The sequence below is a fragment of the bacterium genome (assembly GCA_026708015.1).
Lineage (GTDB): Bacteria > Actinomycetota > Acidimicrobiia > Acidimicrobiales > Bin134 > Poriferisocius.
Map to the genome: position 1 here is coordinate 1 of JAPOVT010000004.1, position 57,671 is coordinate 57,671.

Annotated in this window: 54 protein-coding genes and 1 tRNA gene; 16 read left to right on the plus strand and 39 right to left on the minus strand. The window is 64.8% G+C overall.

Features of this window, described 5'->3' with window-relative positions; translation table 11 throughout:
* Positions 1 to 790: 790 nt before the first annotated feature.
* From mnmA to OXG30_01595, 3 genes are read right to left on the minus strand one after another with little or no spacing between them, the layout of a single operon-like run.
* Complete coding sequence (gene mnmA, locus OXG30_01585; protein MCY4133592.1) at positions 791 to 1,819, minus strand: tRNA 2-thiouridine(34) synthase MnmA; 1,029 nt, start codon at positions 1,817 to 1,819, stop codon at positions 791 to 793.
* A 17-nt stretch (positions 1,820 to 1,836) separates the two neighbouring features.
* A complete protein-coding gene (locus OXG30_01590) occupies positions 1,837 to 2,979 on the minus strand; it encodes a cysteine desulfurase family protein (protein MCY4133593.1) in 1,143 nt (380 codons plus the stop codon).
* 16 nt (positions 2,980 to 2,995) lie between these two features.
* A complete protein-coding gene (locus OXG30_01595) occupies positions 2,996 to 3,652 on the minus strand; it encodes a hypothetical protein (protein MCY4133594.1) in 657 nt (218 codons plus the stop codon).
* An 83-nt stretch (positions 3,653 to 3,735) separates the two neighbouring features.
* On the opposite strand from OXG30_01595, the gene OXG30_01600 reads away from it, so the two are divergent.
* Complete coding sequence (locus OXG30_01600) at positions 3,736 to 4,170, plus strand: SRPBCC family protein (protein MCY4133595.1); 435 nt, start codon at positions 3,736 to 3,738, stop codon at positions 4,168 to 4,170.
* Here OXG30_01600 and OXG30_01605 read toward each other — a convergent pair.
* From OXG30_01605 to murA, 3 genes are all read right to left on the minus strand, one after another.
* Complete coding sequence (locus OXG30_01605; GenBank protein ID MCY4133596.1) at positions 4,167 to 4,862, minus strand: rhomboid family intramembrane serine protease; 696 nt, start codon at positions 4,860 to 4,862, stop codon at positions 4,167 to 4,169. The two genes, OXG30_01600 and OXG30_01605, sit on opposite strands and share 4 nt — an antisense overlap.
* A 15-nt stretch (positions 4,863 to 4,877) precedes the next feature.
* Entirely contained in the window at positions 4,878 to 5,150 is a 273-nt protein-coding gene (locus OXG30_01610) for a NifU family protein (GenBank protein MCY4133597.1), read from the minus strand.
* Between the two features lie 171 nt (positions 5,151 to 5,321).
* Complete coding sequence (murA, locus tag OXG30_01615) at positions 5,322 to 6,572, minus strand: UDP-N-acetylglucosamine 1-carboxyvinyltransferase (protein ID MCY4133598.1); 1,251 nt, start codon at positions 6,570 to 6,572, stop codon at positions 5,322 to 5,324.
* 130 nt (positions 6,573 to 6,702) lie between these two features.
* Here murA and OXG30_01620 point away from each other — a divergent pair, with 130 nt between their 5' ends.
* Positions 6,703 to 8,214 (plus strand): MFS transporter, encoded by a 1,512-nt coding sequence (locus tag OXG30_01620; GenBank protein ID MCY4133599.1) that lies wholly within the window; start codon positions 6,703 to 6,705, stop codon positions 8,212 to 8,214.
* On the opposite strand, the gene OXG30_01625 is transcribed toward OXG30_01620, so the two are convergent.
* Positions 8,211 to 8,780, minus strand: coding sequence for a dienelactone hydrolase (locus OXG30_01625; GenBank protein ID MCY4133600.1), 570 nt, complete (start codon positions 8,778 to 8,780; stop codon positions 8,211 to 8,213). The genes OXG30_01620 and OXG30_01625 overlap by 4 nt on opposite strands.
* Positions 8,780 to 9,595 carry a hypothetical protein gene (locus tag OXG30_01630; GenBank protein MCY4133601.1) on the minus strand — a complete coding sequence of 272 codons (816 nt, stop codon included), beginning with the start codon at positions 9,593 to 9,595 and terminating at the stop codon, positions 8,780 to 8,782. Before OXG30_01630 ends, OXG30_01625 begins: the two co-directional genes overlap by 1 nt.
* 196 nt (positions 9,596 to 9,791) lie before the next feature.
* On the opposite strand from OXG30_01630, the gene glpX reads away from it, so the two are divergent.
* Positions 9,792 to 10,751: a class II fructose-bisphosphatase gene (gene glpX / locus OXG30_01635; protein MCY4133602.1), complete on the plus strand. Its 960-nt coding sequence runs from the start codon at positions 9,792 to 9,794 to the stop codon at positions 10,749 to 10,751.
* A gap of 33 nt (positions 10,752 to 10,784) precedes the next feature.
* On the opposite strand, the gene OXG30_01640 is transcribed toward glpX, so the two are convergent.
* The 23 genes from OXG30_01640 to OXG30_01750 all read right to left on the minus strand — a co-directional run bounded on the left by OXG30_01640 (position 10,785) and on the right by OXG30_01750 (position 33,215).
* The gene (locus OXG30_01640; GenBank protein ID MCY4133603.1) at positions 10,785 to 12,899 is read right to left on the minus strand and encodes an ABC transporter substrate-binding protein; all 2,115 of its coding nucleotides are present in this window, start codon (positions 12,897 to 12,899) and stop codon (positions 10,785 to 10,787) included.
* A gap of 16 nt (positions 12,900 to 12,915) precedes the next feature.
* Positions 12,916 to 13,695, minus strand: coding sequence for an SDR family oxidoreductase (locus OXG30_01645; protein MCY4133604.1), 780 nt, complete (start codon positions 13,693 to 13,695; stop codon positions 12,916 to 12,918).
* 100 nt (positions 13,696 to 13,795) lie between these two features.
* Positions 13,796 to 14,053: a F0F1 ATP synthase subunit epsilon gene (locus OXG30_01650; GenBank protein MCY4133605.1), complete on the minus strand. Its 258-nt coding sequence runs from the start codon at positions 14,051 to 14,053 to the stop codon at positions 13,796 to 13,798.
* Between the two features lie 2 nt (positions 14,054 to 14,055).
* Positions 14,056 to 15,483, minus strand: coding sequence for a F0F1 ATP synthase subunit beta (atpD, locus tag OXG30_01655; protein MCY4133606.1), 1,428 nt, complete (start codon positions 15,481 to 15,483; stop codon positions 14,056 to 14,058).
* 14 nt (positions 15,484 to 15,497) lie between these two features.
* A complete protein-coding gene (locus OXG30_01660) occupies positions 15,498 to 16,433 on the minus strand; it encodes a F0F1 ATP synthase subunit gamma (GenBank protein MCY4133607.1) in 936 nt (311 codons plus the stop codon).
* Between the two features lie 3 nt (positions 16,434 to 16,436).
* Entirely contained in the window at positions 16,437 to 18,062 is a 1,626-nt protein-coding gene (atpA, locus tag OXG30_01665) for a F0F1 ATP synthase subunit alpha (protein MCY4133608.1), read from the minus strand.
* Positions 18,063 to 18,107: 45 nt separating this feature from the next.
* On the minus strand, positions 18,108 to 18,632 hold the full coding sequence (gene atpH, locus OXG30_01670; protein ID MCY4133609.1) for an ATP synthase F1 subunit delta: 525 nt from the start codon (positions 18,630 to 18,632) through the stop codon (positions 18,108 to 18,110).
* Positions 18,633 to 18,639: 7 nt separating this feature from the next.
* Complete coding sequence (gene atpF, locus OXG30_01675; GenBank protein MCY4133610.1) at positions 18,640 to 19,449, minus strand: F0F1 ATP synthase subunit B; 810 nt, start codon at positions 19,447 to 19,449, stop codon at positions 18,640 to 18,642.
* A complete protein-coding gene (gene atpE, locus OXG30_01680; protein MCY4133611.1) occupies positions 19,446 to 19,688 on the minus strand; it encodes an ATP synthase F0 subunit C in 243 nt (80 codons plus the stop codon). The genes atpF and atpE overlap by 4 nt, the downstream gene beginning before the upstream one ends.
* Before the next feature lie 33 nt (positions 19,689 to 19,721).
* The gene (gene atpB / locus OXG30_01685; protein MCY4133612.1) at positions 19,722 to 20,486 is read right to left on the minus strand and encodes a F0F1 ATP synthase subunit A; all 765 of its coding nucleotides are present in this window, start codon (positions 20,484 to 20,486) and stop codon (positions 19,722 to 19,724) included.
* Entirely contained in the window at positions 20,483 to 20,920 is a 438-nt protein-coding gene (locus tag OXG30_01690) for an ATP synthase subunit I (GenBank protein ID MCY4133613.1), read from the minus strand. Before OXG30_01690 ends, atpB begins: the two co-directional genes overlap by 4 nt.
* Complete coding sequence (locus tag OXG30_01695; GenBank protein ID MCY4133614.1) at positions 20,913 to 21,203, minus strand: AtpZ/AtpI family protein; 291 nt, start codon at positions 21,201 to 21,203, stop codon at positions 20,913 to 20,915. Before OXG30_01695 ends, OXG30_01690 begins: the two co-directional genes overlap by 8 nt.
* A 98-nt stretch (positions 21,204 to 21,301) precedes the next feature.
* Positions 21,302 to 22,408 (minus strand): MraY family glycosyltransferase, encoded by a 1,107-nt coding sequence (locus OXG30_01700; GenBank protein ID MCY4133615.1) that lies wholly within the window; start codon positions 22,406 to 22,408, stop codon positions 21,302 to 21,304.
* Between the two features lie 27 nt (positions 22,409 to 22,435).
* A complete protein-coding gene (locus OXG30_01705) occupies positions 22,436 to 23,683 on the minus strand; it encodes a serine hydroxymethyltransferase (GenBank protein MCY4133616.1) in 1,248 nt (415 codons plus the stop codon).
* Positions 23,684 to 23,737: 54 nt separating this feature from the next.
* A complete protein-coding gene (gene rpiB, locus OXG30_01710) occupies positions 23,738 to 24,193 on the minus strand; it encodes a ribose 5-phosphate isomerase B (GenBank protein ID MCY4133617.1) in 456 nt (151 codons plus the stop codon).
* A 155-nt stretch (positions 24,194 to 24,348) separates the two neighbouring features.
* Positions 24,349 to 24,900, minus strand: a complete 552-nt coding sequence (locus OXG30_01715; GenBank protein ID MCY4133618.1) for an L-threonylcarbamoyladenylate synthase — start codon at positions 24,898 to 24,900, stop codon at positions 24,349 to 24,351.
* A complete protein-coding gene (gene prmC / locus OXG30_01720) occupies positions 24,885 to 25,763 on the minus strand; it encodes a peptide chain release factor N(5)-glutamine methyltransferase (GenBank protein ID MCY4133619.1) in 879 nt (292 codons plus the stop codon). Before prmC ends, OXG30_01715 begins: the two co-directional genes overlap by 16 nt.
* Positions 25,760 to 26,827 carry a peptide chain release factor 1 gene (gene prfA, locus OXG30_01725; GenBank protein ID MCY4133620.1) on the minus strand — a complete coding sequence of 356 codons (1,068 nt, stop codon included), beginning with the start codon at positions 26,825 to 26,827 and terminating at the stop codon, positions 25,760 to 25,762. The genes prmC and prfA overlap by 4 nt, the downstream gene beginning before the upstream one ends.
* Before the next feature lie 75 nt (positions 26,828 to 26,902).
* Positions 26,903 to 27,169, minus strand: a complete 267-nt coding sequence (locus tag OXG30_01730; protein ID MCY4133621.1) for a type B 50S ribosomal protein L31 — start codon at positions 27,167 to 27,169, stop codon at positions 26,903 to 26,905.
* Between the two features lie 13 nt (positions 27,170 to 27,182).
* Positions 27,183 to 28,982, minus strand: a complete 1,800-nt coding sequence (gene rho, locus OXG30_01735) for a transcription termination factor Rho (protein MCY4133622.1) — start codon at positions 28,980 to 28,982, stop codon at positions 27,183 to 27,185.
* A 278-nt stretch (positions 28,983 to 29,260) separates the two neighbouring features.
* Positions 29,261 to 30,451 (minus strand): 2,3-bisphosphoglycerate-independent phosphoglycerate mutase, encoded by a 1,191-nt coding sequence (gene apgM / locus OXG30_01740; GenBank protein MCY4133623.1) that lies wholly within the window; start codon positions 30,449 to 30,451, stop codon positions 29,261 to 29,263.
* A 50-nt stretch (positions 30,452 to 30,501) separates the two neighbouring features.
* Positions 30,502 to 31,902 (minus strand): threonine synthase, encoded by a 1,401-nt coding sequence (gene thrC / locus OXG30_01745; protein MCY4133624.1) that lies wholly within the window; start codon positions 31,900 to 31,902, stop codon positions 30,502 to 30,504.
* Positions 31,902 to 33,215 (minus strand): homoserine dehydrogenase, encoded by a 1,314-nt coding sequence (locus OXG30_01750; protein MCY4133625.1) that lies wholly within the window; start codon positions 33,213 to 33,215, stop codon positions 31,902 to 31,904. The genes thrC and OXG30_01750 overlap by 1 nt, the downstream gene beginning before the upstream one ends.
* Before the next feature lie 98 nt (positions 33,216 to 33,313).
* On the opposite strand from OXG30_01750, the gene OXG30_01755 reads away from it, so the two are divergent.
* The 3 genes from OXG30_01755 (at position 33,314) to OXG30_01765 (ending at position 38,274) form a co-directional block, all read left to right on the plus strand.
* On the plus strand, positions 33,314 to 33,676 hold the full coding sequence (locus OXG30_01755) for a hypothetical protein (protein MCY4133626.1): 363 nt from the start codon (positions 33,314 to 33,316) through the stop codon (positions 33,674 to 33,676).
* Positions 33,677 to 33,774: 98 nt separating this feature from the next.
* Entirely contained in the window at positions 33,775 to 34,029 is a 255-nt protein-coding gene (locus OXG30_01760; GenBank protein MCY4133627.1) for a WXG100 family type VII secretion target, read from the plus strand.
* Between the two features lie 57 nt (positions 34,030 to 34,086).
* The gene (locus tag OXG30_01765; GenBank protein ID MCY4133628.1) at positions 34,087 to 38,274 is read left to right on the plus strand and encodes an FtsK/SpoIIIE domain-containing protein; all 4,188 of its coding nucleotides are present in this window, start codon (positions 34,087 to 34,089) and stop codon (positions 38,272 to 38,274) included.
* A 189-nt stretch (positions 38,275 to 38,463) separates the two neighbouring features.
* On the opposite strand, the gene lysA is transcribed toward OXG30_01765, so the two are convergent.
* Positions 38,464 to 39,732 carry a diaminopimelate decarboxylase gene (gene lysA / locus OXG30_01770; GenBank protein ID MCY4133629.1) on the minus strand — a complete coding sequence of 423 codons (1,269 nt, stop codon included), beginning with the start codon at positions 39,730 to 39,732 and terminating at the stop codon, positions 38,464 to 38,466.
* Positions 39,733 to 41,355 carry an arginine--tRNA ligase gene (gene argS / locus OXG30_01775; GenBank protein MCY4133630.1) on the minus strand — a complete coding sequence of 541 codons (1,623 nt, stop codon included), beginning with the start codon at positions 41,353 to 41,355 and terminating at the stop codon, positions 39,733 to 39,735.
* Between the two features lie 50 nt (positions 41,356 to 41,405).
* Here argS and OXG30_01780 point away from each other — a divergent pair.
* Both OXG30_01780 and OXG30_01785 read left to right on the plus strand, forming a co-directional pair.
* Positions 41,406 to 41,478, plus strand: a tRNA-Arg gene (locus tag OXG30_01780).
* Positions 41,479 to 41,546: 68 nt separating this feature from the next.
* Positions 41,547 to 42,281, plus strand: coding sequence for a site-specific integrase (locus OXG30_01785; GenBank protein ID MCY4133631.1), 735 nt, complete (start codon positions 41,547 to 41,549; stop codon positions 42,279 to 42,281).
* Between the two features lie 398 nt (positions 42,282 to 42,679).
* Here OXG30_01785 and OXG30_01790 read toward each other — a convergent pair whose 3' ends face one another.
* From OXG30_01790 to OXG30_01800, 3 genes are all read right to left on the minus strand, one after another.
* A complete protein-coding gene (locus OXG30_01790) occupies positions 42,680 to 45,400 on the minus strand; it encodes an ATP-dependent RecD-like DNA helicase (GenBank protein ID MCY4133632.1) in 2,721 nt (906 codons plus the stop codon).
* A gap of 577 nt (positions 45,401 to 45,977) precedes the next feature.
* Positions 45,978 to 46,346, minus strand: coding sequence for a DUF86 domain-containing protein (locus tag OXG30_01795; protein MCY4133633.1), 369 nt, complete (start codon positions 46,344 to 46,346; stop codon positions 45,978 to 45,980).
* Positions 46,343 to 47,707, minus strand: coding sequence for a nucleotidyltransferase domain-containing protein (locus tag OXG30_01800; GenBank protein ID MCY4133634.1), 1,365 nt, complete (start codon positions 47,705 to 47,707; stop codon positions 46,343 to 46,345). The genes OXG30_01795 and OXG30_01800 overlap by 4 nt, the downstream gene beginning before the upstream one ends.
* 59 nt (positions 47,708 to 47,766) lie before the next feature.
* Between OXG30_01800 and OXG30_01805 the strand changes: the two genes are divergently transcribed.
* The 6 genes from OXG30_01805 to OXG30_01830 all read left to right on the plus strand — a co-directional run bounded on the left by OXG30_01805 (position 47,767) and on the right by OXG30_01830 (position 52,637).
* Positions 47,767 to 48,003, plus strand: a complete 237-nt coding sequence (locus tag OXG30_01805) for a transposase (GenBank protein MCY4133635.1) — start codon at positions 47,767 to 47,769, stop codon at positions 48,001 to 48,003.
* Between the two features lie 45 nt (positions 48,004 to 48,048).
* Positions 48,049 to 48,780 (plus strand): IS3 family transposase, encoded by a 732-nt coding sequence (locus tag OXG30_01810; protein ID MCY4133636.1) that lies wholly within the window; start codon positions 48,049 to 48,051, stop codon positions 48,778 to 48,780.
* Between the two features lie 176 nt (positions 48,781 to 48,956).
* A complete protein-coding gene (locus tag OXG30_01815; protein MCY4133637.1) occupies positions 48,957 to 50,036 on the plus strand; it encodes an IS110 family transposase in 1,080 nt (359 codons plus the stop codon).
* Positions 50,033 to 50,266 (plus strand): integrase core domain-containing protein, encoded by a 234-nt coding sequence (locus OXG30_01820; GenBank protein MCY4133638.1) that lies wholly within the window; start codon positions 50,033 to 50,035, stop codon positions 50,264 to 50,266. Before OXG30_01815 ends, OXG30_01820 begins: the two co-directional genes overlap by 4 nt.
* Before the next feature lie 47 nt (positions 50,267 to 50,313).
* Entirely contained in the window at positions 50,314 to 51,354 is a 1,041-nt protein-coding gene (locus OXG30_01825) for a DUF4143 domain-containing protein (protein ID MCY4133639.1), read from the plus strand.
* Positions 51,355 to 51,452: 98 nt separating this feature from the next.
* On the plus strand, positions 51,453 to 52,637 hold the full coding sequence (locus tag OXG30_01830; GenBank protein ID MCY4133640.1) for a hypothetical protein: 1,185 nt from the start codon (positions 51,453 to 51,455) through the stop codon (positions 52,635 to 52,637).
* 27 nt (positions 52,638 to 52,664) lie between these two features.
* Here OXG30_01830 and OXG30_01835 read toward each other — a convergent pair whose 3' ends face one another.
* Positions 52,665 to 53,354 (minus strand): VOC family protein, encoded by a 690-nt coding sequence (locus OXG30_01835; protein ID MCY4133641.1) that lies wholly within the window; start codon positions 53,352 to 53,354, stop codon positions 52,665 to 52,667.
* Position 53,355: 1 nt separating this feature from the next.
* A complete protein-coding gene (locus tag OXG30_01840) occupies positions 53,356 to 54,189 on the minus strand; it encodes an alpha/beta hydrolase (protein ID MCY4133642.1) in 834 nt (277 codons plus the stop codon).
* Positions 54,190 to 54,312: 123 nt separating this feature from the next.
* Here OXG30_01840 and OXG30_01845 point away from each other — a divergent pair, with 123 nt between their 5' ends.
* Together OXG30_01845 and OXG30_01850 are read left to right on the plus strand one after the other, a co-directional pair.
* Complete coding sequence (locus OXG30_01845; GenBank protein ID MCY4133643.1) at positions 54,313 to 55,116, plus strand: enoyl-CoA hydratase-related protein; 804 nt, start codon at positions 54,313 to 54,315, stop codon at positions 55,114 to 55,116.
* Positions 55,117 to 55,120: 4 nt separating this feature from the next.
* Positions 55,121 to 56,359, plus strand: coding sequence for an acyl-CoA dehydrogenase family protein (locus OXG30_01850; GenBank protein MCY4133644.1), 1,239 nt, complete (start codon positions 55,121 to 55,123; stop codon positions 56,357 to 56,359).
* A 248-nt stretch (positions 56,360 to 56,607) separates the two neighbouring features.
* On the opposite strand, the gene OXG30_01855 is transcribed toward OXG30_01850, so the two are convergent.
* A complete protein-coding gene (locus OXG30_01855; protein MCY4133645.1) occupies positions 56,608 to 57,663 on the minus strand; it encodes an LLM class F420-dependent oxidoreductase in 1,056 nt (351 codons plus the stop codon).
* Between the last annotated feature and the right edge of the window lie 8 nt (positions 57,664 to 57,671).

Here is a 57,671-nt window from a genome sequence, read left to right on the forward strand (position 1 = left end):
GACCACATCAAATGAAAACCATCACGACCGGTTACACAAAAAAACTGACAGACCCTGCTCGCTCTGCTTCCCTGCCCTAGATCTAAGAGGCCTCAGCGAGAAAAGGGCGGTAGGAACTGTCACTTGGGGGTCTGTAAAAAACTGACAGACCCCCCGTTGCCATTTTCAGGCCCAGACGTGGAAGCCCGTCGTTGTGGATCTTGTTCGCTTGGTCCAACCTCGGCCGATAATCCGACGCTCCGTGATGTCTACCAGCCACCTCTGCCAAATAGATCGCAGTCTCAGCCGCTTCTCTCTGACAGAAGAACACTGGCTCATCACGAGTCGGCGGACCAGCCGACCAGTAAGACAAGAGCTTTCTTGAATAGGGGGTGACCCCCGGATAGTCGCGCGCCCGCCAAAGCTCGACTTCGCGGCGCACATCGTTTATCAGGGCGTTTTTTTGATCCGCTCACCGGTGGTGTCGAAGTCGAGCTGACCCTGCTCTCCTGTCTTCTTTCGCTTCTTCGGTGTAGGGACCGGGATGAACGACTCGCTTGGTCTTCGCCCCTCTAGAACTTCTCCAGTGGGACCATGGGCACCAATCTCGAAATGGGTCTGCGGTTCTTCAAATGGCGAATTGAGGACCGGATTCTCCATCCCCTCAGTTGCCATTTCCTTCTGCGGCCTGCCTTTCGCCGGATTCGCGCATCCATTCATCCTTCCAGAAAGCAACGGAACTTTATAGGAGGAGGCTTGCCTACTACTGCGTCACGTATTGGAAGAAGACGCTTTGGTGACGGCTACCCGATCAGGCCGCGACCGCGCCTCCGACTACCAGATCTCCCTGATAGAAGACCACCGCCTGGCCGGGGGCCACGCGGCGCTGGGGCTCAGCCCAGTTCACTCTGCCCGCCTGATCCACCACTCCAACCGCAGGGGTGCCGTGGGCGCTCACCTGGATGTCGAGCGGGCCATCCACCTCTCCGTCGGCCCATTGGATCTCGATCACTTCTTGGGTCGGCGTGTACAGCATTTCTCGTCGTCCCACGGTCACCCGACCCCCGGCTATGTCCACATCGGTCACATACCGGGGCTCGTCGGTGCCGCCTAGGTTGAGGCCTCGGCGCTGGCCGATGGTCACCGTTTGCACGGTCTCAACGGTGCTCAACACCGTCCCGTCGGTGTCCACCACGGTGGCGGGCGACTCGCCCAGGCGACGAGACAGAAATCCCTGACGTCCCCCGGCCCGGTTGGCAATGAAACACACGTCCTGGCTGTCGGGTTTGGCCGAGTTCCGTAGGCCGAGGGCGGCGGCCCGATCCCGTACCTCGGCTTTGGTCAAGTGGCCGATGGGCAGCATCAGTCGGGCCATCTGCTGCTGACCCAGCATGTAGAGCACGTAGGACTGGTCTTTGGCCGCGTCCACGCCCCGCCGCACCCGGAATCCGCCGCCAGCCGCCTCCAGGCGAGCGTGATGGCCGGTGGCCACCACGTCGAATCCCAGCGCGTCGGCTCGCACCATCAGCTTGTCGAATTTGATGTGGCGGTTGCACTCGATACAAGGGTTTGGCGTCAGCCCAACGGCGTGGTCGTCCACATACGGAGCCACCACCCGCTGGTCGAAGGCATCGCCGAAGTTGAACACATGGTGTTGCAAGCCCAGGAGATCGGCCACCCGGCGGGCATCCTCCACATCCGACACTGAGCAGCACCCGGTGTCCGACTCGCCGCCCCACAGCTTGAGGGTGACGCCCACCACCTCGTGGCCCTGCTCGGCCAGCATGGCGGCCGCCACCGAGGAGTCCACGCCCCCCGACATCGCCGCCAAAACCCGCATCGCCTCGGCCCTTTCCCCTAGCCCTTGCCGTAGGCCCGCAGCCGGGCCACCGCGTCGGGAACCACAGCCAGCGCCCGGTCGATGTCGGCGTCGGCGGTCTCATAGCCCAGCGAGAGCCGCAGCGATCCTCCGGCCAGCATCCGGTCATAGCCCATGGCGGCCAGCACATGGGAGGGGTCCTGTGCCCCGCTGGAGCACGACGATGCCGCTGAGGCGTACACCCCGGCATCCTCCAGCAGAAACAGCAGCGCCTCCGACTCGATGCCCTCGAAACAGAGGTGGGCCGACCCGGCCACCTTGCCCGACCTCTCCCCGGTTTCAACGGTGTCGGGCACTGCATCCAGGATTCCATCCACCAGCTGATCCCGCAGACCGGCCAGACGAACCACCTGTTCGGCCCTACTCTTCAGCACCACTTCGGCAGCCGCGGCCATACCAACAATGCCCGCAGCGTTGTGGGTACCCGAACGCAATCCCCGCTCCTGGCCGCCGCCAAGCAGCAGCGGCGAGAGCTCCACACCATCACGCACCACCAGCGCCCCCACACCTTTGGGACCGCCGAACTTGTGGGCGCTCACGGAAATCAGATCCGCTCCCGCGGCCTGCGAGGCCACGTCCAGCCAGGGAAAGGCCTGCACCGCGTCGGTGTGAAGCACCGCATTGGGAGCCGAAGCGCGAACCACTTCAGCCACCTTTGCCAACGGTTGCACCATGCCGGTCTCGTTGTTGGCCAACATCACCGACACCACGGTCACATCGTCGTCCAGGGCCGCGGCCAAGGCATCCAGGTCGATCACCCCGGCCGCGTCCACCGCCACCACCCGGCCACCTAAATGCTCCACCGGCTCCAATACCGCGTGATGCTCGATGGCCGAGCACACCGTCACCCCGCCGACCTTCATGTGCCGACCTACCACCGCCAGATTGTCGCCCTCGGTGCCCCCGCCGGTGAACACGATCTCCCCGGGCTCTGAGCCCAAAGCCTCGGCCATCACGTCGCGGGCGTCGTCGATTCGACGGCGGGTGTCCCGGGCCATCCGATGAGCGCCGGTGGGGTTGGCATAGAGCTCCCGGTGCAAAGGAACCATGGCCTCCACCGCTTCCGAGCACAGCGGGGTTGAGGCGGCATTGTCCAGATATGCGATCGCCTCAGATGCCATGACAACCATCTTTCTTCTACACCGAGGGGAATACCAGGTCGTCGCGCCGAGAGCGCTTGAGCTCGGCGAACGAAGGCCACTCGGCCAGCGTCACCACCGCGTCCCACAAGCGCACGGCCTCCTCCGGGGGTGGCACTTGGCTCACCACCGGTCCGAAGAACGAGGTGAAACCTCCGTTGTGGTGAAAGGTGATGATCGGAGTTCCCACATCTCTCCCGGTACGGCTCAGCGCCTCTTCGGTGGAGTCTCGCAGCGCATCATCCAGCGACTCGTCCTCGGCCGCCGCCACCGACTCCGGCGAAAGGCCGGCCATTTCCAGTGCGCCCGCCAAGTGCCCGTCGGAAGCCACCTCGCCCATGGCCGAGCGAATATCCGCATCGGGATTCCAAATGGTTGACCCGTAGGCGGTGTACAGGTCGCCAGATGCGGCCGCGCCATGCTGCTCGCGTACCGCCTGGGCCACCCGCAACATGCGCCGGCCCTTGTGGTGCAGTTCCTGATAGCCCTCAGGAAAGTCGTCGTAGTCGCTGTCCTCGTTGAGGATCGACAGGCAGATCAGCCGCCAGTCCACCGAGTAGTCCCGCTGGCGGGCCACATCGGTCACCCACCGAGAAGTGAGCCACGCGAACGGGCAGATCGGATCCCAGAAGAACTCGATGTCGGCGTTGGGCATGGCCTGAATTCTACGGTGCCGCCGCTTCTTTCGACCTCACGGACCGCTCTTAGGCCGCCACACCCACTTTAGAATCAGAGCGAATGGCCAGGATAAGGGTTTCCACCACCATCGAGGCGCCCACCGACGCGGTGTGGGAGTACGTGCGCCGTATCGACTCCCATACCGAGTGGATGGCCGACGCTGAGTCGATTTCCTTTCGCAGTCCCCAGACTGAAGGGGTAGGAACAGCTTTCGACTGCCGAACCAAGATCGGCCCCTTCCGCCTCAACGACGCCATGGTGGTCACCGAATGGGCCGAGAAGGAGGCCATCGGCGTACGCCACACCGGATTGGTCACCGGCGAGGGACGCTTCACCCTCGCGCCGGCAGGCACTGACCGCACCGAATTCTGCTGGACCGAGGAGCTCCAGTTCCCCTGGTGGATGGGGGGTCTGCTGGGCGACATTGTCGGGGCCCGCATCCTCGAGTGGATATGGCGCCACAATCTGAAGACGCTGCGGGCCCAGCTCGCCTAGCCGACAATAAGAACCACGGTGGAGCGACTGGCAGCCCATAGGGCGCCGACTAAGGAAGCCCCGGCCACCACAACCGCGGCAAGTACCGGAATCACGGTGGTGTGCTGCCGGCGGCGGATCGCCTGGGCGGCGGCGGCTCCCACGAGAAAGCCGCCAATGAGCCCCCCGATGTGGCCACCCAGCGAAACCGACCGAACAGTGAAGCTGATCACCAAGTTGATGGCCAGAATCGGCCCAATCGGGGTCTGGAACAACCCCACCCCTTGGACCAAGTACAAAGCCGCAAGAGCGCCCATCAATCCGAAAATGGCACCCGATGCCCCGGCGACCAGTGAGTTGGGCGTCTCGATCAATGCTCCAAACGATCCGCTTACCAACGAAGACAAGTACACCGCCAAGAACGGGATCTTCGCCAGAGATTGCTCAAGCGCCAGACCCAGGATGTAGAGCGAGAACATGTTCACTGCGAGATGGAACATGCCATGGTGCAAGAAACCGCCGGTGAACACCCGCCACCACTCGTCCAAGTACTCGATGTTTCCCCCCAGCGTGGCAGCACGGTATACGAGACCGTTTCCATCGCCGCCCCCACCCAAGCTATCCCCCATGGCGATGCCGACAATGAACACCGCCACATTGGCGGCGATGAGCGCATAGCTGACGTACCAGGTGTCGGTTCGCTGCGGGATCATGGTCGCAGAATTCAGCTACAAACCAACCGGTGAACCATCGCTCAGCAGGTTCTGGCCCACGTTCACCACCTCGGTGACCCCTTCAACCCGGTCTTTGAGAATGCGCTCCACCCCGGCCTTGAGCGTCACCGTTGAGGCCGGGCAGCTCACACATGCGCCAACGAGCTCCACGCTGACCACGCCGGTTTCCTCATCCACCCCTCGCAAGAAGATATCGCCGTCGTCAGCCTGCACTGCGGGACGTATGGCCTCGATAACCTTGGCGACCGCGTCTTGCACACCCTCCATTCTCTCAGCAGGCGAAGCGTTCGCCAACCCTCCCACTGATCTCGCTTGATCGAATCCAGCAAGCGTCTGGCAGAATCGCCACTGTGGAATTGCTGGCCCACCAGGGCGGTTGGGACGAGATTCTCTTGGTGGCCGCCCCGCTAGCCCTACTCGCCGGCCTGTTGTTCCTTGCTAATCGCCGGGCTTCTCGTGGCGGACATCGGCGCCCAAAGCACTGAGCTTGTCGGCGAAGTTCTCGTAGCCCCGGTCGATGTGGTGAGGATCGGAAACCACAGTGAGACCATCGGCAGCTAGTCCAGCAACCACCAGGGCCGCCCCCGCCCGGATATCGGATGCCCGTACCGGTGCCCCGCTGAGCCGTTCCACACCCCGGATTACCGCGTGGTGGCCCTCAGTGCGGATATCGGCGCCCATCCGAACCAGTTCGTCCACGTAGCGGAACCGCCCTGAGAACAGATTCTCGGTGACAATCCCCACCCCTTCAGCCACCGACAGCATGGCCACCAGCAGCGGCTTGCAGTCGGTGGGAAGGCCGGGATAGGGCAGCGTGGACACATCAGCAGAGCGGAGGCGACCGCTGCACATGGCCCAAACACCGTCGGGGTCGGACGAGGTCCGCACCCCCATATCCCCCAGCTTGCGGCACAGCATCGCCATATGGTCGAGACGGGCGCCCACCAGGGTGATCTCCCCGCCGGCCACACCGAGGGCGGCCATGAACGTGGCTGCTTCGATCCGGTCGCTCACCACCGTGTACTCCACCGGACGGAGCCCCTCTACCCCCTCAACCGTGATGGTAGACGTACCCGCCCCGATGACGTGGCCACCCATGTGGTTCAAGAAGCCGGCCAGATCGGCGATCTCCGGCTCTCGGGCGGCGTTGTCGATGACTGTGGTTCCCTTGGCCAAAACGGCAGCCATCATCACGTTCTCAGTCGCGCCCACGCTGGGATACTCCAGCAACACGGAATTTCCCACCAGATTGTCGGCAGTGGCGTAGACGTCCCCGCCGGATATCTCAAACCGACAGCCGATGGCCTCCAGCCCGGCAATGTGCATGTCGATGGGCCGAGGACCAAAGTCGTCTCCGCCAGGCAGAGCCACCCGGGCATGCCCGGTCCCGGCCAGCAGCGGGCCGAGCACCGCTGTGGAAGCCCGCAATTGCTCGGTCAGCGCATAAGGCGCCTCGGGAGCGATGGCTGCGGGACGCTCAATGACGAGAGCGTCGTCCGTCCGGCTGACCGAGACCCCCATCGACCGCAATACATCGGCCATCACTGTCACATCGTCGATGTCGGGCACATTGCGGATTGTGAACGTGCCCTCGGTGAGCAGGCAGGCAGCCATGAGCTTCAGCACCGAGTTCTTTGCCCCGCTGATAGCCACCGACCCCTCTAAGGGACCACTGCCCCGCACCTCGATGCGATCCTGCCGATCGAAGTCCTCCTGATGGACACGCTCCACCCGACAAGTATGGTCCCCGCAGCCCCGCTCAGACAGTCATGGGTAACCACGGGCGTATGCGGCTCAAAACTAAACTCCTCTCCATTCCATGGCCCGAGTGATCTCTCGTCGCGTTCTGAGCAACGATGCCGCCGATGGGGTACTGAACGGGCCCCACGGCTTGCTGACCCCCCGCTCCGACATCGTCTTGGAACGCGCCGAGGGCGATGGCGCCTTTACCGCCGTAGAAGGGCCAATGGATCACTACCGCCGATTGGTCACCATCGAGCCGATCGGCTCTGATCAGGTAGAGATCACCGAACGGTTCGACTATCGACTGGCCATCCCAGTTTGGTGGGTGCTCTTCACCATCCCAGTCAGCCGTGCTCTGCGCCAAGGACGAGACCTTCCTTGGTGGCATCCCCCCGACCGCTTCACCGCCCGGCAGGCTCAGATCGTGGCGCTTCTGGCCATCCTGGCCGTGATCGCCGGATTCTTGGGGACGCTGCTCGGCCAGACAATCACCTTCGCCCGAGACGAGTTTGGAGAGAGCAAATCAGCCGCCGGCATTGCCCTGTCGCTGATCCGACTCAGCATCCTGATTACGGTGGCTGTAGCCGCGGTTGCCGACCGGAAGGGCCGTCGGCGCACTCTGCTCTATGCCGCATTTGGCGCCATCTTGGCCTCCGCAGCGACATCCTTGGTTGCCAATTTGGCCACCTTGACCGCAGTCCAAGCAATCTCCCGGGGACTTTCCCACGCCATGGCCCTGCTCATCTTTGTGTTCGCCCTCGAAGAGGCACCGGCCGGCTCCCGGGCCTTTGTGGCCTCCATGCTGGGGTTGGCCGCTGGGTTGGGCTCGGGAATTGCCGTCGGGTCCGTGCCGTTGGCCGACCTGGGGGTAACCGCGTGGCGACTCAGCTTCGTAGTGGCACTGGCCGGACTGCCTCTGGTGTTATTCGCGGCCCGCAGGCTGCCCGAATCCCAGCGATTCGAATCTGCCCGACGACAGCCTCGAGCAAAATTGCCAACGGAGTACCCCTTCCGACTGCTGCTGCTGGCCGTGACCTCGTTTGCCGTACTGCTGTTCGCCGCCCCGGCCTCTCAACTGCAAAACGACTTCCTACGGGACGAACGGGGCTTTAGCGCTACCAAGATCACGATCTTCACCCTGCTCACCGCCTGGACGGCAGGTCCGGGCATGCTCATCGCCGGCAAGCTGGCCGACCTTCGGGGTCGACGGGTCCTTGCCTCGATCGGCGTGAGCGGCGGCGCGTTGTTCGCCCTATGGCACTTCACCCTGGCGGGTTGGCCCATGTGGGTCCTCATAGCAATCGGAACATTCATGACCGCCACGACCGTGCCGACGCTGGGGGTGTACCGAGCAGAAATGTTCGGCACCATGCGAAGGTCGGAGTCCAACGGACTCCTCGGCATTGCCGGTGTTGCCGGCAGTGCCGCCGGACTCGCTGCCGCCGGAGTAATGGCCGACGCCTGGGGCTACGGCACCGCGTTCACCGTCCTGGTAGCCGGCCCAATCCTCGTCGCCATCCTGGTGCTGCTCTTCTATCCGGAGACCACCAGGAGATCGTTGGAGGAGCTCAACCCCGAGGACGCTTAGAGATCTTCCAACCAGCCTGATACCGCGCCGACGATCTCCGCATCAGCCTTCTTCGGGTCGTGACCCTCGCCTTCGAGCCACACAGTGGTCACCGGGCCCTTGATGGCAGGCAAATGCTGCTCGAACTCCTCGGGGGTGCCAAACGGGTCACGGTCTCCGGAGATGAACAAGCAGGGAACCTCTATGGCGTCGAAATGCTCAGTTCGCAGATTCTCAGGTTTCTTCGGCGGGTGCAGCGGATAGCTCAACAGCACCAGGCCAGCGGCGGGCATCCCCTCGGCCACCGCCATCGAGCACATCCTCCCACCCATCGACCGGCCCCCCAATACCAAATGGCCAGGCTCAACCTCCCAACGCCGGGCAATGGCCGGAATCTCCTCTCGCAAGAAGGCCAGCAGTTTGGGGGCCCGATCAGGGGGTCGACGGCCCTGATTCCGATAGGGGAAGTTGATTCGCTCCACCGGCAGCGGGGTCAAGCCCTCGGCGATGGCCACCAATGTGTGCTGGTCGCGATCTCCACCGGCACCGTGGGTCAGCACCAAGCCTTCGACCGTGCGGGCGGCCATTACATGTACCGGCGCAGTAATTCCCGCAGCCCATACGCCGCTTGCTCTGCGGGCGCGTCTCCCTCAGTGGGATCGGGACCGGCCACCAGGGCCTCCCGCAACCCATCGGCGGCGTCGAGCATGGCCCGCCAGAAATCGGCGTCGTACCCCCACGGCAGGCTGAGCTGCACTACCTTCTCGTGGGCCAGCGCAAAATCCTCCACCGCCTTGCTGTCAGAGGTATTTCGGCGAAGCCGGTCGGCCGAGAAGAACAGCGCCTCCAGTACCTCATAAGGCTCCACTCCCGGCAGTCCCGGCCCGAATTGGCTCTGGGCCACCGAGTTGGCCAGTCGGTCGAACAGCGCATCCACTGCATCCTCGTCGGCCTCGCCCACCTCCAAGTTCCCGGCGTAGTCCATCTCGTGGGCGATGCCCTCGCTCAGCAGCTCGCTCAGAATGTCTCCCTTGTGAGCGTCGTCGTAGTTCGCCAGCTCATACACCACCGCAGGCTGGCTCTTATCGAGTTTGGGAAGCCGGGCCCGTAGAACCCCTTCCACCGCCTGGTCGACTGCCTCCTCGTCGGCCTCGCACACGATCAGCGTCGGGCCCAACCAGGCGTGCTCCAGCCCAAGGGACCGCAGCTCGGCCTCCAAGCCGTTGCGGGCGTCGTAGACCCATTCGTGGAACTCGTAGGCCATCTGCTCGTCGTCGGGACCGCCCACCTCTTCGGCGGGCTGCGGGGGTGTGGGAAAGGTGGCCACGCCGCACTCCACGCACTCCGAAACGTCTTCGTCGTAGGAGGCACCGCATTGGAAGCACCAGACCATGTCGAACATGGTTTCAGACCACACGGTCCAATCGCATTGTCGAGCAGCCTGATCGCGGCCTCGGTGCGTCACGGAGTTTCAGACCACATCCACCAGGTCGCATCGTCGCAGCAACACGGCCGTGGAAACATGAAGTCAGCGGTGGGCAGCGCTACGGTTGGGCAACGTGAACGCATCGCCTGAGACCCCCGACCGCAATTTGGCGATGGAGCTGGTCAGAGTGACCGAGGTCGCTGCTCTGGCCGCTTCCCGATGGATGGGCCGGGGCGACAAAGAGGGCGCCGATGGCGCGGCCGTAGAAGCCATGCGTGTGCTGTTGCGGACTGTGCCGATGGACGGGATCGTGGTCATTGGCGAGGGCGAGAAGGACGAAGCCCCCATGCTCTTCAACGGAGAGTTGATCGGCGATGGAACACCTCCTGAGTGCGACATCGCAGTCGACCCTATCGACGGCACCACGCTCACATCTCTGGGCCGGGGCAACGCCCTGTCGGTGATCGCGGTGTCCGATCGGGGCACCATGTTCAACCCTGGACCCTGCGTCTACATGGAGAAGATCGCGTACGGCCCCGAATGCACCGGATACGGCATTTCCTTGGACAACTCTCCCACCCAGAACCTCGAGCTGGTGGCCGAGGCCAAAAGCGAGTCGGTGCGGGACGTGACTGCGGTGATCCTCGACCGCGATCGCCACTCTGAGCTCATTGCCGAGGTGCGCGATGCCGGAGCCCGCATCCGCCTCATACCCGACGGCGATGTGGCGGGGGCTATCTCCACCGCGTGGCCCGACTCGGGGGCCGACATCTTGTTCGGCGTCGGGGGAACGCCAGAAGGGGTAATCGCTGCCGCCGCCCTCAAGTGCATGGGCGGAGAGCTGCTGGGCCGGCTCTGGCCCCGCAACGACAGGGAGCGCAAGGAAGCTGAGAAGCTGGGGCGCGACGTGAGCAAGGTGCTCGACGCAGACGAGCTGGTGCAGGGCGACAACTGCTTCTTCGCCGCCACCGGCATCACCGATGGGGATCTGCTCAAAGGCGTCCACTACTACAAGAACCACGCCAGCACTCAGTCGCTGGTTATGCGGTCGAAGTCGGGCACCGTTCGGCTGGTCAACGCCGACCACCAACTGGAGAAGCTGAACAGCTTCTCCGCTATCGAGTTCGGCTAGGCGACCGCCCCTGAACTCGACAGGGGCCTTCTCTCACTGATCAGCGCGAAACAGGTAGCGCAGGTCCCAGTAGCCATACAGCGTCGGCGTGTAGTTGCCGAACACGTTGCGGACCGCTCCCAGCCGCTCGGACTGCGTGGTGTAGATGAGCGGAACGTTCTCGGCGACGATCGCTTGCGCATCCCAGTAGTGCTGCACCCGCTGCTCGTGGTCGAGCTCTTTGCTGCCGGCGATGTACAGCTCATCGATATCAGCCTCCCACTCCGTGGCGGGCTCAGGCTGATTCGGATGCCAAAGGTGCAGTCCTTCGCCGCTGTGCCACACGGTCATACCGCCGAAGGGATCGGGACTCCCGGTCAGCCCAATCACCATGGCCTCCCAGTCGTAGGTGGCGGTGAGCTGGGCCACCATGCTGCCGAATTCAACAATCTGAAAATCAACGTCGAGGCCGATCGCGGTCATCCCCTCGTGGATGATGCCGGTGATTTCGGCCCGCACGCTGTTCCCCTCGTTGGTAACCAAGGTGAACGAGATGGGGTTGCCCAAGTCGTCCTCGCGGATGCCATCGCCGTCGGTGTCAAGCCAGCCCATTTCGTCAAGGATCTCGTTGGCTCGATCCACGTCGTAGGCGTACTGGCGTACTTCGGGGTTGTGGAAGTCACCGGCTGCCGGGCTTACTGAAGACCACTGCGGATAGCCCAGACCGTGCTGGACCCGGTCGATCATGGTTGCTTTGTCCATGGTGTAGGCAATGGCCTGCCGGAATGCCACGTTCTGGAACCAGTGCAGTTGAATCGGATCGACATAGGACTCGCCGGCATCGTTGATCCCGGGGTTCTGATTGAAGGCCAGGAAATTGGTGCCGAATCCGGGGCCGCGGCGGTGCAGGGTGAAGTTCTCCGCATCGGCCACTGGATCGAGCAAAGCGAACTCCTCGCCCAATACGCCGTGGAAGTCGGTTGTCCCGTCGCGGAACAGCGTCAGTTCGTCCTCCAAGTCCTCCACAATCAACTGCACAACCTGGTCGAGATACGGCAGGTGCTCTCCAGCATCGTCCACCAGCCAGTAGTCGGGGTTTCGCTCGAACACGAATCGCTCCCCGGGTGTGTATTCCCCGATGGTGAACGGGCCGGTGCCGATGATTTCGGTGGGATCGGTATCGATGCCCCAAAACTCCTCAAAGGTGCCCGCCTCGATGGGTTCTTCCAGGATGTGCTTGGGGTAGATGGCGGTGCCCAACGAGCGCAGGAACGGCGCGAACGGCTGCGGGAGAACGAATTCCACGGTGAGGTCGTCCAGCGCCGTGACCGTCATCTGCGACTGCTCCCACTGACCGGTCTCATCATTCAGGAACCGGAACTCGAAAGAAGCCCGGCTCGCCGCTTGGAAATCGTCGTTGTAGATCACCCGGTTGAAGGTGAATTCCACGTCGTGGGCGGTGAACGGCGTGCCGTCGTGCCACTGCACGTCGTCGCGCAGATGGAACACCCAGTGCAGTCCATCGTCGGAGCGCTCCCACGACTGCGCCAGAAGCGGCTCAATCTCATCGTTCAGCCATGAGGTCTGGGTGAGGCCCTCGAACAAGTACCCGAGCACGCCAGACGATCCGGCATCCCTGGCCAGCGCCAGGTTGAACGTGAGGGGCTCGGAAATTGTCGCCACCGTGATGGTGCCACCATGAACACCGATCTCATAGGAAAACCCCTCGGCGTTCCGGCGCAATTCCTCCACGATGGCCATAGACGGAACAAGGCCCCCGAACGCCGCCGCCGCCGCCATCCGACGGCGGAGTTGCTCTAGAGCGGACTCTTCTTCCGGCTGGACTACCCCTTGGTCTGCTTCCTCGGCGTCCGCTGCCTCAGGTGTCTCGGGTTCAGTGGCCTCTGCCTCCGAGCTTTCGGGCGGCGGTTCCTGCCCAGCATCGTCCTGAACACTGGCATCAGGTTCAGACTCATCCGCTTCCTCTGTCGGTGCGGGCTGTTCGGATTCTCTGGCCGTCTCTCCGGGATCAGACTCAACAGCGTCCGTCTCCGGCGCGGCTGTGACATCAGGCGTCGACGCAATGGGCGCAGGATCATCATCCGAACAGGCAGAGGCGAAGACCAGAACGAGGGCAACAACGGCCAGGAATCGCCACCTTGTCTTCATGTGCTTCTCCCGGTAGTCATGATCTTTCCGGCCAGGCGCGACGGGCGGCCTGGCCGATTAGTGTCCGGCGAATGCGTCGGGGAGAAACGCCCGACATCACGGCGAGAACCCGGTTGATGCGCCCAGTAACCACCTCGGGCCGAGATCGGGCCGCAGCCGCCAACGTCTCAGCGGCCACCTCGTCGGCATCCTGCCACCCCACCGAGGGCCACTTGTCCAGACTCCAGCGCCCCCGCTCATGAAACTCGGTACGGGTCAATCCCGGCAAGACAGTGGTTACCCCCACATCGGTGCCCTTGTGCTCCTCGTAGACGGCCTCACCAAAACTGGTGATGAAAGCCTTGGTCGCCGAGTAGACCGCGGTCATGGGCATCCCCTGAAGCGAGGCCATCGACGACACGAGAACTACCTGACCCCGCCCCCGATCGACCATCGTCTTCAGGGCAGCATGGGTCAGTCGTACCAGCGCCATGACGTTGAGCCCAATGGTCTCCCACACCTCTGAAGCGTCTTGAGCGTGAAATGGCCCCTCGTAACCCAGACCAGCATTGTTGACCAGCAGGTCTATGGGCGCCTCCTCGGCCACCACCCGCTTCTCCACCGCGGCCAAGCCATCCGGATCGCACAAGTCGGCCTCCAGCACCTCCACCTCCGGCCCTGCGCCATCCGCTCGCAGATCCCTAGCCAGATCCCCCAGCCGATCACCGTTTCGGGCCACCAGCACCAAGTCAACTCCCGCAGCGGCCAACTGCTGGGCTATCGCCCGCCCGATGCCCGCCGAAGCCCCGGTGACCAAGGCCCGCTCCCAACGCGGTCTGCGAGATTTTCCCAATACCATTCCAAACAGCTCCAACAGCCCTAGAGCAGATTAGGACCAAACTAGTGCTAGTGAGCGATCAGCTGACAGTTGCGGAGTCGCTGAGGAGAGCGACGTTGTCGTGGGAAACCTCCACGAAGCCCCGCTCGACGGCAATGGTGGTCTTGGCGCCGTCGGTGGTATACACGCGGACTTCGCTGGGCACGAGGACGCCCAAGAACGGTACGTGGCCGGGCTGGAACGCGATCTCCCCGTCAGTTGTGCGGGCCACCACCATCTCGGCTTCGCCGGTGTAGACGATCTCCTCGGGGGAGACGAGTTCGACAACCAGAGCCATCGTCAGGCTGCCTGGGCCTCGAGTTCGGCGGCTTTGCGGTGGGCGTCCTCGGCGCCGCCGACCATGAAGAAGGCCTGCTCGGGCAGGTCGTCGAGGTCGCCGTTGACCAGCGCCTCGAAGGAGTCCACCGTCTCGGTGACCGGGGTGAACACTCCGGGCAGGCCGGTGAACACCTCGGCCACGAACATGGGCTGGGACAAGAACCGCTGCACCTTGCGGGCCCGGGACACGATCACCTTGTCCTCCTCCGACAGCTCGTCGAGGCCCAAGATGGCGATGATGTCCTGAAGCTCCTTGTAGCGCTGGAGGATCTCCTGCACCCGGCGGGCCACGCCGTAGTGGCGATCCCCCACCACCTCGGGGGTGAGGATGGTCGAGGTAGAGGCCAGCGGGTCCACCGCCGGGTAGATGCCCAGCGCGGCGATGTCGCGGCTCAGCTCGGTGGTGCCGTCGAAGTGGGTGAACGAGGTGAACGGCGCCGGATCGGTGTAGTCGTCAGCGGGCACGTACACGGCCTGCAACGAGGTGATGGAGCGGCCTCGGGTGGAGGTGATGCGCTCTTGGAGCTCTCCCATCTCGTCGGCCAGCGTGGGCTGGTAGCCCACCGCCGAGGGCATCCGGCCCAACAGGGTGGATACCTCGGAGCCGGCCTGTACGAAGCGGAAGATGTTGTCGATGAACAACAGCACATCCTGGTTCTGCACGTCGCGGAAGTACTCGGCCATGGTCACCCCGGCCAAGCCCACCCGCAGCCGCACACCGGGAGGCTCGTCCATCTGGCCGAACACCAGGGCGGCCTTGTCCAAAACGCCCGACTCCTCCATCTCCAAGAACAGGTCGGTGCCCTCACGAGTGCGCTCGCCCACACCGGCGAACACCGAAACGCCGCCATGCTGGGTGGCCACCCGGTTGATCATCTCGGTAATGAGCACCGTCTTGCCCACACCGGCGCCACCGAACAGGCCGATCTTGCCGCCCTCCTTGTAGGGGGTAAGCAGGTCGATGACCTTGATGCCGGTCTCAAACATGCGGGTCGATGGCTCTAGCGAGTCGAACGACGGGGCCGGGCGGTGGATTTCCCACTCCTCGCCCACGTCCAGGGTGTCGCGGTCGGTGTCGAGGCACTCCCCCACCACGTTCCACACGTGGCCCAGGGTCACGTCTCCCACCGGCACGGTCATGCCCTGGCCGGTGTTGCGCACCACCGTGCCCCGGGTGAGACCGTCGGTGGGCTTGAGGGCGATGGCTCTCACCCGGCCCTCGCCGATCTGCTGGGCCACCTCGGCCTTCACGGTGATGATCTCACCGTCGACGTTCACGTCGAACTCGAGGGCGGTGTTGATCTCGGGCAGGGCGTCCGGGGGGAACTCGGCGTCGATCACCGGGCCGGCGATTCCGACCACTCGGCCGTCTTTGAGGTTCTCCGACATCTCTACTTCTTCTCCTACTGGTTTGCGGTGGCGAGGAGGTCGGCGATTTCACCGTCATCGTCCTCGTCCTTTAGGGCTTCGGCACCGCCGACGATCTCCATGATCTCGGTGGTGATGGCGTCTTGGCGGGCCCGGTTCATAGCCCGGGTGAGCTTGGTGATCAGCTCCTCGGCGTTGTCGGTGGCCGCTTTCATGGCCCGCTGGCGGTTGGCGTGTTCAGACGCGGCCGCATCCAGCAGGGCCGAGAACAGCCGCGACTCCACATAGCGGGGCAACAGTGACTCGAGCACTCCCTCGGGGGAGGGCTCGAACTCGAATGCGGCCCGCAGCTCGCCCGTTCCGGCGGCGGCAATCACATCGATGCTCTCCAGCGGCAGAAAGCGGCGCACCGCCACCCGCTGGGTGCCGATGGTGAAGAACTCCATGTAGGCCAATATCACCTCGTCGATGTGGCCTGACTCGAACCGGTCGGCCACGATCTCGGCCACCTGGCGGGCGTCGTCGTAGGTGGGGGTGTCGCTCATGCCGGTGAACGCCTCGTCGATCCGGTAGTTGCGGAACCGGAAATAGTCCTGGCCCTTCTTGCCGATGAGCATGAGCGAGTAGTCCCGCCCCTTGGTCTGGGCATCCATTAGCTCCCGCTCGGCGGCCTTGATCACCGAGCTGTTGTACGGCCCGGCCAGGCCCCGGTCGGAGGTGATGACCACAAAGCCCACTCGGCGTACCGTCTCGCGGCGCTCCAGCAGCGGGTGGGAGGCCTCCGCCCCCCCGGCGGCCACGTCCTCGATGACGCTGGTGAGCTTGGTCGAATAGGGACGGGCGGCGTGGGCCCGCTGCTGGGCCTTCACCACCCGGGTGGCGGCGATGAGCTCCATGGCGCGGGTGATCTTCTTGGTCGACTGCACCGACGTGATGCGTCGGCGCAATGCTCGCTCTTGACCACCCGGCATAGATCAGTCTTCTTCGGGACGCTGGATGTCGGTCTCGGGCAGGGTGTGGTCGGCGTCCACCACCCCGGCTTCGGCTGCGGCCTGGGCCTCCGCATCGGGCTCATCGCCCTCGGGCTCGGCTGACGACTCGAATTGAGCGGCAAAGGCCGACACCGCGGCCTCTAACCCGTCCTCGTCCACTGCACCGGTCTCGACCACCGACGACATCAGGTCGGCGTTGCGGGTCCGGACCCACTCCAAGAGCTCCGACTCGAAGCGAGCGACGTCTTCGACGGGGATGTTGTCCAGGTAGCCCCGGGTACCGGCGTACAGCGACACCACCTGCTCTTCAACCGGCATGGGCGCCTGGATGCCCTGCTTGAGCAACTCGGTAAGGCGATAGCCCCGGTCGAGTTGGGCCTGGGACACGGCGTCGAGGTCGGAGCCGAAGGCGGCGAAGGCCTCCAGCTCGCGGAATTGCTGGAGGTCAGCCTTGAGGGTGCCCACCGCGGACTTCATGGCCTTGACCTGGGCGGCCGAACCCACCCGGGACACCGAGATGCCCACGTCCACCGCGGGCCGCACCCCCGACTTGAACAGGTCGTCCTGCAAGAAGATCTGCCCGTCGGTGATGGAAATCACATTGGTCGGGATGTAGGCCGACACGTCGCCGGCCTTGGTCTCGATGATGGGCAGCGCGGTCAGCGATCCCGCCCCTCGATCGTCGCTCAGCTTGGCGGCCCGCTCCAGCAGCCGGCTGTGGAGGTAGAACACGTCGCCGGGATAGGCCTCCCGTCCGGGTGGGCGGCGCAGCAGCAACGCCATCTGGCGATAAGCCTCGGCCTGCTTCGACAAGTCGTCGTACACCGCCAGGGCGTGGCCGCCGTTGTCCATCCAGTGCTGGCCCATGGCGCAGCCGGCGTAGGGGGCTAAATACTTGAACGGAGCCGGGTCGGAGGCGGGGGCTACTACCACCACCGTGTACTCCATGGCCCCCCGCTCGGCCAGGGTGGCCACCGCCTGGGCCACGGTGGAGGCCTTCTGGCCGATGGCCACATAAATGCACTTCACCCCCTGGCCCTTCTGGTTGAGAATCGTGTCCATGGCCACGGTGGTCTTGCCGGTCTTGCGGTCGCCGATGATCAGCTCCCGCTGGCCCCGGCCGATGGGGATGAGCGAGTCGATGGCCTTGATGCCGGTCTGGATTGGCTCGTGTACCGGCTTGCGGCCGGTGATGCCAGGGGCCTGCACCTCCATACGGCGGGTGTCGGCGCCGACAACGGGTCCCTTGCCGTCTACCGGCTCGCCCAGGGCGTTCACCACCCGGCCCAACAGGGCGTCGCCCACCGGAACCGACAGGATGTCGCCGGTAGAGCGGACGGCCTGGCCCTCTTCGATCTCATCCACCTCTCCGAGCACCACCGCGCCGATGGAGTCCTCGTCGAGGTTCAGGGCCAAACCAATGGTCCCGTTCTCGAATTCCAGCATCTCGTTCACCGCGGCGCCGGGCAGCCCGGATATGCGGGCGATACCGTCGCCCACCTCGGTGATCCGCCCCACCTGGGCCAGCTCAACCTCGGGTTGGAACCCCTCCAGGTTGCGGCGGATGGCCTCGGCTATGGAACCGGTGTCGATGGTCAGCTCTGCCATTGCTCTCCTCGGTCAGAAACGTTCTTCACATTTGCGCTCACGGGACTAGAAGGAGTCCCGAAGCTGGCTCAGGCGGTGGCGCACTGATCCGTCGATCACCTCGTCGCCGATGGTGGCCACCACGCCGCCCATGACGCTGGGATCGACGATCACCTTGATGTCCACCCGATGGCCGGTGGCCGCGCTCAGTGCGTCGGCCAGCCTCTCGGCCTGGTCCTCGGTCAGCGCCACCGCAGACCGTACCTCGGCCACTGAACGGCCTCGGTCTCGGGCGTTGAGCTCCACCGCCTCTTGGGCAATGCCGGCCAGATCGGACGACCGCCCCGCGGCCACGATCATGGACACCATGGCGGTAGTGGTGTCAGAAGCATGGCCGCCCAGCAGATCTTCCACGATCTGCTGGCGGCGAGCGGCAGGGATCTGACGATCGGACAGCGTCATCCGGAGCTCGTCGGAGCCCTCCAGCGCCCGAGCGACGCGGAAGAGCTCGTCGGACACCAGATCGAGGTTCCCCTCGGCCCGGGCCACCGCGGCTACGGCATCGGCGTAGCTGGCAGATCGCTCGGCCATGGTGAACCTAGCCCTGGTCGGCGCCCACGCGGGCGATGTAGTCGTCGACGAGCTGGCGCTGCATCTCCGGATCCTCCAGGCTGCGGCCCAGCACCGCCTCGGCGGCACCGAGGGCGATGTCGGACACCTCCGACTGCAAGTCGGCGATGGCCTGGCGCTTGGACGCCTCCACATCAGCCGCGGCCCGCTCCCGCATATCGGCGATATCGGCCTCGGCCCGAGCCTGAAGGTCGGCTCGAACCACGCCGGCCTGCTCCCGGGCCTCGTCCACGATGCGAGCCGCCTCAGTCTTGGCATCTGCCAACTCCGCCTCGTAGTTGGCCTTGACCTCGGCCGCTTCGGCCCGCTGCCGGTCGGCGTCGTCGATAGTGTCTTGAATGCGCTGGGTGCGCTGCTCCATGAGGTTCTTCACCACCGGGAACAGCTTCCATTTCATCAGCGCCAGAAGGACTACGAACGCCGCACCACCCCAGATAATCTCGGTGGGCTCGGGGATGATCGGATTGGGGGCCGCCACACAGCCTTCGAGGTCCGTCTCGTATTTGTTGACGATCTCCTCTTTGGCTTCCTTCGCAGCTTCTCGCTCCCTTTTGGCAGCCTCTCGCTCCTCTTTACTTGCATCACTTGCATCTTCGCTGGCGATCGTATTCTTGAGGGTCTCGATCTCATCGAAGTCGACGGTGACGAGTTCTTTGACCGCGGTCACTTCATCGAAGATGCAAGAACCCACGGTCTCCCCTGCGGCACTCGCCGCCGACGCGCTGAGCGCGACCGCGGCCACCACCACGGCAGCCGCGGCCCATAGCCGCTTGCTCATGGCAGAAGGAGGATGAAGACGACGAATCCGATGAGGGCCAGCGCCTCGGTGAAGGCGATGCCCAAGAACATCGTGGTCCGAGCCACGCCGGCCGACTCCGGCTGACGGGCCATGGCAGTGATGGCGTTGCCCACCACGATGCCGATGCCGACACCGGGACCGATGGCGGCGAGTCCGTAGCCCAGACCGGCGCCGATGGCTCTCAGGCCATTTTCGGCGTGATCAATCTGGGCAAGGATGGTGGATATCAGTGCAAGCAAGGTAAACGTCTCCTAGTGCTCGGGGTGTAGGGATCCGCCGATGTACACGGCGGTGAGAATGGTGAAGATGAAGGCTTGGAGGGCCGAGACGAAGATCTCGAACGCGGTGAGCAAAATCAACGCCGCGAACGGCAGCACCGCGGGCACATAGAGGGTTCCCCACAGTGCGGCCGACAGAACGGCAAAGGTCACCAACAGCAGGTGGCCGGCCACCATGTTGGCCCAGAGCCGGATGGCCAGTGACAACGGGCGGATCAGCAGGATCTGGAGCAGCTCGATGGGAGCCACCAGGATGTAGAGCGCCTTGGGCACCCCCGGCGGGAACAGCGCACCCTTGAAGTAGTGGTAGAAGCCCTGGGCCCGGATGCCCACCACGTGGTAGATGGCCCACACCACCAGCGCCAGGGCCAGGGGAATAGCCATTCGGGAGTTGGCCGGGAACTGGATGAACGGAACGACCTCGAAAATGTTGCTGAAGAAGACGAAGAAGAACAGCGTGGTCAAGAAGGGTAGGTATTTGCGGCCGTCGGGGCCGATGGTCTGCATGATGATGCTGTTCTCGACGAACTCGATTCCGACTTCGGCCACTGTTTGCGTCCCGGTGGGCACCAGCGCCCGCCGACGGCCCGCCGCCCAGAACAGCCCCGCGGTCAGCAACAGCGCGGCAATGTAGATCAACCCCGTCTTGTTGAGGGCCACCGGAGTGTCGGTGAACAAGAAGTCGGGCCATACGAACAGATGCGAGACCGGTGGAAAGTCCAGGGCAAACACGTTCACTGAGCAGCTCCTTGTGGCTTCAAGCCGGGATAAGCGAGGGACATGGAGACATACCGGGTCTCCCAAACCAGCAGAACAATATGGGCCAAGACCAGCGTGATGACAAACGGCAGGGCCTCAAACCAGCCGGTATTCCTCACCAGGAAGTAGGCCCCGGTGAGAATGCCCAGGCGGATGAAGTACCCACCCATAACCCCGGCCATCAGCATGGTGGGCGAAATCCGCACAGACCAAGTGATGAGCGAGGCCGCCAGCCAGAAGTTGATCAGGATCAGCCCGAGGGCGTAGCCACTGGACCACAATCCGTCGAACCCCCATACACCGGCGCAAATCCCGACCAGCACCGGCCCGCCGATCATCCCTCGGCGGATGATGTCAAGAGCCACAGCCTTCTCGGGCGCCTCCTCGCCGGTCGCCACCGGCCGCTCAGCCATCGGTGGCCTCCAGCTCAGTATCAACCCGCCGACTGGGCAGTTCCCGGTCGTAGGCGTCCATGCGGTCGCTATAGGCCTTTACGGCCTTCCATCCTGCGTAAACCGCAGTCAACAAGCACAAGACCAGCGTGAAGACCGGCCTGGTGCCCAGCGCGCCGTCGATGAGCCAGCCGAAAAAGGCAAACAGCGCCGGGGTGGCCACCAGTTCGAAGGCGATGGAGAGGGCGTCTCCTGCGCTCTGGCGGTTGTATAGCTGGCGATTCTGCGTCATTGCAGTTGGCACGAATTGGGCCCCTATGGCAAGCGGATTGGCCTCGCCGAAATGGTTTCGCGTACCAGGCTACGGGGCCAAATCATCAGACTGGTGGCCAGGCAAAGTGTTCAAGCGGTGCGGCGGCGCAAAATGGGATGGAAGACGGTGTAGAGCATCAAAACCAGCACCGCCGCGGCGGGAACCATGATGGCTTCGCCCTCCCCGGTGTAGGTGGGATACAGCACCAGGGTGGACATCAGCGCTGTGAACAGCCACAGGATCAGCACGCTGCGGCGGTGGCCGTGGCCCAGGCTCATCAGCCGGTGGTGCAGGTGCTCCTTGTCGGGCGTGGTGATGCTGGCGCGAGCTCGGGTCCGCCGCAGCACCGCCCACAGAACATCAACCACCGGCACCGCCAAGATGATGAGCGGAATGAGCATGGGGGCGAACAGAAAATAGGTCTGCCCTGCGAACGGCTCGCTGCTGCGGCCGCCGACCGACACCGTGGAGGCGGCCAGCAGTGTGCCCAGAAACAGCGCGCCGCCGTCGCCCATGAAGATGCGGGCCCGATGGAAGTTCTGGGGCAGAAAGCCCACCGCCACCCCGGCGGCCACGATGGCGATCAGCGGGCCGATGTTGTTGGGCAACAGCACCTCCTCGTCGGTGAGCTTGATGGAGTACACGAAGAACGTGAGCCCAGCAATGGCCACGATGCCCGCGGCCAGGCCGTCCAGGCCGTCGATGAGGTTGATGGCATTGGCGATGGCCACCAGCCACAGGACCGTGACCACGAAGGCCAGATCTTGGGAAAGGATGAGCGCGTCCAGCACCGGCAGCCGCAGGTTCAGCACGGTCACCCCGGCGAACGACAGGATGCTCCCCGCCAGCACCATGGAGGCCACTTTGGCCGGCGCCGACATCTCCCTCACGTCGTCGTAGGTGCCGAACACGATCATCACCAGTGCGGCGATCACTATTCCCACCGGCTCCGATGCGGTGGCGAACACCACGTCGAAGTCGCCCAGCAGCCAGGCCACCCCCATTGCTGACAGAAACCCGATGAACATGGCCACTCCGCCCAGCACCGCGGTGGAGCGCTCGTGGACTCGCCGGGCATCGGGCTCCACCATCAGGCCCCATCGCTCGCTGAGGCGACGCAGCACCGGGGTGGCCACCAGGGTGACCCCTGCCGCTACGGCAAAGACGACGAGGTAGCTGTCAACACCGGGGGCCATGGCGTTTCGGGGCGCCCTCTTCCACGCCTAGCCAGCCGGCGAATACGGAGTGAACCGACCGCAGAGATCGGCAACCTCAGATCGGACGTCGGCCACCACCGCTTCGTCGTCTCGCTGGCGCAGAGTGCGGCCGATCATGCCCGCGATAAGGCCCATCTCCACCGGTCCCATCCCCTGAGTAGTGGTGGCCGGGGTGCCGATCCGCACCCCGCTGGCCACGAAGGGAGAACGAGGGTCATCGGGCACGGTGTTCTTGTTGAGGGTGATTCCCGCTCGGTCGAGCACCTCTTGGGCCACTTTGCCGGTCAGGTCATCGTCAAAGGTCCGCAGATCCACCAGCAGCAGGTGGTTGTCGCTGCCGCCCGACACCATGCGGAACCCCTCTTCGGCCAGGCCCATGGCCAATGCGCCGCTGTTCTCCACGATTCGGGCGGCATAGTCAGCGAACTCAGGGGTAGCGGCCTCGCCGAAAGCCACCGCCTTGGCCGCGATCACGTGCTCCAGAGGGCCCCCCTGAAGGCCGGGGAACAGAGCCTTGTCTATCGCCGGGGCCAGATCCTCAGTACACAGGATGGCCCCGCCTCGAGGGCCGCGCAGCGTCTTGTGGGTGGTGAAGGTGACGATGTCGGAATGGGGCACCGGGTTGGGGTGTACGCCGCCGGCGATCAGCCCGGCAATATGGGCCGCGTCGAACATGAACAGGGCGCCTACCTCGTCGGCAATGGCGCGGAACGGTGCCGGGTCGATGATGCGGGGATAGGCGGTGGCCCCGGCGACAATGAGCTTGGGCTGGTGCTCGAGGGCTAGATCCCGGATCTGGTCGTAGTCGATGCGCTCGTCGCTGGGGGTTACGCCGTAGGCTACGAACCGGTAGGTGCGCCCGCTGATGTTCACCGGAGATCCGTGAGTGAGGTGGCCGCCGTGGTCCAGGCTCATACCCAGCACAGTGTCGCCCGCCTCCAGTACGGCCAAGTAAGCGGCCACGTTGGCGTTGGCGCCCGAGTGGGGCTGCACGTTGGCGTGATCGGCGCCGAACAGGGCGGTGGCCCGCTCCCGGGCGATGGACTCCACCTCGTCGATCACCATGTTGCCGCCGTAGTAGCGGCGACCGGGATACCCCTCGCTGTACTTGTTGGTGAGCACCGATCCGGTGGCGCTCAACACTGCGGGCGAGGCGAAGTTCTCCGAGGCAATGAGCTGCACGGTGGTGTTCTGACGCTCCACCTCCCGGCGGACCATGTCGAAGACCGGATCGTTGCTGCTATCGGGCCACATCAAGGCGCTACCTCTTCATTGGGCATTCTGATTGAGCATTCTCAACGGGCACTCTCATTGGGCATCCTGATTGGGCAATAGGGCGTCGATCTTGGCCACCCGAGCAACGTGGCGACCCTCCTCGAATGTCGCCTCAAGAAAGGCCTCCAGGGCATCCTTGGCCAACTCGGTACCGACCAGCCGCTCTCCCAAGCAGATCACGTTGGCATCATTGTGCTCTCGGGTCAGCCGGGCCGAGGTCACATCGTGCACGTTCGCCGCACGCACGCCGGGTACCTTGTTGGCCGCCATGGCGACCCCAATGCCGGTGCCGCACACGCACAGACCCAACTCGGCCTCGCCGGCAGCCACCTTGCGGGCCACCGCCTCGCCGAAGTCGGGATAGTCCACCCGATCGGTACCGTGGGTGCCACAGTCAACGACGTCGTGTCCCAACTCCCGCAAATGGGCCACCAGCACGTCTTTCAACTGCACCCCAGCGTGGTCGGCCCCGGCGGCGATTCGCGCCATATAGGTCAATCTACTCAGGCCGCGGCCTGATTGATGACTCTTTACGGTGTTCTTGCCCTCCAAATTCGTGGGCCAACATCATCTTGTCGATATCGCCGAGCGGAAAAGGGCCAAATTGGTTTTGCGGCCTCGCGAGGCGGGACTCTCAGGCCGGCTCATTCGACAACTCCTTCCACTTCCACGGCCCCCTGGCGGAGGATGCTAAGCCCGTCTTCGGTCACCTCCACAACAGTGGACGCCGGAGCTTGGAGTCGGCCGCCGTCGACAACCAAATGCACAGCGGGGAATGGAGCCGCGGCCTCAGCCGCGGTGTGGGGAGTGGGCTGGCCGCTGAGATTGGCGCTGGTAGTGGCGATCGGGCCGACCGCGGCTGCTAGAGCCTGCACCAAGGGGTGGTCGGGGCAGCGCACACCATAGCCGTCTTGAACGATGGTGAGCGCCCCCGGCCAACAGGCTTCCATGAGCCGCCGGGTGGCGGGCAGCGGGTCGAAAAGCTGTTCGGCATCAGCGGGTTGGGCCACCAGGATGGCCACCGCCTTGTCCGGGGGACGCTGCTTAAGCTCAAACAGCAGATCCACGTTCTCGGGCAGGGCAGCCAGCCCGTACACCGTGTCGGTGGGAATGATTACCACTCGGCCCGCCCGCAGCTCGGCGACAGCCATCTCCACCAGTTCGGCCGCGCCTTCCAGAGCTACATCAGACGACATTTCAGCACCCGGTCTCTGCCAACCAGATCAGGGAAAACCGCTTCGACAGCCAACCCGCTGGCTTGGGCGACAGCCCCGGCGGCATTCATTTGATCAGACGACAGCTCTAGCAGCACCGACCCTCCCGGGCTCAACCAGCGAGGGGCACCAGCCAATATCCGGCGGGCGGCGTCCAGCCCATCGGAACCACCCCGCAGGGCCATCACCGGCTCCCAGTCACCCACGTCGGTGGGCAGAACTTCGTCGTCGCGCACATACGGCGGGTTGCTCACCACCACATCCACCAGCCCAACCAGGGAATCGGGCAAGGCCTCATACCACGACCCCTGAAAGGTCGATACCCGCACCGCGGCTCGACCCAAACCAGTCAGGTTCGCTTGGGCGACGGCCAGCGCCTCCGCAGAGACATCGGTCAGCACTACTTGGGCCGTTTCGCACTCAGCGGCCACAGCCAGGCCTACCGCACCGCTGCCCGTTCCCAGGTCGACAACCAAACCGCCGTGCCGGTCCCGGTCGATCAGTTCGGCAATGGCCAAACCGGCCAGCGTCTCGGTCTCGGGACGGGGTATGAGCACCGCGGGACTCACCATCAAGTCCAATCCCCGGAACCCCCAGCGCCCCAGCACATACTGCAACGGCTCTCCAGCCAGCCGGCGGGCCAGCATGGCGTCCAAATAAGCCAGCTCCCGCTGGCTGGGCACCCTGGTCAAACCGACGTAGTAGTCGCCACCTTCATATCCCGACGCCTGCTCCACGAGGCGGCGGGATTGCACCTCGGCATCGGCAATTCCTGTCTCCGCCAGTCGGCGAGCGGCGTCAATGGCCACATCGCCCCAGGTCACGGTCTGGGCCGCCAAGCTCATGATCCGACGGTGTGTTCGTGCCGCTCGGCCTCGGCCAGGGCGTCCACCACCTCGTCCAAGGCACCGGCCAAGATGCGATCAAGCTTGTAGAGGGTCAGTCCGATGCGGTGGTCGGAGACCCGGTTCTCCTTGAAGTTGTAGGTGCGGATCTTCTCCGACCGGCCGCCGCCGCCCACCTGGCCCCTGCGCTGTTCGGAGAGCTCGTCTTGTTGGCGCTGCTGCTCGGCTTGGAGCAGCCGAGCCCGGAGCACGGCCATGGCCTTATTTCGATTTTGAAGCTGGCTCTTCTCGTCCTGCATCGAGACCACCATCCCGGTGGGCTTGTGGGTGATGCGCACCGCCGAGTCGGTGGTGTTCACCGACTGGCCGCCCGGGCCCGACGACCGGTAGACGTCAACCTGGAGGTCCTTCTCGTCGATGTGTACCTCCACCTCCTCGGCTTCGGGCAGCACCGACACAGTGGCCGACGAGGTGTGTACCCGGCCCTGCGACTCAGTGACCGGCACCCGCTGTACCCGGTGGGGACCGCCCTCGTACTTCATCTTGCGCCACACGTCGTCGCCCCGCAGCATGAACACCACATCGGTGTAGCCCCCCATGTCGGAGTTCTGGGCGTTCATCATCTCCAGTTTCCAGCGCTGCTGGCCAGCGAAGGCCGAGTACATGTCGAAGAGGTCGCGAGCGAACAAGTTGGCCTCCTCGCCCCCTTCGGCCCCCTTGATCTCCACGATCACGTTCTTGCCGTCGTTGGGATCTCGGGGGACCATCAACTCGACCAGCTCAGCTTCCAGCCCCTCGGCCGCGGCGGAAGCAGATTCGATCTCGGCCTCCAGCAAGCTTCGCTCGGCGGCGTCGGCGTCAGCCAGCATCTCAGTGGCGGTCTCTATGTCCTCACGATGGCCCCGCAGTTCCCGGATCCGGACAGCCTTGGCCTCCAATTCCTTGTAGCGCTGGGCTGTGGAGGCATAGGCGTCCCGATCGGCCAGCAGCTCCGGATCGGCTAGACGCCCTTCGAGCGCGACAAACTCCGCCTCAATCTCCTCGTAGGCGGCGTTCTCCTCCATGCTTCCAAACTACCCGGGGGTCGTACTGCCAGCGGGAATGGAAAACGCGGGGACAGAAAGCGGGGTTGCGCCGGGTCAGCTCTCTTTGGACGACCGCTTGCGATGGCCGTAGCGACGCTCGAAGCGCTCCACCCGACCAGCGGTGTCCACGATGGTCATCTGACCGGTGAAGAACGGGTGGCTGGCGCTGGAGATTCCCACTTTGGCCAGGGGGTACTCGTTGCCGTCCTCCCATACCACCGACTCGGTGGTGTCGATGGTGGACCGGGTGAGAAAGGACGTGCCCGCGGAGGTGTCCTGAAACACCACCATGCGGTACTCGGGATGAATGTCGGGCTTCATGTCGCTCCTAGCCTCACACCCCGGCGGGGCCTTTTGCCACTTCCTCCAGGAATGCGGTGTTGTTGGGGAATGTGCGCAGTCGATCCATCAGCAGCTCCAATCCGGCCGCCCCGCCCCCGTTGCCGTCGCTCGAGAGGCCGTTGAGCACCCGGCGCAGCTTCCAGACCTGCTGGAGCTGACGGCGCTCGAAGAGCAATTCCTCGTGACGAGTGGAGGAGGCGTCCACATTGATGGCCGGATAGATGCGCCGCTCGGCGATGTGCCGGTCCAAGCGCAGCTCCATATTGCCGGTGCCCTTGAATTCCTCGAAGATCACCTCGTCCATCCGGGATCCGGTTTCCACCAGCGCGGTAGCCAGGATGGTGAGCGAGCCGCCCTCCTCCACGTTGCGGGCCGCGCCGAAGAACTTCTTGGGGGGATACAGAGCGCCGGTGTCGATGCCGCCGGACATAATGCGCCCGGTGGCCGGTGCAGCCAAGTTGTAGGCCCTCGACAGGCGGGTGATGCCGTCGAGGACGATTACCACATCATCGCCCCGCTCCACCAAGCGCTTGGCCCGCTCGATGGTCATCTCGGCCACGTGGGTGTGCTCTTCGGCCGGGCGGTCGAAGGTGGATGCCGCCACCTCGCCCCGCAGCAGCCAGCGCCGCATGTCGGTTACCTCTTCAGGGCGCTCGTCCACTAGTAGCACCAGGAGATGCACCTCGGGGTTGTTCAACTCGATGGATCGAGCGATCTCCTTCATGATCGTGGTCTTGCCCGCTTTGGGTGGTGACACGATCAGGCCGCGCTGTCCTTTGCCGATGGGCGACAAGAGATCGATGATGCGGCAGGTCATGTTGGTCGGATCGTCGTCGCGCTCCAGCCGGAGCTTCTCGTCGGGGAACAGCGGGGTCAGGTCTTCGAACTTGGGTCGCTGCTTTACCGACTCGGGGGGCAGCCCGTTGACGCTGTCGATGTGCAAGAGGGCAGGGTTCTTCTCATTCCGGGTGGCTGGGCGGCAGCCCCCGGCGAGGAAGTCGCCCTTGCGCAACCCGAATTGGCGGACCTGCTTGACCGATACGTAGGCATCTTCTTTGCTCGGCTGAAAGCCCTTTATCCGCAAGAAGCCATAGCCGTCGTCTCTCAGGTCCAAGTGGCCGGAGATGGCGATGGGATCGCCCTCCCAGGGCTCGTCGGGCCGATCCCTGTCATTGCGGCCCCGACGGCGACGGCGACGGTTTCCGATCTCGGGCTGGTCTTCCTGCTGGCGGGGACGGTCTTGGCGATCCCGATCCTGGCGGGGACGGTCTTGGCGATCCCGACCCTGGCGGGAGCGGTCTTGGCGATCCCCCTCTTGGCGGGAGCGGTCTTGGCGATCCCGACCCTGGCGGGAGCGGTCCCCATCACCGCGATCTTCACGGTCTTGGTCGGAGCGGCTGCGGTCCGTCTTCTCTTCCTCTCCGGATTCCTCGACCGAGGCATCCTGCCGCGCCTCGAGAGCGTCGTCCTGCTGGGCCTCATCCTGCTGGGCCTCGTCCTGCTGGACCTCGGGCGACTCACCCTCAGGAGCGGCCTCTTCGCCCTGCTCTTCTTTTGATTCCTCAGGGGACTCCGCCTGAGCGGGGGCGGCCCCATTGCCAGCGGAATCGGCTGCGGCCTGGCCGTCGCCGTCGGCGCCTATGCCAGCGAGATCGAGGATCATGTCCACGATGTCTGCTTTGCGGGCCTTGGGCTCAGGGCGTCCGCCCATGGCCCTTGCGATGATCTGAAGCTGCGCCCGGTCTTTGCGCTGAAGTTTCGACCGAGACAGCTCAGTGGTCTCTACGCTCACATTTCTCCCTTGATACGCCACAACTGGAGGGCACTTGTTTCTCCCTTGAAGCGCCACATCTCTGTGGACGCACTTCGTGTTGTTCGGCACGTCATCCGCGAATGCAGACGGCATGAATTAGGCAGCCATTAACCACCGGGACGCTGACAAAAGGAATGTCGAAATCGACCGAGTGGTCAGAAGGCTTCCCGCAGAACTGCTAGCAACACCGCAGTCCCAACGCCAGAGAGAATACCGCGATCTCCCACCAGTGGCAACATTCCGGGCATGTTGGCCCGCTATGCGAGAAGCTTGGCCATCAACTGATGGCCGGGTACCACCTCGGCTGAGGCCGCCCCCTGTTCGGTGTAGACACCGCCGGGGCCATCGACCTCTGAGTCGACAATCAGGTAAGGAACTGGATCGTCGATGTGGCTCCGGGTGGTCAGCGGCGTGGCGTGGTCGGGCAACAGCAGCAGCCGCCACGGGCCCATTTGGTCTAGGGCGTCAATCAGGCCGGCCAGGATGCGCCGGTCCCAGTTCTCCAGGCATCTGACCTTCTCGACCACATTGCCCTCGTGCCCGGCCTCGTCGCTGGCCTCCACATGGATTGCATACAGGTCCGCGCCATCGGCCAAACCGGCCAGAGCCGCATCTCGCTTGCCCTCGTAGTTGGTGTCGTACCAGGCGGTGGCCCCCGGCACATTGGCCACCGTCATGCCGGTGAGCGCCCCGATCCCCCGCACCAGGTCGACCGCGCTGACCATTCCGGCCTCTACACCGTGCATCTCCCGGAAGGAGGGCATTTCCGGCTGGAATCCCTGTCCCCACAGCCAGATCCGGTTGGCCTTCAATCCGAATCTGGGCACCACCGACCGGGAGGCCTCCTCCAGCGCGGCGAGCTTGGGACCGGCCGGGCCCTGGGGTCCGACCACCGGCAGATCGGAGAGCTCATGGGGCGGAGTACAGGTCGCGTCGGCCCATTCGGCCGGAGCAATCATCGTGTGGCGATACTGCACCCCGGCATGGAAGCTGACCTCGCCCCCCAGCTCAGCGTCTAGTGCGGCGATGACCTCGGCGGCCCGGGCCGAGTCGGGGTGGCCTCCGGAGAAATCGGCCATGATGCCGTCGTCGGTCACCGTGACCAGATTGCAGCGGTAGGCCACCTGGTCGGGGCTGAGGGTGAGGCCTAGTGCGGCGGCTTCGATGGGCGAGCGGCCCGTGTGGTAGCGGGTGGGGTCGTACCCGAAGATGGACATGTTGCCCACATCGCTGCCCGGCGGCATTCCCGGAGGGATGACTTGAGCCAATCCCACCTGCCCCCGGGCAGCCAGGGCGTCAAGCACCGGGGTGTGAGCCGCCTCCAACGGCGTGGCCCCGTCAAGATCAGGCACCGGCAGATCAGAACACCCGTCGGGTATGCACACCACGTACTTCACGATGAATGAGTCTCTTGCTCTGTCCGACAGCACCGCAGGCCGGCTACACACACCACGAACTTCACGATGCCCGATTCTGCCAGATCAATTGTGGTCAGCCGCTATCCGAAAGCCCGTGCCGAGCACTGGGCGACATGGGCCTTCACTGCGTTCAGATCGTTGGGCAGGCGCGGGCAGCGCTCCGGGCGCTCGGCCAACTCGGCCAGCGCCGGAGGCAGCGGCGGGCGAGTCCCGATGGCTGCCTCCACCGCATCGCCGAATTTGGCCGGGTGAGCGGTGGCCAGCACCACCGTGGCGCCGTCGGGGTCGCGTCGAGAACGGCGGGCGGCGGCCAGACCCACCGCGGTGTGGGGATCGACGATCATACCGGTGTCCCGATAGAGCTGGGCGATGGCGGCCGCGGTTTCCCCTTCGTCAACTCGGACACCCGACCAGTTCTGGCCCAGCTCCGCGGAGATGCGGGCGTCGATCCTCATCTCTTCGGTGGCCCGGAAGTCCTCCAGCAGTTCGGCGGTGCGAATCCCGTCCCGGTCCAACAGCTCGAATAGCAGCCGCTCAAGGTTGGACGACACCTGGATGTCCATGCTCGGCGACATCGTGGGGTGTACCTCGGAAATGGCCATCGAGCCGGTGGTGAAGAACTGCGTCAAGATGTCGTTGCGGTTGCTGGCCACGATGAAGCGGTCCACCGGCAGGCCCATCTGACGGGCGACGTGGCCGGCCAGCACATTTCCGAAGTTGCCGGTGGGCACCGAGAACGACACCCGCTCCAAGCCATACCGGGTGGCAGCGGCCACGTAATACACGGTTTGGGCCATGACCCGGGCCCAGTTGATGGAGTTGACCGCTGAGAGTCGCTGCTCAGCCCGGAAATCGGCGTCGCCGAACATGGCCTTCACCAGGTCTTGGCAGTCGTCGAACGTACCCTCGATGGCCACGTTGTGGACGTTGGCGCTGTCCACGGTGGTCATCTGCCGTCGCTGCATCTCGGAGACCCGCCCATGGGGGTGCAGGATCACGATCTGGATGTTCTCCCGGTCGCGTACCGCCTCGATGGCTGCCGCCCCCGTATCACCCGACGTGGCCCCCACGATGGTCACCCGCTCGCTCCGCCGAGCCAGCTCCTCGTCGAACAGGCGTCCTACCAGTTGGAGGGCGATGTCTTTGAAGGCCAGCGTCGGGCCGTGGAACAGCTCCATGAGCCACAGGCCGTCGCCCAACTCGACCATTGGCACAATTTCGGGGTGGTTGAATGCTGAGTAGGCATCTCGCACCAGCTCGTCGAACCGGTCTCGGGAATAGGCCCCGTCCACAAACGGCCACATCACCTCGGCGGCCAGATCGGCGTAGTCGCCCCGGCCGGGTCGCCCCCCCAGTGCCTCGGGCGACAAGACCGGCCAGCGGTCGGGCACATACAGCCCCCCGTCAGCCGCCAGGCCAGCCAACAACACATCGCCGAATGCCAGAACCGGGGCCCGGCCCCGGGTGCTGATGTACTGCATCAACCCTGACCGACGACCCTCAGCAGCGCAGGCATTCCCCGCACAGAGTCCAGATCGCGGAGGTCGCCCAATGTGGCCTGCACATCTCGCTCGGTGGCCTCGTGGGTGATGAACACCAGTCGAGCCTGGTCGCCCAAGCCCTCCTGCTCCATGGAGCGGATGCTCACCCCATGGCGCCCGAATACCCCGGCCACTGCGGCCAGCACGCCCGGCCGGTCGAGCACCTCCATGATGATGTAGTACTCCGACTCCAAGTCGTCGATGGAACAGACAACCGCATCTCCCAAATCGCCGATCGGGGTCCATGTGCCCCGGCACCGGTTGCCGGCCGCGTCGATGAGGTCGCCCAGCACCGCACTGGCCGTCGGCCGCCCGCCGGCGCCCCGGCCGTAGAGCATCAGCTCTCCCACCGCGTCGCCCTCCACGAACACCGCATTGAACGAATCGCGCACCGAGGCCAGCGGATGGCCGACCGGCACCATCGCCGGATGAACCCGCACGGCTAGCTCGGGCTTGCCCTCAACCTGGCCAACCTGCTCGGTAATGGCCAGCAGCTTGACCACATAACCAAGCCGGTGGGCGTGGGCGATATCGGCGGAGCTGATGCCGGAGATGCCCTCCCGGTACACGCTGCCGGCCAGTACCCGGGCCCCGAAGGCCACTGTGGCGATGATGGATGCCTTGGCCGCGGCGTCGAACCCCTCCACGTCGGCAGTGGGGTCGCGCTCGGCGAATCCCAGTGACTGCGCGTCGGCCAGGGCGTCGTGATAGCTGGTGCCGTGCTCGGTCATCTGGCTCAAGATGTAGTTGGTGGTGCCGTTGACAACGCCCATCACCCGCCGCAATGGCTCTGCGGCCAAAGACTCCCGGAGGGGGCGAATCAGGGGAATCCCACCGCCGACGGCGGCCTCGAACAGCAGATCCACTCCAGCGGCGTCAGCGGCGGCATACAGCTCGGCGCCATAGTTGGCCAGCAGCTCCTTGTTGCCGGTGACCACCGGCTTGCCCAGCTTCAGCGCGGCGGCCAGCAGCTCACGGGCGGGCTCGATGCCTCCGATCAGCTCCACCACCACGTCCACTTCGGGATCGTTCACCACCGAGGCGGCGTCGGTGGTCAGCACCCCATCGGCCAAGACCACGTCGCGGTCGCGCGACATACTTCGCACTGCCACCCGCACCACGTTCAATTCCATTCCGGTGCGCTCCGCGATCGCCGACCGCTGCTCCTCAAGCAGTCCGACAAACGCCGAGCCGACGTTTCCACACCCCAGCACGCCTACGCCGATTCGCGTCTTGGAAGAGTCGCTCACCATCTCCACGGTACCGGTTCGACCTAGCCCAACTGACAAGATTTCCCCGACCGAAGGGCCTTCATTGATTTTCAATCTAAACAATGTAGTTTAGATGGCACATGTCTTCCTACGAGTTGTTTTCCCTGGCCGATGATCTGCGACGCCAGGCGATCGCCTGCGAGCAGGTCCGGGCCGACGTCGACAGGGCCTGGCGGGGACTCGACCATGTGCTCGAGGGTCCAGTAGCCCGACACAGACCAGATGTTTGGCTCTCGACCGTTGCCGACGCCAGCCGCCTCCGTCTGCGCCAGCAGCACAACCACCTGCTCCGGCTCCGCTACGAGATCGAGCAGGTGGCCCGCCGACTTCAGCGCCGAGCCGACGAACTGTATGCCGACGCGGCTCGGGTCCAGATGGCCGCTGAGGCCGCCTTGCGGGAGGAAGCCCGCCAATTCGAGCTGCAAGCAAGCTATTTTCGATAATTTTCTTGCTATTTGACAGTATACCGGCTAACAAAGGGATGTGCTGATCCGTCCGAGGGATCAGATGACAGAAAGGCCCCACCGTGTCTGTTTTGACCATGAATACCGAGGAGATGGACCACCTCCAGCAGCAGTTCACCGCCTTCGCCGGCCAAGTGGAAGACCTCCGCACCCGCCTAACCGCCACCCTGGAGGGCACAACCTGGACGGGCAGTCGCTCCGAGCGGTTCCGGGGCGCCTGGCATGAGCAGTGGTCGCCCTCACTCGGACAGTTGCAGGAGGCGCTCATCGAACTGGCCACCGCGGTGAGCCTCGAACGCCAGAACACCATCACGGCCCTCGACTCGATCTGACGAGCCGGCCCGTCGACAATCCGGGGCTGCCCTGGCTGACCCCGCATCGTTCCACCCGTGCGTCTGCTCTTCGAGGGACCAGAGGGCAACCAAGAGGTATTCGTCTCTGGTCCGCCGATAGCCACTGTCGGAGAATTGGCCGAGTCCCTGGGGCTGCATGAGCCGTGTTCTGGGCTGTGGGTCGGCGACCAATGGTTTCCCGCTGACAGCCGCCTCGACGAAGCGGGGATCGTGGACGGCACCCGAGTGGGGGTGCTCCCCGGTCGAGAACCCGACCAGCCGGGATGGACGCTGGAGGTGATCGGCGGATTGTGCTCGGGTGAGCGATTCCCTATGGCCCCGGAGGGCTTGACGGTGGGTCGTTCCCCCGAAGCCGACGTGACCCTGTCGGGTATTGGACTGCGGCCCCAACATGTCCGGGTCGAACGGCAAGACAGGCAGGTTCTTGTTCTGCGGGAAAAGGACCCGCTGGCACCAGAAGAGGTCTCCAAGCCGTTCCGGCTGGGCAATGCCCTCGTCCAAGTATCCGAGTCGCCCGACGACCGGCCGAATCGACTGGCCGTCGTCTTGGGGCGCACCGCCTCGGGCCGCATTGCCTTCAACCGTCCTCCCCGAACGCCACTCCCCCAGCAGCCCGACCCCCTGGCTGCGCCATCCAGCGAGCCGACCAAATCGCCCCGGAGGGCGGTGTTCGGCTGGGCGGCCCTAGCCAGCCCACTGTTGGTCGGTTTGCTGATGGCTGTGCTCTACAGCCCCTATATGGCACTGTTCGCCCTGCTCAGTCCTTTGATGATGGGTGCGAGTTGGGTTGACGGCCGTCGCCGCGACCGCTCTGAGCACCGACGCTCCCAGCGAAGATCCCAAGCTTCGTTGGTCGAATTCCAAGCTGCGGCCCAAGCGGCTCATGCGGCGGAGATCACCCGTCTTCGCAAGTTGCATCCCCATCTCGCCGAAGCGGTCAGGCGGGTCCGCCTGCCCAGCGTGAGGCTATGGGAGCGCAGGCCGGCCGACGAAGACTTCATGTCGCTGGTCATCGCTCATGGTCCCCAGACTTTCGATCCCGAGTTGGCGGTCGATGGACCCCACATCGCCGATGGTGCTGCTGCTGCGCTCGGTGAGCTAGGTCCGCTGCCCGACATACCCATCGCCGTGGACCTGGGACCCGGCCGATTGCTCGGCTTGGTGGGGCCTCGCACTGTCACCACCGCCGTTGCCCGGGGGCTGCTCCTCCAGGCAGCCGCCTGGCATGGTCCTGCCGATCTCGCGGTCCTGGTGGCCGCCGACGAGGTGACCTGGCCCGTTTGGTCCTGGACCGCCTGGCTCCCCCATACCGCCCACCCCGCTATCGGCAGCGCCCGGTTGATCGCCAACAGCCGCTCGGCCGTCGCGGAGATGGCATCCGAACTTGCCGAAGCCTGGAACCATCAAGGCCACGCCCATTGGCCGCAACTGCTGGTGGTGGCTGACGGGGAGAACCTGGCCACCGGACGAGGCGCTCCGACGCGTACCCTGTTTCAGAAATCCGCCGGGCCGGCCGCAGCCATTGTGCTGGCTCCCAGCGTGGACCAACTCCCCGCTACCGCCACGGTCGTCATCGTGGCTCGCGATTCCTCCGGCGTTGTCGATGTGACTCAGGCCGCCCATGTTGACCCCTCGGCGCTGGCCTCCGGGATGAGCTTGAGGCTGGCCCGCGATACGGCCCGGAAGCTGGCCCGCTTTGAGGATCCCGAGCAGTTCGGCGCCGACTCCGCCATCCCCGACACCACCTCGCTCCTGGAATTGCTCGAACTTGTGGGCAGCCAAGAGGAGCCGATGTCGACAACTTTGGCTGAGGCTGTTGCCGATCGCTGGCGGGTCGGCGGCCCCACCGACGCCCTGGCCACCCCCATCGGCGCCGATGGGCACGGTCCAGTGCTGGCCGACCTGGCCGCTGACGGGCCCCACGCCCTTATCGGCGGAACCACCGGGTCGGGCAAGAGCGAGCTCTTGCGAACGATGGTGGCCTCTTTGGCCGCCACCTACTCGCCAGAGCAGGTGAATTTCGTCCTGGTGGACTACAAGGGCGGCAGCGCCTTCGACCAATGCGCCTCTTTGCCTCATGCAGTCGGGTTGGTGACTGATCTTGACGACCGCTTGGCCGAGCGGGCTCTGCGGTGTCTGGAGGCCGAACTCCGCCACCGAGAACAAGTGCTCCGGGATCGGGGAGCCACCGATTTGGCCCACTATCGGTCCCGGGCCAGGACGGAGACAGGTCAGCCTTGGCCGCCACTGCCCCGGCTGGTGGTGATCATCGACGAGTTTGCCGCCCTGGCCGCGGAGCTGCCCGGATTCATGGACTCGCTGGTAAATGTGGCCCAGCGGGGACGCAGCCTGGGCACGCACCTCGTGCTGGCCACCCAGCGCCCCGCCGGGGCGGTCAGCGCCAACATCCGCACCAACACTGCGCTGCGGATCGCCCTTCGAGTGCTAGATGCCGCCGACTCGGTCGACGTGCTCGACAGCCCCAAGGCCGCGACTATCGGTCGGCACCAACCCGGTCGCGCCCTCGCCCGTTTCGGACCCGGCGAGTTGGTCGAGTTCCAATGCGCCCTGGTGACCGGGGTGACCGCCGCCCATCGGGGCCCTCGGGTGATTCCTGCCCCCGACGGCATTCCCTCGCTCCCGCCAGCGCCCGCCTCTGATGATGAAGCCCCCAGCGATCTGGCCCGGCTGGCCGCAGCAGCGAACTTGGCCTGGGAAAGCTGGAAAGGCATCCCGCCCCGTCGGCCCTGGCCCGATCCCCTGCCTTCGATGGTCTCGCTCGACGAACTGGCCCCCGAAATCCCGGACACGAGCGCCGGCGTGGCTTTCGCCTTGGCCGACGAACCCGATCGGCAGCGCCAATACCCCCTTATGTGGAATCCCGACCAGGGCAACATCCTCTTCGCAGGCAATCCCGGCAGCGGCACCACCACCGTGCTGGGATCGCTGGCCGTTGCCCTCGCTTCTCGCTACCAGCCCAGCGAGTGCCACCTCTACGCCGTTGACTCCGGTTCCGGCCAACTGGCTCCTTTGGAGGACCTCCCCCACTGCGGAGCGGTGGTTGGCCCGGACGAACGCGACCGCATCAGGCGGCTCATCCGCCGGCTGGAAGACGAACTCGACCGGCGGCTGGGGCGGGGCCGGTCTGAGACAGGTGGAGAGCAGCCGTCGCTGGTAGTGGCCCTCATCGACAACTGGGGCGGGCTGGCCAAGAGCTTGGACACCGTGGCCGACCACGCCCTGCTGGCGTCTTTGGAGAGGGTGTGGGCCGAGGGCCCGGCTGTCGGAGTGTTCCTGGCCGCAGCCGTCGACCAACTGTCCAAGGCGAGCCGGTCCATCCAGGCCGCCACACCTCAAACCTTCGTCTTCCGCCTGGGCGACCCTGCGCTGTACCGCCAGTGGGGCGTGTCCGTGGACGATCCGGCCACCTTGTCTCCGGGCCGGGGGTTCGCTATCCCGTCGGGCCTGGAGATTCAAGTGGCGATTCCTTTTGGCGGGCTGGCCGCCGCGGTAGCCGCCCTCGCGACCGCTCACCCCCCAGCCGGTGGTCCACCCCCGGTGGAGAGCTTGCCCACATCAGTCGGACCCGCCCGACTGGACCAGGCCCGATTGGGCGGTAACCCGGTTTATCTGCCCCTGGGGTTGAGCGACGACACCCTGGGCCCCATCGGCCTCACCCTTTATCCCGGCGAGCACGCCCTCATCCTGGGACCATCCCGGTCAGGTCGATCTTCGGCACTGGTGTTGTTGGCCGCAGCCGCAGCCGCCGTAGGAGGGCGGGTTGCCGCTCTGGCCCAACCGGGGTCACCGCTAGCCGACTACCCCGACATCCATGTGGCAGCTAGATGCCTCGATGATCTCCTTTCCGCGGCAGTAGCAGCCCATTTCCCAACTCTGGTGCTCATCGACGACGCCGAGACGGTGGACGACCCCGACGGCGACTTGAAGGCGCTGGCCTCCGATGGCCGCCCCGGCCTGCACATCGTGGCCGCCGGGCGGGCCGACCGCCTCCGCACCGCCTTCGGCCACTGGACCTCAGAAATTCGCTTCTCCCGCACCGGTGTCCTCCTCCAGCCCACTCCTCTTGACGGCGACCTGTTCACCGTCCAACTCCCCACCCGACCCACCCTCCCATCACTCCCCGGCCGTGGCTACCTCATCCAAAACGGCCAACCCTCCATCATCCAGATCGCCCGCTATGGTGACCACGATGACACACCATGATGCAAGGAGCGCCCGATGAGGGAAGTGAGAGTGTTCTTCAACTCCGAAGAAGGTGCTGATTGGTGGTGCGAGGACGACGGAGACTTTACGGCTGTCGCCGATTCTCCCATTCAGCTCTTTGAACTGATCCGAGAATGGCAGACAAGCGAGGGGATTGCTGACGTGCAGCTTGTGCCAATAGGGCAAGCTTCAGACGTCGTTGCGGAGGAGGTCCTCGTAGGTCTCGCGGCGGACGACTAGGCGGGCGTCGCCGTTGCGGGCGAACACCACGGCGGGGCGGAGGACCTTGTTGTAGTTGGAGCCCATGGAGTGGCCGTAGGCACCGGTCACCGGGGTGGCCAGGATGTCGCCCACCGCGATGGCGCTGGGCACCCGGCCGTCACGCACCAACAGGTCGCCCGATTCGCAGTGCTTGCCCACCACTCGCACGGTCTTGTCGCGGTCGCGGTCGGTGGTCCGGGGAAGGAAGGTCTCGTAGCCGCTGTCGTAGAGCACCGGACGGGGGTTGTCGCTCATGCCTCCGTCAACCGAAACGTAGGTGCGAACACCGGGTAGCTCCTTGATGGTTCCCACCTCATAGAGGGTGATTGCGGCCGCCGCTACCAGGGCTCGACCCGGCTCCACGCTCACCGGAGCGGTGAAGCCGGCCGACGCACAGGCTTCGCCAATGGCCGCCGCCCACTCGGCGATGGTGGGGGCCGATTCACCCTCTACGTAGGCCACGCCCAAGCCGCCGCCCAGCGAAAGCTCGGGCAGTCCGTAGGGCTGGGCGAATCCGGCGATTACTTCCACCGCCCGTTGGAACGAGCGCAGCTCGAACACCTGGCTCCCGATGTGGGCGTGCAGTCCCACCAGCTCCACGGAGTCGGCCTCCCGGGCCCGGCGGATGGCGGCGTCGGCCAATCCGGTAGAGGCGGTGAATCCGAACTTGGTGTCATCCACCCCGGTGGTCACGTACTCGTGGGTGTGGGCCTCTACCCCCGGTGTGATCCGCAGCAGGACCCGGGGGCGGGCCCCGGTGGCGGCATGGAGCTCGTCGAGCCGATCGAGCTCGTCAAAGGAGTCCACCACAATGCGGCCCACCCCGGCCTCGACCGCAGCAGCGAGCTCGGCGGCCGACTTGTTGTTGCCGTGCATCACCAGCCGCTCGCCGGGCAAGCCCGCAGCCTGGGCCACATGCAGCTCTCCCCCGGTGGCCACGTCCAGGTCGAGCCCCTCTTCGTTTACCAGGCGGGCCATGGCCAAGCACAGGAACGCCTTGGAGGCATACGCCACCGATCCGCCGAAGGCAGCCCGGGCTTGGCGGCACCGCTCCCGCATGTGGGCTTCGTCGTAGACAAACAGCGGCGTGCCGAATTCCCCGGCCAAATCGAGCGCATCGCACCCGGCGATGGACAGACGCCCGTCGTCGCCCACCGAGGCGTTGTCGGGGAGAAGGTACGGGGGCAACACCGACATCTACATCGACTCCGGCGCGCTCACGCCCAAGGTGCCGAGGCCGACGGCCAGACCCACACGGGCGGCGTCAATCAGCACGAGGCGGGCTTGGGTCAGCTCGGGGGCGATGCCGGTGCCCACCACGTAGCAGTCGTGGTAGAAGCTGTGGACCGCGGCGGCGAAGTCCCGTAGCCACGCGGTAACCCGATGCGGGGCGCGCTCTTCGGCCGCGGCTGCGATCACTTCGCCCAGCGTGGAGAGCTGGCGCATCATCTCCAACTCCCGCCCGTGAACCAGCACCCCCAAGTCCACCTGGTCGACGCTCAACCGCTCCACCCCGTCGGCTTGGGCCCGGGCCGCGATTGAGCACACCCGGGCGTGGGCCATCTGCACATAGAACACCGGGTTCTCCATTACCTGGGCTGCCGCCTTGGCCAAATCAAAGGTCGGGGCGGTGTCCATCGACTGGAGTAGGTAGGTGAACCGGGCGGCGTCGGCCCCCACTTCGTCGATCACCTCGCGCAGCTCGATGATGTCGCCAGTGCGCTTGGACAGCCGCACCTCCTCGCCGTCGCGCTCCAGGCTCACCAACTGGGTCACCACCACCTCCAGGCTGGCGGGGTCGCAGCCCAGCGCAGCCATGGCTGCCTTCATGCGGGCCACATACCCGTGGTGGTCGGCCCCCCAAACATTGATGAGCAGGCCTTCTGAGCCCGCTCGATCAAGTTTGTCGCGGTGATATCCGATATCTGGCAGCAGATAGGTGTACTCGCCATCGGACTTGATCAACACCCGGTCTTTGTCGTCGCCATGGTCGCTGGATCGCAGCCACAAAGCCCCCTCGGCCTGGTAAGAGGCCCCGGCGGCATCCAGGGCGGACAGCGTTTCGCCAATGACCCCGGAGTCAACCAGCGCCTGTTCACTGGACCACGTGTCGAACGCCACCGCCATCGAGCCCAATACCTCCCGCTGGTCAGCCAGCGCCCGTTCCCTCCCCCACTGGCGGGCGTCGGCATCTGCGGGCATCTCCGCAGCCCATTCGGCGATGTACTGGCCGTTGTAGCCGTCCTCGGGCACCGGCTCTCCAGCCCGGACGGCGGCCAAAGAGGCACCGTACAGATCCATCTGCGTGCCCCGGTCGTTGATGTAGAACTCCCGCTGCACCTTGTAGCCGCACCATTCCAGCAGCCGGGCCACCGCGTCGCCATAAGCCGCTCCCCGGCCGTGGCCGGCATGCACCGGCCCGGTGGGGTTGGCGCTGACAAACTCCACGATCACCGTGCGGCCCTGGCCCAGGTTCTGGCGCCCGTAGCCTTCGATGCCGGCCGCCGCTGCGTCAAGCACCACGCTGTGCAGCCAACTCGGCGCCAGCTTGAAGTTGACGAATCCAGGGCCAGCCACGCTCACCTCTGCCACGTGCTCAGGCTGATCCTGCTCCAACCAGCCAGCCAGCTCCACCGCCAGATCTCGGGGATTGCGACCCGCCCCCTTGGCTATGGCCAGCGCGGCATTGGACGACCAGTCCCCGTGCTCGCGCCGCGCCGGTCGCTCCAGCCCGACCTGGAAGTCGCCCGGCAGGTCGATCCCGCAGGCCACGAGCGCGGCGCGCAGGGCATCAGAAAGTGAGGTGCGGATGTCGGCCATGAACTGGCACATGGTACCGGCGCCCCGCTGGGTATACTCACCCAGTTACTGCCCACGTAGCTCAGGGGATAGAGCACTTGCCTCCGGAGCAAGGGGTCGCAGGTTCGAATCCTGCCGTGGGCGCTGCCGGTGACTGTGGACGGGCGCCGCCGCGAGATCGGGTTGGGGGGGGGGGGGGGGGCTGGCCCGAGGTGAGCCTGGCCGACGCCCGCGCCAAGGCATTCGAGTACCGCGCCACGGCAGCCGGCGGCCGCGATCCTTTGGCCGACAAGCGCCGAGGCGATGTGCCGACGTTCCGGGATGCTGCGAAGAAGGTGTTGGATGCGAATCGGGCGCGGTGGCGTAGCGACCGGACCGCGACCCTGTGGTGGGCGTCGCTGGAGAACCACGCGCTCTCCATCATCGGGGACATGGCGGTAGACCGCATCTCCCAGTCCGACGTGCTGAGGTGCGTGGAGCCGATGTGGGCGACGCGCTCCGAGACGGCCCGCATCGCCACATGGGACGAAATCGACTTCGCAGCCCGCGAGTGGAAGATCCCCGCTGAGAGAATGAAGGCCGCATCCGAGCACCGAGTGCCCCTCAGCGACGCCGCCCTCGACGTGCTGGACCAAGCCAAGAACTGCCACGACGGCTCTGACTTGGTATTCCCCTCCCCGCTCAAGCCGGGCAGACCCCTGTCCGACATGACGCTGACGAAGATCTTGCGCTACATCGGCCTGGCCGACCGGGCCACCGTCCACGGCTTCCGCGCCAGCTTCCGCACATGGGCCCTCGAACAGGCCGACGCACCCTGGGCAGTGGCCGAGGCCGCATTGGCCCACAGCCTCGGCAACTCAACCCAACAGGCCTACATCCGAGGCGACGCCTACACCAAACGCCGCCAACTCATGGACCAATGGGCCGAGTACCTGGAGGTGAAATAGGAAGGCACCAGACCCTCCATAGAAGGTATGCCGGTCCCGATCGCCACCTCAGGCAACAGGGACAGTCCTTGGAGGGCGTTCAGGACGTGCTGCACCTCGGCAGTGAACGCTCGTCCGATCTCGACGTGGGAGCGGGAATTCATACTGGTCAGATGGCCATGCCGGTCGTGGCGTTTTGTGTCCAGAGGCCCGCAGTCCGGTCGTAGCGGCGCATGGCCTGGACGCTCTTGTGTCGGGTGTGGCGCATGATGTCTGCTTCGTCGATCCTCCGGTTCTTCGCCTCGGTGATGAACCCGGCTAGGAGCGAGTGGGCTGAGTAGTTACCGTATCCGTCGGCTCGCTCGATGCCAGCCGCCCTATCGCTTCAGTCTTGACCCATATCGAGAGCTAGCGTCTCGTTAGCGGTGAGCGTTTGCGCCGAGACCAGCGACCGGAGCGAGGCCTCGACGACTGGACAGGATTGCCGCGTCCTTCGGATTGGTGCTCCGGCGGAGGCCCTTGAGAACAGCCTGCTGGGTCTCCGGCGTCCAGAAGATCCGCAGCCGTTCACGTGCTCGGGTCACCGCCGTGTAGAAGATGCTGTGTGAGATATCGTTCTCGTTGGCGTCGGTGATCACGATCTTGACGGAGTCGTACTCAAGTCCTTGTGCCTTGTGGATTGACACTGCATAGGCCACCTGGAACGGCACCGTTGTGTTCAAGGAGTCATCGTCATCGTCGCTGACGTCATAGTTGTACACAGCGAACCGTACGGTGTTGTTCCCCATCCATTCGAGTTCAGTGCCGTGCACATCGAACTCGCTTATGGTTCTGTCGAGCTGAACGTCGAACTGAACACGGTCGCGCTCCGGCGTGATGCAGACGATTCGGCCCTTGAGGTTGTTGTAGATCACGGGTCGAAACCGTCCAGTCTCATTGAACAGAATTGGATCGCCCACCTTGTACGTCGAGGCACGCCATGTGGTCGCTTCGCCCCGGTTGCTGGCCTGCAGGAACCGGTTGACGTTGTTGATGCCGTAGAGGCCGTCGTAGTTCAGGCACAGGATGATTTCGTCATCGCTCTGCGCTTCGAACAGCGACTTGTCGAGCTGTGATGAGTAGCCGTTGCGTGCGATGGCCTCAGCGACGTCATCTGCGATGCTCCTGACCTTGTACCAGAAGCCGAGCAGGTTCTCGCTCTTGGTGCGGAATGGCGTGGTGAGCTCGAAGACTGAGGTGGGTGGGACGAAAGAACGCATCAGCCCGAACCAGTTCCCGAACTGGATCGACTCGATTTGGTAGACGTCGCCCACGAGCACCAGCAGCTTGAACGACGTCGTCTCCAGGACCTTGAGCAAGTCGGCGTTGCTGACCGTGCTGCACTCGTCGATGACGAGAAGGTCGAACTCCGCATCGGAAGCTGCTTGCCAGATGTGGCTGCTGACCGTACGAAACGTCGAATTCTGCGCATTGACCCTACGCGTGAGATTGTCGACGGCCGGATTCGTGTGAGCAAGGAAGAGCTTCGAGCTGCTGTTGAAGTAGTTTGCGATGTGGTCGACCATGGTCGACTTGCCAGTGCCAGCGGCGCCGTAGATCAGCGCGACGCAGGAGTCGCTGAAAAGGCGTTTGAGCGCATCCTTCTTGACTTCGTCGTCCAAAGCGTGGGGTGTCTGCTCAAGCCAGCGCTCAACCGCCTTTGTGTAACCGTCGATCCCATCCGACGCGAAATCCTGGAGCTTCTCAACGATCTCGGAGGTATCGTCCTCGTAACCCCGCACGAAGACGTGCTCCTTGTCCTCTTCGAGCCGGCGGTGAGTGTGCTTGTAGTAGAGCTTGCCGTTGTGCGCGCCAATCAGCTTGGCGACGTCGCCGAACTCTTCTAGATCAGTCACCGGCGTGTATAGCATTCCGTAACGCTCGACGTTGCTCTTCACTCGTCTAGCGAGGACTTCGTTGTCCCTACCCGTCATGCCGATGCTCTCGACGAGATCCCAGAATCGCGGGTTGTGACCTATCAGCGAAGTGCAGAAGGGCATGGTGTCGAACGGGATACATCCGTACTGCGCCTTCATTCCTGAGAGGAGTGGACAACCTTCCGGGGAATACTGCGGTTTCAGAAACTGATTGTGCATTCGCAGCATGAGGTACCTAATGACGTTGTGCCCTGGTGCTGCGGCTTGCACCAGGCGACGGGCTGCATCCAACACGGGAAATATCTGCGGCCTTCCGACGCGAGCCGTTCCGTCTGCCCTAACCGCCCCGTAATCGTTGTCAGGCAGGTCGATAACATCGAGCAGATTGCTGGACTGCGAGGTCAAACGCCCCATTACGTAGCGGTATTCAGGGGAATTCGTCTGCACATTGGTGGTGATGCCCAGGAGGCGTGCGAAGTTGTCAAACTCACACGGTCGGATCGAGACGGCCCACTCTCGAATGATCGTAATCGGCATGGTTTCGCCGAATACATCGATCGAGTCATTCTTAAGCGCCAGCATCGCCGAGTACTCGTCGGTCATGTCGATGTCGGTGAAGGCGATGATGCGGTCGGACTTGCTCACCTTGTTAACGGCTGGGTAGAACGTGACCTCGTAGTAGATGCGACCACCAGTGAAGAACGGCCGCGTCTTGTGGATGTAGTACCGGTCGGACCGGTCGCTGCTCAATCTCGACCGGCGTACGGCTTCGATCCTGTCGCCGATCTTCTCGTGATACTCCTTGAGTGATGGATCGAGATCGATCGGAAATGACTCAAGATTCGCCAGCACGTCAGTCTCGCAGCAATCCGCCAGAACACGTCGTGTTCGAAATAGGTATTCGTAATACTTGAGCATCAGCCGTTCGGACGCGTCACCGTCAAGCGTGTAATGCGAAGCGCTCTTCTGGATCAGCTTGTGAAATCTTCCGAGGAAGTTGAACCTGGCGTCGGCTCTCACGAAGGCGAGCGCCGGCGCCACGGCCTCATACTTGAACTCGGCACTGGATTTGCCCGTGTGGAGTCGTACGACAACGCCTTCGACCAGATTCCGGAGTTGAGCGAGTACGTTCTGAGAGAGCAGTGCGCGATCGTCGGCGAGCGAGTCGATGTTTTTACAGATCGCATCATTCGCGCTTTGAATCTGCTCGCCGACCGTGGTCACGAGAGTCGCCTCCCCCACGCGTCTGTTCTGGAATGCACGAGCCTGCTCGTCTCGAGATCACGCCAAGCTGGCCTTCGCCGGAGGGGATGTCCCGCTGCCTCACGACTTTGGGATTCGGCTTCCTTCAAGACTGTATGTGGCAACTGCCGTTGCTCGGACGTGATCAAGCATCCAATCGGCGCCAGCGCTCGGCGTGGTGGGCGGGCCGCTGGCACCTGTATTCTGCTGCCAACATGTTCGCAGCGATGCCCCACGGGCTCGGTCTCATACATGGCTGGCGAAGTATCGCTCGTCATGCGCGGGTACGCAACGACCACTGACCGCCCTCCAGTCGACGAGTATCCGACTTCGCCAACTCGAATGAGACGAAATCGGCTGAACCCGTCTCAAATCCGCGGCGATACGCCCCCTAAGCGACAGAATCGATGAGATCGGACAACAACAGTTCTCAGGTGCGTATCGTCGCGATCGTTGGGCGGTCTTCGCTCATCGTATGCCGCCGCTTGCCAGATGCCGAATGAAGAATCCGCGAACGCACTGGAATTGTCGCTCCCGCAGCTAGGCGGGTGTGTCGCCGCTACAGTTCGATGCCTGGCCGGTCGCGGTCGATGCCGGTGTCGTCGAGGAGATCAGACAGCGAGGCGGCCAGGTCTGGGGCGCTGACGCTGATGGCTTCCCACACCAGCTCCCGGTCTATGTCGTCGTAGTCGTGGGCGATGAAGTTGCGCATGGCCCGCGCCTTGTCCAACGGCAGACCGGGGCGCTGGCGGGCGAGTTCCTGAGACAGCTTGCCTGCTGCCTCGCCGATGATCTCCAACTGGCGCTCGGCGGCGGCTCGCGCCATCCAACTGGTCTCAAAGAGGTCCCGACCGTCATCGGCGATCTCTTCGAGACGTTCCGCGGCGAGCAGGATGTGCTCTATGAGATCGCTGTCTCGGCCGTTCACAGCGAGATGGCGTCGGCGAGGACTCCGCGATGCTTGTCCTTGAGCCCGCCAACTGAGATCACGTCCACGTCACAACCCAACAGCTCCTCGAGTTCCAGCTTCAGCCCTGCCTGATCGAACAGCGATGCGCCCTGTTTGAACCGGGCCAAGAAGTCGCAGTCGCTGTCGTCGCTGTCGTCGCCGCGCGCCACCGAGCCGACCAGTGCAATCGAGTCAGCCTTGTTGCGGGCCGCAGCAGCGCGGATGGCCTCGCGGTGTTTGCCCAACACAGCGTCGCGGCGTGCACCCATATACCCCATGCTAGACGCTCGGGCTCCCTGAACCTCCCGGGTTACCCCCGGCCTCCCACGGCGGTCGGCGCTCGCGTCTCCGATAGATCCCCCAAAGCACTCCAGGCCGCCTCCCAACAGAAGAACCGCACACGCAGCTGACGCCGGTTCCAAGGCCGATGTCGGGTTGCGGGCCGGGGGCTCGCGGCCGATGTCAGGGGCGGGATGTTGTTGGATGCGGGCGATGCGGGCGCACCAGGCCAGGCACAGGTCGGCTTGGGGAGGCCGGTAGCCGAGTTTTTGCTCGATGACGGCGATGCTGACCATTGCCATCTGTGCTGCGGCTTCGGCCATCTGCGCAGCAAAAAGCTCGGTGGCGGTGCCGGGGTCGCCGTCGATGCCGACCTCTGCGGAACAGGCGCTGGTTTGGCGCCACACCGACGCTTCTTCGGGGGCGATGGGGCCGAGGCATTCTGCGAGCACCTCAGCAGCTGGTTGGGAGAGGTTCGGGCGGGCGGCGTCCAACAGGTCGCCGATCTTGTGGATCTTCTCGGGGTGGGGGCCTTCGAGCGCGTGGATAAGCGCTTTGAGCGAGTTCTCCATGACGGTCTGGGAAAAAGCACAGACATTGAGCATCCTGCTGTGTTTGATGCGGTCGGCATCGTTGATGTAGCCGGCCGACAGGGCCTTGGTCTCTGCAGGCCACGGGCTCAACTGGCCCTGCAGGCTGGTGAGGGCGTGTTCGGCGTTGGCCAGGCTGTCGGCGGCCTGGCCCTCGTCAGTGGGGGCCATGCCGATCTCCTTGTCCCAGTCGATGGCGGCCGCGGGCGGGCGCGACAGCAGCGTCACCGCGTGCGAGGCGATATGGGCCTCGAACGTCGACCGGCACCGTTTGGTGCGGACCTCCCACTCGGGACGGTCGGTGACCCGCACATCGCAGCCCAGCCCGACAGCGTCCCGCACGGCCTCTCGGGCCTCCCCGGCGATGCGGTGCCGGTCCGTGTAGTCGCCCAAATCGTCGAACACCAACACTAAGTCCAAATCCGAACCGGCCACCTGCTCGCCGCGGGCCACCGAACCGAACAACAGCACCTCCCCCGGGTCCTGAGGTTCCCCCCTTTTCGTGGAGGCATGCTCTATAAGGAGGGGCTATGTCCAGACTGCGAAGGAGTTTCGATCGGGAGTTCCGCGATGGGGCTGTCCGGATCGTCAAGGAGACCGGGCGGCCGGTGGCCCATGTGGCCCGGGAGCTCGGTGTGTGTGAGGGCACGCTGGGGAACTGGGTGCGCCAGGACCAGGCCGAGCAGGCCGGAGGGCTTACCGCCGATGAGCGGGCCGAGCTGGCCCGGCTCCGCAAGAGGGTGGCCGAGCCGGGGGATGGAGCGTGATGTCCTCAAACGATCCGCAGTCGTTTGGGTGAACGAGGCAACGCGGTGACCGCAGAGTTCATCGCCGCCCATAGGACCGACCACGGCGTGCCTCACGCAGTGTCGTTGCGGGCGCTGGATGTCGCGCCCTCGACGTTCTACAAGCACCTCAACCGGCCGCCGGCCGATCAGCTGCTGCGCCGGCAGGCCTTCGACGCCGAGGTGAAGAGGGCGTTCGACCGCTCCCAGTGGACCTATGGGTCGTCCAGGGTGCGCGCCCAGCTGCGCCGAGAGGGGACATCGGTGTCGAAGAAGACTGTGGAGGCCTCGATGGCCCGCCAGGGGCTGTGCGCCCGCCCCAAACGCAAGAAGGGCCTGACCAGCCAGAACCCCGGTGCCGCGGCTCCTGAGGACTTGCTGCGCCGCGACTTCGGCGCCAAGGCGATCAACCAGAAGCAGTGCGGCGACTTCAAAGAAGTCAAAACCGCCGAGGGCCCGGTGTTCTCAGCGACGGTGCTGGACCTGTGCTCGCGGCGCATGGTCGGGTTCGCCACCTCCGATTCCCACCCGACCGCGGAGCTGGCCAAAGCCGCGATCAACACCGCGGTGGCCACCAGGGGCGGGAACATCGACGGCGTGGTCTTTCACTCCGACAAGGGGTCGCAATACACCGCCGAAGCCTTCGCCGCAGCCTGCCGACGGCTCGGCATCGCCCGATCCTCCGGAAGGACCGGCAACGCCTTTGACTGTGAGCATGATGTGGGGGTCGTCCGGCTGGTGTCTGACTCGTGCTTTTGACTGGCCTTGGTGCCTTTGCGTTGATCTGTCGGCGCTGGTCGGGCGGCGATCAACGCAGCGCCGGCTGGCCGGGAGGGCGGTGACCGAATAGGGGCCTGCTCGCCAAGACCGACTCTTCACAGTCCTGTCCTGTCCGCCCGACCGGCTGGCACAGACCGTCCATTGGAGGGACAGCCATGACCAGCATTGCAGCTGACGCCGTTGACCGGAAGGTCGTTGTCGGCGTCGACACTCACAAATACGCGCACGTCGCCGTCGCGCTCGATCACTTGGGCGCCAAGATCGGCGACCGGAGTGTTCCGGCGAACCGGGAGGGCTACGCCCGCCTCGAGGCGTGGGCGGCCACGCTGGGCCGGGTCGCAGCGTTCGGAATCGAGGGCACGGGCAGCTACGGGGCCGGCCTGGCGAGCTTCTTGCGGCGCTGCGGCTACCGCGTCGTCGAGGTCAACCGCGGCGATCGGCGCTCGAGGCGCAACAACGGCAAGACCGACACCATCGACGCCGAGGCCGCAGCCCGATCGGTGATCAGCGGCCAAGCCGCAGCCGTGCCCAAGTCCGCGGACGGGACGGTCGAGATGATCCGCCAGATCAAGATCGCCCGCGACACCGCCCGCAAGGCCCGCACCGCGGCGATCGTGACGCTCAAGGCGCTCATCGTCACCTGCCCCGACGCGCTGCGCGAGCAGCTCGACGGGCTAACCGACAAGATCCTCATCAGCCGATGCGCCGCCCTCCGCCCTGGAGCCGTCTCGTCGCCGACGGCCTCGGCGAAGCACTCGCTTCGGGCGCTGGCCCGCCGCTACCAGAGCCTCGGCACAGAGATCGCAGCCCACGACTCGATCCTCGACGATCTCACCACGGCCCACTCACCCAGCCTGCGAGAAGGCTTCGGCATCGGCGCCGACACCGCCGCAGAAGTGCTGATCGTGTTCGGCGACAACCCCGACCGCATCCGCTCCGAAGCCGCATTCGCCAAACTCTGCGGCGTGTGCCCCGTACCCGCGGCATCCGGCCTCACCAACCGGCACCGCCTCTCGCGCGCCGGCCACCGATCCGCCAACGCCGCCATCTACCGAACCGTCATCGTCCGCATGCGCTTCCACCAGCCCACCATCGACTACGTCGCCCGACGAACCACCGAGGGACTGTCCAAAAAAGACATCATCCGCTGCCTGAAGCGCTCCGTGGCCCGCGAGGTCTACCAGCGCGCCATGACCGACCACCACCGCCAAACAGCACCAAACCCCAAAACTTGAACTATAGGGGCGTCAACGCCCCCGCAGAGTCGTTCTTCTCCACCCTCCAGCACGAGCTCATCGACCAGAGGGCCTGGGCCACCAAAGCCCAAGCCCGCCAAGAAATATCTCTATGGGTCCAAACCTGGTACAACCACCACCGGCTGCACTCGGCCATCGGAATGGTCCCACCCGTAGAATACGAACACGCCCACACCCCTGATCCCTATAACCAACCTCTCCACGATTAGGGGGGAACCTCAACCCTTCGGCGCTGCTCAGCGGCGAGGCGCCCCGTCTGCTTGATGAATGGCAGGTGGTGCCTCATCTGTGGAACCACGTACGACACGCTGTCGATGCCGCAGCCGAGTTCGGGCGCTTCATCTTGGCTGGTTCCGCTCAGCCTGCTGACGACGCCACCCGCCACACCGGCGCGGGGAGGTTGCGCAGGATCCGGATGAGGCCGATGTCGCTGTTCGAGTCAGGGGACTCAACCGGCGAGGTTTCTCTGAGAGGGCTGCTCGAAGGCGAACCGGCCAGTGCCGCCCGGCCTGATTCGGGTCTAGCTGAGGTTGCGCAGATGCTGTGTCGGGGCGGGTGGCCTGGCCAGGTGGACCTGCCGTTGGAGGAGATCCAGCGCAACCTGCGCGGCTATCTCTCCGAAGCGGCCCGAGCCGATGTCCGACTCCTCGGCGATGGCGCGGTGCGGAGTCCTGCCGGTGTGGAGCGGCTGCTCCAGTCGCTGGCGCGAAACGTTGCGACCGAGGCCAGCATGAGCACGCTGGGCACAGATGCCGAACCGGATACGCTGCACCGCCACACAGTTCGCGCCTACCTTGGCGCATTGCGGCGGATCTTCGTGGTCGAAGAACAGCCCGCGTGGTCGGTGCGGCTGCGTTCTCGGGCGCCGTTGCGCAAGTCGGCCAAGTGGCATCTGGCCGATCCATCGCTGGCGACCGCCGCGCTCGGCGCCAATGCCGAGCGCCTCATGGGCGACATGTCCGCACTCGGTTTGCTGTTCGAGTCGCTCGTTGTGAGGGATTTACGCGTCCTCGCGCAGCCCCACGACGGGCGTGTCTTTCACTTGCGCGATGCGGCGGGGACCGAAGCCGACGCCATCGTCGAAGTGCCCGACGGGAGGTGGCTTGCCGCTGAGGTCAAGCTGGGGGGCAGCGACGCTATCGAAGCAGCAGCCCAATCGCTGCAACGTTTGCGCGGCAACGTCGCCGCAGACCGAGCCGAACAGCTTGCTGCCATGGTGGTCATCACCGCTCTGGGCTTCGCCTACACCCGCCCCGACGGCGTTCAGGTCACCCCCATCACCGCCCTGGGGCCTTGACCTCGCCCCACAGCACCGCGAAGAAGGTGCGCCAGCAGTGATAGCCAATCTTTCGGGTCGGATTGCCCGGATGAGGGAGTCGCGACTAGGGATATACCGTGGACAATGACCTGAGAGCTTCTTGGAACCGGCTGTGCGACTCGCTCAAGGAGTCGGTCGACTACATCTTCGACCCCGAGTTGGGCATCGATGCCTCCGAACAGGCCGAAGGGATTCGCCATCACCTGCGGATGCTCTTCTACACTACCGACCGCACCACTGAGAACGGCGACCCGACCCGTCCCGAGTTGGGCTGGGCATACCCCTTCAAAGTGGGCCTGGACAACCCGGACGGGTTGTATCAGTCGGCGCCCGTGGACCTGAGCCGCACCTACCGCATCACTGGCCGAATCGACACCCTGCGCTATCTGGGGCTCGCGTTGATGGACTACCACTCTGGCCGGGGGAAACTCATCCAAGCCCTCGACCTGGGCACCCCCGACTTGACCGACATCGGCGATGGCCGCATCAACGTCGTCTTCAGCCCCGACCCCGACCCCGGAAACCACATCGGCGACTGGTTCCAAGTGGAGCCCCGGCCGTATCAGCTGTTCGTGCGCCAGTTCTTCTCCGACTGGGCAGCCGAGAGCCACGCCGAGCTGTACCTGGAATGCCTCGACCCGACCGAGCCGCCCACCCGGCTCGACCCGGTGGCCACTGCCGAGCAGATCGACCAGATCGCCAAGGAGATGATCAGGGCGCCCAAGTTCTGGAACGCCTATGCGATGGGTCACCGCGACCGGGGCGAGATCAACTCGTATGCCCACGTTGAGGGGAGATACAGCGCGGTCGGCGATGGCGGCAGCGCCCAGCAGTCGTACGGAGGGTGCTGGTACGAGGTGGGCCCCGACGAGGCCCTGCTCTTCGAGGTGACCCCGCCCAACTGCCTGTACTGGAACATCCAGGTGGGCGACACCTGGTTCCAGAGCCTCGACTACGTGAACCTCCCCACCACCATCAACGACTCCCAGGCTCGCCTAGACCCCGACGGCGTGCTGCGAGTGGTGATCTCGCATGAAGATCCCGGCATCCAGAACTGGATCGCCCTGGGCGGCTGCCCCCAAGGACTACTCGCCTACCGTTGGAACAACGCCGAAACCGCGCCAGTGCCCGCGCTGAGCCTGATGCCGACGTCAGAGATCGGCGGCCGCCTCCACCCCGACACCCCCCGGCTCAGCGCCGACGAGCGCGCCGCTATCAACGCCGAGCGCCGCCGCCACGCCCTGCGCCGCTTCACGAGGTAGCCGCTGGAGGCGGGGAAAGCCCAGAGATCAGCCGACGCGAACCGGAGGATCCGGCTCGCTCATGTTCTCCCAGACGAACTCATCGGGCAGGCCCGCGGCAAGCGCTGCCCGCTCGGGGTCGCGCTGAGCCCGAACACTGGTGGGATGCGGTTCGGCTGGTTGGGCGACGGGGTCGGCGGGGCGCTCGAACGCCGCCGGACGCTTCAGCGCCTCCAACTCGTCGCCGCTGATGCCGCAGAGCTCGGTCACCTCGGGGTCGACCCAGGCCCGCTCGTCGATGTCGGACCCACAGGCGACCTCGAGGTTGAGGCCCTCCGGACCATCGAAATAGATCGACTTGCAGAACCCGTGATCAATCGGGCCGACGACCTGAAGGCCCCGGGAGCGGACCCTGTCGCGCATCTCCAATACCTCGTCGAAGGTGTCGACATGGAGGGCGATGTGCTGCAACGCCCCGCCTCGCACATCGCCACCGGGGCCGTCGGAGTGGCTGACGCCGAACTCGATGTCGTCGCCGTTGGCGGGGTGCTGCACGAATGCGATATAGCTGTCGCCGGACATCTCGACGAACCCGTGGTAGGCACCCTCGACGCCGTGCATCCAATACAGCGCCTTGAGCGGCAGTCCCAGCACGTCGCACCAGAACTGCAACTGCTGCTTCATATCGGTGGTCGAGAGGGCGAGATGGTTCACGCCGCTCGGATGCAGTGTCGTCATATCATCTGCCTTCCTTGATCAGGTTGCGACACCACTCCAGCACCACGTCGGAGTACTCAACGGTGTGGAACAACATGAGCTGATGCGTTCCCTCGGGATGGATATAGAACTCCACCGGTCCACTGGTCGCGTCCACAACCAGGCGAGCGAAGTCCACGGGGAACGTCGGATCGTTCTCGCCCACCGCATAGAGGATCGGCTTCGTGTTCTCGCCAATGGGGATCGCCGGGTCGTAGCGAAGGAACGACGCCCACGAGGCCATGTCGTAGTGCCAGGTGTTGTAGGGATCCGCCCTCTTCTGCTCCGCCGCGCCGCTGTAGCCGTAGTCCTCGTCGAAGTCGAAGAAGCGCTCGATGTCGAGCCTGAGCTTGTCGCCGAATCGAGCCTCGAGCTCTTCATAGGCCTCGGATCGGAAGGGGTTGTCGGCCGGCACCAGCGGCGAGCCCGGGATCGCGAATCCCATCAGCACCGCTCCGGCGAACACATCGGGTGCCGCCGCCATCGCTGAGTACGCCGGCCCAGAGCCCAGCGATGAACCCTTGACGATCACCGGCAAACCCGTCTCGGCCTTGATGTGCTCGCCATACATCACCGCGGCGTCAACCCACTGGTCGTAGGTCCACTGACCGGGACGCTGGGAGACGCACGACCGTCCGTGACCAGGGGCGTCCATGCACCAGATGTCAACCCCCCGGGGTGCGTGGTACGCGCAAAAGCTGTCGTAAATCCCCCCGTGGGACGCGATCCCGTGTTGAACCAACAATGCGTGGTCGGCGTCCGGGCCCGCGAACCGGTACGAAAAGACCTCGCCAACCATGTGCTCCTGTCGCTGCATGCCCCAACAGTACGAACACAGTGGGTCGTGTGTCTAGGTGTGCCGCGGTTTTGGCTCGTGATAACCGTTTTTAGGAGGCTGCAATCCGGACGGTTCGACGCGCCCAGTCTATATTTCCATAACGTGAGCGATCTTCGGTCTCATGAGAACGTGGAAACGCGGCTTGTGGGTGCGGTCCTGCATATCACCTTGGCCAATGAGAAGCGGGCTAATGCGCTGTCGCGCGATGCTGCAATCTTCCTGGCCGATTTGCTGGACGAGGTTTCCCTCGACCGCACCGACATCAGAGGGGTGTTGATCAAGGGTGCAGGTCGCCACTTTTGTGCCGGCGCCGATCTGTCGGGGCCACTCATCGGCGAGAAGCCGGTCAACGGCCATATGGTGCGGAGTCTCACTGGCGGGCATCACCGGGCGGTGCAGTCGGCCTTCGACTGCCGCATCCCCACGGTAGCCGCGGTGTCGGGCCGGGCCATGGGGTTCGGGCTCCACCTGGCTGCTGCCTGTGACCTTGTGGTTGCGGCTGAGGACGCTATCTTCGAAGAACCGTTCACTGATCGGGGCTTCAACGTGGACAGCGGCGGCTCCTGGCTCCTCCCCCGACTGATCGGGCCGCAGCGAGCCAAGTGGATGCTCTACACTGCGGCGGCCATCGAAGCGGCCACCGCCGTCCAGTGGGGCCTGGCCCTCGAAGTCGTGCCGTCGAACGAGTTCTCGGCCCGGGCCGAAGAGCTTGCGTCACTCCTGGCCAGTCGGCCCACACAGGCCATTGGAGCGACCAAGCGGCTCGTCGACAGCACCGGCACCGACCTTGCGGGAGCGATGCATGCAGAAGCCATGGCGGTCGAGCTTGTCCTTCGCAGCAAGGACTTCGCCGAGGGCATGAGCGCGTTCCGCGACCGTCGAGACCCCAATTTCACAGGTCGGTGACCCTGTGACCGAGGACGACGTCCGAGCTTGGATCGAAGCCAACTGGTCCCTCGACATGCCACTTGCCGAATGGTGGCGGCGACTGGCCGATTCGGGACTGGCGTTTCCAACCTATCCCAGCGGGCTGGGCGGGTCGGGAGCCGCCGCGTCGGTCGCCCGCGGGATCGAACAGGCGCTTGCCTCCGCAGGGTGCATCGGCGCGCCTGAGGGGATAGGTCCGAGCATGGGCGCTGCCACGGTGTTGCAGCACGGCACCGAAGAACAGAAGCGACGGTTCCTGCCGCCGCTGGTGTCGGGACAGGTATTGTGGTGCCAGCTCTTCAGCGAACCCGGCGCCGGATCCGACCTCGCCAGCCTCGCCTGCCGTGCTGAGCGAGACGGCGACGAGTTCGTGATCGCGGGCCAGAAAGTCTGGAACTCCGGCGCCCACCTGGCCAAGTGGGGCCTGCTGCTCGCCCGGACCGATGTGGATGCACCAAAACACGCCGGTATCTCCTACCTCATGATCGATATGGACCAACCTGGCATCGAAGCTCGTCCCCTGGTACAGATGAATGGCGCCGCCGACTTCTGCGAAGTCTTCATCGACGATGCACTGGTCCCGATTGAGAACGTGATCGGCGAGGTCAACGACGGATGGAACGTCGCTCGCACCACGCTCACCCACGAGCGAGCCAGCATTGGCCATCGCCGCCCTGAAGGGCTGTTCTCGGTTACTGCTGGACGACCTGCCGGCAAACTGGAACTACCGGTCGGCGAGCTCGTCGAGGAGGCCAAAGCTCACGCCGCTGACCCTCGCCGCCGCCGCGACGTCATGGTCGGCGCCAAATCGATGATCCGGCTCGCCCAGGACACCAGAGCGATACTCCATCCCGCCTGGCGCGACCGCACTATCCGATACTGGATCAACAGCCGTGTCCATCAACTCACGATTCAGCGAGCAAGCGAACAGGCGAAACGGGGCCGAGCCGGACCCACCGGATCTGTCACCAAGCTCAGCCTGGCCATGCTCGCACATGAATCGCGGGATCTCTCGATGGGGCTGCTCGGGGCTGAGGGCATGCTGCTCGACGACGCTCGAGAGCACAGCAAAGTCCAGCAGGCCTGCCTTTCGAGCCTCGCGCCATCTTTGGGCGGAGGCACCAATGAGATCCAGCGGAACATCATCGGCGAAAGGGCCCTCGGCTTGCCGCGTGAGCCGGGCATCGACCCCGACACCCCGTTCCGAGACCTGCCAAAGTGACCCATGGCTTTTGTCAGACACCCGACCGACGACCACCCAGTTCCGTTCCGAGACCTGCCAAAGTGACCCATGGCTTTTGGCTGGCTTGGCGGCGCACCCAGAAATCGGCGTCGCTCCAGCCGATGCGCTCCAAGGCAAATGAGTGGCGGACAACGCACCATGGCCGACCTGCTTGGTCCTACTCGCCACCCAGGCTGACCCTCAGCGACCCCCCGCCGCACGCATTGGGCCGCGGCGGGGTCAGAACGCTAGATCGCGGCTGTGACCTCGCGGGCGACGTCGATTGCTTGTTCCAGCACGGCCAGCCGCTCGGAAGGCTCGCGGCCCATCGGGTCGATCCGCAGCGTCGTCACTCCGGCATCTCGGTATGCCCGCATGCGGTCGCGCACCATCTCTCGGGTGCCGAAGAGACTGGTAGATGCAGCAAGCTCATCGGGCACCGCGGCCACGGCGTCGTCGCGCTTGGCATCGAGCCACAGCTTGCGCACCTCCTGCGCGACATCTTCGTAGCCCATCCGCGAGTACGCCATGTTGTAGAAATTCGTCTTCGGCGAGCCCATGGCCGAGAGCTGGAAGGCGAGTGCCTTCTTGCGCGACTGCACCAGCCTTCCAACGTCGTCGGAGAAGGCAAGCGGCCCGCCTGCGTCGATCGCGATCTCCGTGAGCGACCGTCCGGCTCGCTCGGCCCCGCGAGCCAGGGCGTCGATATAGACGCCCGAGCGCTCGGGAACAAAACAGGTGGCCACCCAGCCGTCGGCGATTTCGCCGCACAGCTCCATAGCCCTGGGACCAAGGGTGGCGAGATGAATGGGCAGCCTTGGGTTAGGTTTGAGGGCAAGCCGCAACGCCTTGCCCTCTCCGCCGGAAAGGGGGAGAACGGTCTGGTTGCCCGAGTACTCGAGGCGTTCGCCGGCGAAGGCCAACCGCAGCACCTCGACATACTCGCGCAACCGCTCCAGAGGCCGGTCGTAGCGCTGACCATGCAGCCCCTCCACCACCTGGGGGCCGCTAACCCCCAACCCGAGCACCATCCGGCCTCCCGACAAGACATCCAACGTCATCGCAGTCATAGCCGTCATGACCGGCGCTCGAGCAGAGATCTGCACGATGCCCGTGGCCAGCTTGATGCGCTCGGTCAGCGCGGCCACATAGGCAAGAGGAGTGAAGGCATCAGTACCCCACGCCTCCGCAGTCCACACCGTGTCGACGCCCAAACGCTCGGCCTCGACAACGAACGCCGCGGCCTCATCCACGGAGGTGCGAGAGCTATAAGCCGGTGTGTTGAGGCTGGTCGAGAGCTTCATGCCGATCA

Bases quoted from the DNA above. Each gene is read 5' to 3' on its own strand.
- mnmA (MCY4133592.1), bottom strand. From the start codon at position 1,819: ATGCGGGTTTTGGCGGCGATGTCGGGGGGCGTGGACTCCTCGGTGGCG.
- OXG30_01590 (MCY4133593.1), bottom strand. From the start codon at position 2,979: ATGGCATCTGAGGCGATCGCATATCTGGACAATGCCGCCTCAACCCCG.
- OXG30_01595 (MCY4133594.1), bottom strand. From the start codon at position 3,652: ATGCCCAACGCCGACATCGAGTTCTTCTGGGATCCGATCTGCCCGTTC.
- OXG30_01600 (MCY4133595.1), top strand. From the start codon at position 3,736: ATGGCCAGGATAAGGGTTTCCACCACCATCGAGGCGCCCACCGACGCG.
- OXG30_01605 (MCY4133596.1), bottom strand. From the start codon at position 4,862: ATGATCCCGCAGCGAACCGACACCTGGTACGTCAGCTATGCGCTCATC.
- OXG30_01610 (MCY4133597.1), bottom strand. From the start codon at position 5,150: ATGGAGGGTGTGCAAGACGCGGTCGCCAAGGTTATCGAGGCCATACGT.
- OXG30_01620 (MCY4133599.1), top strand. From the start codon at position 6,703: ATGGCCCGAGTGATCTCTCGTCGCGTTCTGAGCAACGATGCCGCCGAT.
- OXG30_01625 (MCY4133600.1), bottom strand. From the start codon at position 8,780: ATGGCCGCCCGCACGGTCGAAGGCTTGGTGCTGACCCACGGTGCCGGT.
- OXG30_01630 (MCY4133601.1), bottom strand. From the start codon at position 9,595: ATGTTCGACATGGTCTGGTGCTTCCAATGCGGTGCCTCCTACGACGAA.
- glpX (MCY4133602.1), top strand. From the start codon at position 9,792: ATGGAGCTGGTCAGAGTGACCGAGGTCGCTGCTCTGGCCGCTTCCCGA.
- OXG30_01640 (MCY4133603.1), bottom strand. From the start codon at position 12,899: ATGAAGACAAGGTGGCGATTCCTGGCCGTTGTTGCCCTCGTTCTGGTC.
- OXG30_01650 (MCY4133605.1), bottom strand. From the start codon at position 14,053: ATGGCTCTGGTTGTCGAACTCGTCTCCCCCGAGGAGATCGTCTACACC.
- atpD (MCY4133606.1), bottom strand. From the start codon at position 15,483: ATGTCGGAGAACCTCAAAGACGGCCGAGTGGTCGGAATCGCCGGCCCG.
- OXG30_01660 (MCY4133607.1), bottom strand. From the start codon at position 16,433: ATGCCGGGTGGTCAAGAGCGAGCATTGCGCCGACGCATCACGTCGGTG.
- atpA (MCY4133608.1), bottom strand. From the start codon at position 18,062: ATGGCAGAGCTGACCATCGACACCGGTTCCATAGCCGAGGCCATCCGC.
- atpH (MCY4133609.1), bottom strand. From the start codon at position 18,632: ATGGCCGAGCGATCTGCCAGCTACGCCGATGCCGTAGCCGCGGTGGCC.
- atpF (MCY4133610.1), bottom strand. From the start codon at position 19,449: ATGAGCAAGCGGCTATGGGCCGCGGCTGCCGTGGTGGTGGCCGCGGTC.
- OXG30_01690 (MCY4133613.1), bottom strand. From the start codon at position 20,920: ATGGCTGAGCGGCCGGTGGCGACCGGCGAGGAGGCGCCCGAGAAGGCT.
- OXG30_01700 (MCY4133615.1), bottom strand. From the start codon at position 22,408: ATGGCCCCCGGTGTTGACAGCTACCTCGTCGTCTTTGCCGTAGCGGCA.
- OXG30_01705 (MCY4133616.1), bottom strand. From the start codon at position 23,683: ATGTGGCCCGATAGCAGCAACGATCCGGTCTTCGACATGGTCCGCCGG.
- rpiB (MCY4133617.1), bottom strand. From the start codon at position 24,193: ATGGCGCGAATCGCCGCCGGGGCCGACCACGCTGGGGTGCAGTTGAAA.
- OXG30_01715 (MCY4133618.1), bottom strand. From the start codon at position 24,900: ATGTCGTCTGATGTAGCTCTGGAAGGCGCGGCCGAACTGGTGGAGATG.
- prmC (MCY4133619.1), bottom strand. From the start codon at position 25,763: ATGAGCTTGGCGGCCCAGACCGTGACCTGGGGCGATGTGGCCATTGAC.
- prfA (MCY4133620.1), bottom strand. From the start codon at position 26,827: ATGGAGGAGAACGCCGCCTACGAGGAGATTGAGGCGGAGTTTGTCGCG.
- OXG30_01730 (MCY4133621.1), bottom strand. From the start codon at position 27,169: ATGAAGCCCGACATTCATCCCGAGTACCGCATGGTGGTGTTTCAGGAC.
- thrC (MCY4133624.1), bottom strand. From the start codon at position 31,902: ATGCAGTACATCAGCACCCGGGGCCGGGCCCCGGTTCTGGCATTCGGC.
- OXG30_01750 (MCY4133625.1), bottom strand. From the start codon at position 33,215: ATGGTGAGCGACTCTTCCAAGACGCGAATCGGCGTAGGCGTGCTGGGG.
- OXG30_01755 (MCY4133626.1), top strand. From the start codon at position 33,314: ATGTCTTCCTACGAGTTGTTTTCCCTGGCCGATGATCTGCGACGCCAG.
- OXG30_01760 (MCY4133627.1), top strand. From the start codon at position 33,775: ATGAATACCGAGGAGATGGACCACCTCCAGCAGCAGTTCACCGCCTTC.
- lysA (MCY4133629.1), bottom strand. From the start codon at position 39,732: ATGTCGGTGTTGCCCCCGTACCTTCTCCCCGACAACGCCTCGGTGGGC.
- argS (MCY4133630.1), bottom strand. From the start codon at position 41,355: ATGGCCGACATCCGCACCTCACTTTCTGATGCCCTGCGCGCCGCGCTC.
- OXG30_01805 (MCY4133635.1), top strand. From the start codon at position 47,767: ATGTCCAGACTGCGAAGGAGTTTCGATCGGGAGTTCCGCGATGGGGCT.
- OXG30_01815 (MCY4133637.1), top strand. From the start codon at position 48,957: ATGACCAGCATTGCAGCTGACGCCGTTGACCGGAAGGTCGTTGTCGGC.
- OXG30_01835 (MCY4133641.1), bottom strand. From the start codon at position 53,354: ATGACGACACTGCATCCGAGCGGCGTGAACCATCTCGCCCTCTCGACC.
- OXG30_01840 (MCY4133642.1), bottom strand. From the start codon at position 54,189: ATGCAGCGACAGGAGCACATGGTTGGCGAGGTCTTTTCGTACCGGTTC.
- OXG30_01855 (MCY4133645.1), bottom strand. From the start codon at position 57,663: ATGAAGCTCTCGACCAGCCTCAACACACCGGCTTATAGCTCTCGCACC.